The organism is Nostoc sp. (assembly GCF_036917755.1).
Lineage (GTDB): Bacteria > Cyanobacteriota > Cyanobacteriia > Cyanobacteriales > Nostocaceae > Nostoc.
The window spans coordinates 1-57,671 of the sequence record NZ_JBALFC010000132.1 but is presented as its reverse complement, the minus strand read 5'-3'; the positions used below and the strand labels follow the sequence as shown (position 1 = coordinate 57,671).

At 42.1% G+C, this 57,671-nt stretch carries 56 protein-coding genes, 1 other RNA gene and 4 pseudogenes (1 of these 61 running past the window's edge); 39 read left to right on the top strand and 22 right to left on the bottom strand.

Annotation, left to right across the window (positions count from 1 at the left end; all coding sequences use genetic code 11):
- Positions 1-3,083 carry the 5' portion of a magnesium chelatase subunit H gene (gene bchH, locus V7L05_RS28425; RefSeq protein ID WP_335169162.1) on the bottom strand. It extends 736 nt beyond the left edge of the window, so only the first 3,083 of its 3,819 coding nucleotides appear in the window; its start codon is at positions 3,081-3,083; its stop codon lies off the left edge, out of view.
- A gap of 528 nt (positions 3,084-3,611) precedes the next feature.
- On the opposite strand from bchH, the gene V7L05_RS28420 reads away from it, so the two are divergent.
- The 3 genes and pseudogenes from V7L05_RS28420 to V7L05_RS28410 all read left to right on the top strand — a co-directional run bounded on the left by V7L05_RS28420 (position 3,612) and on the right by V7L05_RS28410 (position 6,273).
- A complete protein-coding gene (locus V7L05_RS28420) occupies positions 3,612-4,553 on the top strand; it encodes an N-acetylmuramoyl-L-alanine amidase (protein WP_335169160.1) in 942 nt (313 codons plus the stop codon).
- A 250-nt stretch (positions 4,554-4,803) separates the two neighbouring features.
- A pseudogene (locus tag V7L05_RS28415) lies at positions 4,804-5,100 on the top strand (ISKra4 family transposase); the annotation flags it as partial.
- Between the two features lie 663 nt (positions 5,101-5,763).
- A complete protein-coding gene (locus V7L05_RS28410) occupies positions 5,764-6,273 on the top strand; it encodes an allophycocyanin subunit beta (protein WP_335169158.1) in 510 nt (169 codons plus the stop codon).
- Between the two features lie 227 nt (positions 6,274-6,500).
- On the opposite strand, the gene V7L05_RS28405 is transcribed toward V7L05_RS28410, so the two are convergent.
- Positions 6,501-6,785, bottom strand: coding sequence for a hypothetical protein (locus V7L05_RS28405; RefSeq protein WP_335169156.1), 285 nt, complete (start codon positions 6,783-6,785; stop codon positions 6,501-6,503).
- Positions 6,786-6,882: 97 nt separating this feature from the next.
- Between V7L05_RS28405 and V7L05_RS28400 the strand changes: the two genes are divergently transcribed.
- The 10 genes from V7L05_RS28400 to V7L05_RS28355 all read left to right on the top strand — a co-directional run bounded on the left by V7L05_RS28400 (position 6,883) and on the right by V7L05_RS28355 (position 16,659).
- Positions 6,883-7,212, top strand: coding sequence for a type II toxin-antitoxin system RelE/ParE family toxin (locus V7L05_RS28400; protein ID WP_335169154.1), 330 nt, complete (start codon positions 6,883-6,885; stop codon positions 7,210-7,212).
- Positions 7,213-7,308: 96 nt separating this feature from the next.
- The gene (locus V7L05_RS28395; protein WP_335169153.1) at positions 7,309-7,875 is read left to right on the top strand and encodes a cytochrome C; all 567 of its coding nucleotides are present in this window, start codon (positions 7,309-7,311) and stop codon (positions 7,873-7,875) included.
- A 400-nt stretch (positions 7,876-8,275) separates the two neighbouring features.
- Positions 8,276-11,068 (top strand): preprotein translocase subunit SecA, encoded by a 2,793-nt coding sequence (secA, locus tag V7L05_RS28390; RefSeq protein ID WP_335169151.1) that lies wholly within the window; start codon positions 8,276-8,278, stop codon positions 11,066-11,068.
- 203 nt (positions 11,069-11,271) lie between these two features.
- Complete coding sequence (locus tag V7L05_RS28385; RefSeq protein ID WP_335169149.1) at positions 11,272-11,730, top strand: aspartyl protease family protein; 459 nt, start codon at positions 11,272-11,274, stop codon at positions 11,728-11,730.
- A 95-nt stretch (positions 11,731-11,825) separates the two neighbouring features.
- Positions 11,826-12,689 carry a hypothetical protein gene (locus tag V7L05_RS28380; RefSeq protein ID WP_335169147.1) on the top strand — a complete coding sequence of 288 codons (864 nt, stop codon included), beginning with the start codon at positions 11,826-11,828 and terminating at the stop codon, positions 12,687-12,689.
- Positions 12,690-12,856: 167 nt separating this feature from the next.
- Positions 12,857-13,084 (top strand): hypothetical protein, encoded by a 228-nt coding sequence (locus tag V7L05_RS28375; RefSeq protein WP_335169145.1) that lies wholly within the window; start codon positions 12,857-12,859, stop codon positions 13,082-13,084.
- 212 nt (positions 13,085-13,296) lie between these two features.
- On the top strand, positions 13,297-13,638 hold the full coding sequence (locus tag V7L05_RS28370) for a hypothetical protein (RefSeq protein ID WP_292791419.1): 342 nt from the start codon (positions 13,297-13,299) through the stop codon (positions 13,636-13,638).
- 2 nt (positions 13,639-13,640) lie between these two features.
- Complete coding sequence (locus V7L05_RS28365) at positions 13,641-14,036, top strand: HNH endonuclease (RefSeq protein ID WP_335169142.1); 396 nt, start codon at positions 13,641-13,643, stop codon at positions 14,034-14,036.
- Positions 14,037-14,181: 145 nt separating this feature from the next.
- Positions 14,182-14,922 (top strand): RNA methyltransferase, encoded by a 741-nt coding sequence (locus V7L05_RS28360; protein ID WP_335169140.1) that lies wholly within the window; start codon positions 14,182-14,184, stop codon positions 14,920-14,922.
- A gap of 174 nt (positions 14,923-15,096) precedes the next feature.
- Positions 15,097-16,659 carry a serine hydrolase gene (locus tag V7L05_RS28355; protein WP_335169138.1) on the top strand — a complete coding sequence of 521 codons (1,563 nt, stop codon included), beginning with the start codon at positions 15,097-15,099 and terminating at the stop codon, positions 16,657-16,659.
- A 77-nt stretch (positions 16,660-16,736) separates the two neighbouring features.
- On the opposite strand, the gene dprA is transcribed toward V7L05_RS28355, so the two are convergent.
- Positions 16,737-17,855 (bottom strand): DNA-processing protein DprA, encoded by a 1,119-nt coding sequence (gene dprA / locus V7L05_RS28350; protein ID WP_335169136.1) that lies wholly within the window; start codon positions 17,853-17,855, stop codon positions 16,737-16,739.
- A 68-nt stretch (positions 17,856-17,923) separates the two neighbouring features.
- Between dprA and V7L05_RS28345 the strand changes: the two genes are divergently transcribed.
- The gene (locus V7L05_RS28345) at positions 17,924-18,130 is read left to right on the top strand and encodes a hypothetical protein (RefSeq protein WP_335169134.1); all 207 of its coding nucleotides are present in this window, start codon (positions 17,924-17,926) and stop codon (positions 18,128-18,130) included.
- A 126-nt stretch (positions 18,131-18,256) separates the two neighbouring features.
- Complete coding sequence (locus tag V7L05_RS28340; RefSeq protein WP_335169166.1) at positions 18,257-19,417, top strand: alpha/beta hydrolase; 1,161 nt, start codon at positions 18,257-18,259, stop codon at positions 19,415-19,417.
- 75 nt (positions 19,418-19,492) lie between these two features.
- On the opposite strand, the gene V7L05_RS28335 is transcribed toward V7L05_RS28340, so the two are convergent.
- The 4 genes and pseudogenes from V7L05_RS28335 to V7L05_RS28320 form a co-directional block, all read right to left on the bottom strand.
- Positions 19,493-20,182, bottom strand: coding sequence for a YdcF family protein (locus V7L05_RS28335; RefSeq protein WP_335169132.1), 690 nt, complete (start codon positions 20,180-20,182; stop codon positions 19,493-19,495).
- Positions 20,182-20,838, bottom strand: coding sequence for a DUF2301 domain-containing membrane protein (locus tag V7L05_RS28330; protein WP_335169130.1), 657 nt, complete (start codon positions 20,836-20,838; stop codon positions 20,182-20,184). The genes V7L05_RS28335 and V7L05_RS28330 overlap by 1 nt, the downstream gene beginning before the upstream one ends.
- Before the next feature lie 251 nt (positions 20,839-21,089).
- On the bottom strand, positions 21,090-21,320 hold the full coding sequence (locus V7L05_RS28325; RefSeq protein ID WP_118167715.1) for a type II toxin-antitoxin system HicB family antitoxin: 231 nt from the start codon (positions 21,318-21,320) through the stop codon (positions 21,090-21,092).
- Positions 21,321-21,670: 350 nt separating this feature from the next.
- Positions 21,671-23,056: pseudogene (locus V7L05_RS28320) on the bottom strand (NB-ARC domain-containing protein); the annotation flags it as partial.
- Positions 23,057-23,345: 289 nt separating this feature from the next.
- On the opposite strand from V7L05_RS28320, the gene V7L05_RS28315 reads away from it, so the two are divergent.
- Positions 23,346-24,011 carry an SMI1/KNR4 family protein gene (locus V7L05_RS28315; RefSeq protein ID WP_335169128.1) on the top strand — a complete coding sequence of 222 codons (666 nt, stop codon included), beginning with the start codon at positions 23,346-23,348 and terminating at the stop codon, positions 24,009-24,011.
- A gap of 187 nt (positions 24,012-24,198) precedes the next feature.
- Here the strand turns inward: V7L05_RS28315 and V7L05_RS28310 are convergent, their stop codons facing one another.
- Positions 24,199-24,624, bottom strand: coding sequence for a type II toxin-antitoxin system VapC family toxin (locus V7L05_RS28310; protein WP_335169126.1), 426 nt, complete (start codon positions 24,622-24,624; stop codon positions 24,199-24,201).
- Positions 24,611-24,874, bottom strand: a complete 264-nt coding sequence (locus tag V7L05_RS28305; RefSeq protein ID WP_335169125.1) for a CopG family transcriptional regulator — start codon at positions 24,872-24,874, stop codon at positions 24,611-24,613. Before V7L05_RS28305 ends, V7L05_RS28310 begins: the two co-directional genes overlap by 14 nt.
- Before the next feature lie 94 nt (positions 24,875-24,968).
- On the opposite strand from V7L05_RS28305, the gene V7L05_RS28300 reads away from it, so the two are divergent.
- A complete protein-coding gene (locus V7L05_RS28300; RefSeq protein ID WP_335169123.1) occupies positions 24,969-25,679 on the top strand; it encodes a Uma2 family endonuclease in 711 nt (236 codons plus the stop codon).
- 2 nt (positions 25,680-25,681) lie between these two features.
- Here V7L05_RS28300 and V7L05_RS28295 read toward each other — a convergent pair whose 3' ends face one another.
- Positions 25,682-25,885, bottom strand: a complete 204-nt coding sequence (locus V7L05_RS28295) for a putative toxin-antitoxin system toxin component, PIN family (protein ID WP_335169122.1) — start codon at positions 25,883-25,885, stop codon at positions 25,682-25,684.
- Positions 25,882-26,121, bottom strand: a complete 240-nt coding sequence (locus tag V7L05_RS28290; RefSeq protein ID WP_335169120.1) for a hypothetical protein — start codon at positions 26,119-26,121, stop codon at positions 25,882-25,884. The genes V7L05_RS28295 and V7L05_RS28290 overlap by 4 nt, the downstream gene beginning before the upstream one ends.
- 251 nt (positions 26,122-26,372) lie before the next feature.
- On the opposite strand from V7L05_RS28290, the pseudogene V7L05_RS28285 reads away from it, so the two are divergent.
- From V7L05_RS28285 to V7L05_RS28270, 5 genes and pseudogenes are all read left to right on the top strand, one after another.
- Positions 26,373-27,338 (top strand): annotated as a pseudogene (locus V7L05_RS28285) (ferritin-like domain-containing protein).
- Positions 27,339-27,528: 190 nt separating this feature from the next.
- A pseudogene (locus V7L05_RS28280) lies at positions 27,529-27,657 on the top strand (isoprenyl transferase); the annotation flags it as partial.
- Entirely contained in the window at positions 27,608-27,808 is a 201-nt protein-coding gene (locus V7L05_RS34880; RefSeq protein ID WP_335174696.1) for an undecaprenyl diphosphate synthase family protein, read from the top strand. The pseudogene V7L05_RS28280 and the gene V7L05_RS34880, both read left to right, overlap by 50 nt.
- Before the next feature lie 238 nt (positions 27,809-28,046).
- Positions 28,047-28,559, top strand: coding sequence for a hypothetical protein (locus tag V7L05_RS28275; RefSeq protein ID WP_335169119.1), 513 nt, complete (start codon positions 28,047-28,049; stop codon positions 28,557-28,559).
- A 461-nt stretch (positions 28,560-29,020) separates the two neighbouring features.
- On the top strand, positions 29,021-30,940 hold the full coding sequence (locus V7L05_RS28270) for an iron uptake porin (RefSeq protein ID WP_335169117.1): 1,920 nt from the start codon (positions 29,021-29,023) through the stop codon (positions 30,938-30,940).
- A 421-nt stretch (positions 30,941-31,361) separates the two neighbouring features.
- Here V7L05_RS28270 and V7L05_RS28265 read toward each other — a convergent pair whose 3' ends face one another.
- Together V7L05_RS28265 and trxA are read right to left on the bottom strand one after the other, a co-directional pair.
- The gene (locus V7L05_RS28265; protein WP_335169115.1) at positions 31,362-31,526 is read right to left on the bottom strand and encodes a hypothetical protein; all 165 of its coding nucleotides are present in this window, start codon (positions 31,524-31,526) and stop codon (positions 31,362-31,364) included.
- Positions 31,527-31,763: 237 nt separating this feature from the next.
- The gene (gene trxA, locus V7L05_RS28260; protein WP_335169113.1) at positions 31,764-32,081 is read right to left on the bottom strand and encodes a thioredoxin; all 318 of its coding nucleotides are present in this window, start codon (positions 32,079-32,081) and stop codon (positions 31,764-31,766) included.
- Positions 32,082-32,606: 525 nt separating this feature from the next.
- On the opposite strand from trxA, the gene fabG reads away from it, so the two are divergent.
- Positions 32,607-33,353 (top strand): 3-oxoacyl-[acyl-carrier-protein] reductase, encoded by a 747-nt coding sequence (gene fabG / locus V7L05_RS28255; protein ID WP_335169111.1) that lies wholly within the window; start codon positions 32,607-32,609, stop codon positions 33,351-33,353.
- A 117-nt stretch (positions 33,354-33,470) separates the two neighbouring features.
- Here the strand turns inward: fabG and V7L05_RS28250 are convergent, their stop codons facing one another.
- Positions 33,471-34,553: an MraY family glycosyltransferase gene (locus V7L05_RS28250; RefSeq protein WP_335169109.1), complete on the bottom strand. Its 1,083-nt coding sequence runs from the start codon at positions 34,551-34,553 to the stop codon at positions 33,471-33,473.
- A gap of 157 nt (positions 34,554-34,710) precedes the next feature.
- On the opposite strand from V7L05_RS28250, the gene groL reads away from it, so the two are divergent.
- The 4 genes from groL to rnpB all read left to right on the top strand — a co-directional run bounded on the left by groL (position 34,711) and on the right by rnpB (position 39,888).
- The gene (gene groL, locus V7L05_RS28245; protein ID WP_335169107.1) at positions 34,711-36,387 is read left to right on the top strand and encodes a chaperonin GroEL; all 1,677 of its coding nucleotides are present in this window, start codon (positions 34,711-34,713) and stop codon (positions 36,385-36,387) included.
- Between the two features lie 1,114 nt (positions 36,388-37,501).
- Positions 37,502-38,644 carry a magnesium/cobalt transporter CorA gene (gene corA, locus V7L05_RS28240; protein ID WP_335169106.1) on the top strand — a complete coding sequence of 381 codons (1,143 nt, stop codon included), beginning with the start codon at positions 37,502-37,504 and terminating at the stop codon, positions 38,642-38,644.
- 64 nt (positions 38,645-38,708) lie between these two features.
- Positions 38,709-39,404 carry a hypothetical protein gene (locus V7L05_RS28235; RefSeq protein WP_335169104.1) on the top strand — a complete coding sequence of 232 codons (696 nt, stop codon included), beginning with the start codon at positions 38,709-38,711 and terminating at the stop codon, positions 39,402-39,404.
- Positions 39,405-39,452: 48 nt separating this feature from the next.
- Positions 39,453-39,888, top strand: an RNA gene (gene rnpB / locus V7L05_RS28230) — RNase P RNA component class A.
- Positions 39,889-39,988: 100 nt separating this feature from the next.
- Here the strand turns inward: rnpB and V7L05_RS28225 are convergent.
- Positions 39,989-40,372: a hypothetical protein gene (locus V7L05_RS28225; protein WP_334950641.1), complete on the bottom strand. Its 384-nt coding sequence runs from the start codon at positions 40,370-40,372 to the stop codon at positions 39,989-39,991.
- Positions 40,373-40,500: 128 nt separating this feature from the next.
- Between V7L05_RS28225 and V7L05_RS28220 the strand changes: the two genes are divergently transcribed.
- From V7L05_RS28220 to V7L05_RS28205, 4 genes are all read left to right on the top strand, one after another.
- The gene (locus V7L05_RS28220; RefSeq protein WP_334906029.1) at positions 40,501-40,683 is read left to right on the top strand and encodes a hypothetical protein; all 183 of its coding nucleotides are present in this window, start codon (positions 40,501-40,503) and stop codon (positions 40,681-40,683) included.
- An 89-nt stretch (positions 40,684-40,772) separates the two neighbouring features.
- A complete protein-coding gene (rnc, locus tag V7L05_RS28215; protein ID WP_335169102.1) occupies positions 40,773-41,492 on the top strand; it encodes a ribonuclease III in 720 nt (239 codons plus the stop codon).
- Positions 41,493-41,591: 99 nt separating this feature from the next.
- A complete protein-coding gene (locus V7L05_RS28210) occupies positions 41,592-42,731 on the top strand; it encodes a Gfo/Idh/MocA family protein (RefSeq protein ID WP_335169100.1) in 1,140 nt (379 codons plus the stop codon).
- Complete coding sequence (locus V7L05_RS28205; protein WP_335169098.1) at positions 42,718-42,843, top strand: hypothetical protein; 126 nt, start codon at positions 42,718-42,720, stop codon at positions 42,841-42,843. The genes V7L05_RS28210 and V7L05_RS28205 overlap by 14 nt, the downstream gene beginning before the upstream one ends.
- 27 nt (positions 42,844-42,870) lie before the next feature.
- Here the strand turns inward: V7L05_RS28205 and V7L05_RS28200 are convergent, their stop codons facing one another.
- Positions 42,871-45,000, bottom strand: coding sequence for an ATP-binding protein (locus V7L05_RS28200; protein ID WP_335169096.1), 2,130 nt, complete (start codon positions 44,998-45,000; stop codon positions 42,871-42,873).
- 294 nt (positions 45,001-45,294) lie between these two features.
- Here V7L05_RS28200 and V7L05_RS28195 point away from each other — a divergent pair, with 294 nt between their 5' ends.
- From V7L05_RS28195 to V7L05_RS28180, 4 genes are all read left to right on the top strand, one after another.
- Positions 45,295-46,035, top strand: coding sequence for a RibD family protein (locus V7L05_RS28195; RefSeq protein WP_335169094.1), 741 nt, complete (start codon positions 45,295-45,297; stop codon positions 46,033-46,035).
- 167 nt (positions 46,036-46,202) lie between these two features.
- Positions 46,203-47,384 carry a GNAT family N-acetyltransferase gene (locus V7L05_RS28190; RefSeq protein WP_335169164.1) on the top strand — a complete coding sequence of 394 codons (1,182 nt, stop codon included), beginning with the start codon at positions 46,203-46,205 and terminating at the stop codon, positions 47,382-47,384.
- A 64-nt stretch (positions 47,385-47,448) separates the two neighbouring features.
- Positions 47,449-47,910 carry an ankyrin repeat domain-containing protein gene (locus tag V7L05_RS28185; protein WP_335169092.1) on the top strand — a complete coding sequence of 154 codons (462 nt, stop codon included), beginning with the start codon at positions 47,449-47,451 and terminating at the stop codon, positions 47,908-47,910.
- A 190-nt stretch (positions 47,911-48,100) separates the two neighbouring features.
- Positions 48,101-48,484, top strand: a complete 384-nt coding sequence (locus V7L05_RS28180) for a DUF4346 domain-containing protein (RefSeq protein WP_335169090.1) — start codon at positions 48,101-48,103, stop codon at positions 48,482-48,484.
- Between the two features lie 64 nt (positions 48,485-48,548).
- Here V7L05_RS28180 and psb32 read toward each other — a convergent pair whose 3' ends face one another.
- A complete protein-coding gene (gene psb32, locus V7L05_RS28175) occupies positions 48,549-49,286 on the bottom strand; it encodes a photosystem II repair protein Psb32 (protein WP_335169088.1) in 738 nt (245 codons plus the stop codon).
- Between the two features lie 408 nt (positions 49,287-49,694).
- Between psb32 and surE the strand changes: the two genes are divergently transcribed.
- On the top strand, positions 49,695-50,375 hold the full coding sequence (surE, locus tag V7L05_RS28170) for a 5'/3'-nucleotidase SurE (protein ID WP_335169086.1): 681 nt from the start codon (positions 49,695-49,697) through the stop codon (positions 50,373-50,375).
- 72 nt (positions 50,376-50,447) lie between these two features.
- On the opposite strand, the gene V7L05_RS28165 is transcribed toward surE, so the two are convergent.
- Positions 50,448-50,747: a hypothetical protein gene (locus V7L05_RS28165; protein ID WP_335169084.1), complete on the bottom strand. Its 300-nt coding sequence runs from the start codon at positions 50,745-50,747 to the stop codon at positions 50,448-50,450.
- 810 nt (positions 50,748-51,557) lie between these two features.
- On the opposite strand from V7L05_RS28165, the gene V7L05_RS28160 reads away from it, so the two are divergent.
- Complete coding sequence (locus V7L05_RS28160; RefSeq protein ID WP_335169082.1) at positions 51,558-52,181, top strand: hypothetical protein; 624 nt, start codon at positions 51,558-51,560, stop codon at positions 52,179-52,181.
- Between the two features lie 87 nt (positions 52,182-52,268).
- Entirely contained in the window at positions 52,269-52,922 is a 654-nt protein-coding gene (locus tag V7L05_RS28155) for a PAP/fibrillin family protein (protein ID WP_335169080.1), read from the top strand.
- Between the two features lie 99 nt (positions 52,923-53,021).
- On the opposite strand, the gene V7L05_RS28150 is transcribed toward V7L05_RS28155, so the two are convergent.
- Positions 53,022-53,852, bottom strand: coding sequence for a hypothetical protein (locus V7L05_RS28150; RefSeq protein WP_335169078.1), 831 nt, complete (start codon positions 53,850-53,852; stop codon positions 53,022-53,024).
- Between the two features lie 270 nt (positions 53,853-54,122).
- Between V7L05_RS28150 and dcm the strand changes: the two genes are divergently transcribed.
- Positions 54,123-55,427, top strand: coding sequence for a DNA (cytosine-5-)-methyltransferase (dcm, locus tag V7L05_RS28145; RefSeq protein ID WP_335169076.1), 1,305 nt, complete (start codon positions 54,123-54,125; stop codon positions 55,425-55,427).
- A 13-nt stretch (positions 55,428-55,440) separates the two neighbouring features.
- Here the strand turns inward: dcm and V7L05_RS28140 are convergent, their stop codons facing one another.
- From V7L05_RS28140 to V7L05_RS28130, 3 genes are read right to left on the bottom strand one after another with little or no spacing between them, the layout of a single operon-like run.
- Positions 55,441-56,442, bottom strand: a complete 1,002-nt coding sequence (locus tag V7L05_RS28140) for an SPL family radical SAM protein (RefSeq protein WP_335169074.1) — start codon at positions 56,440-56,442, stop codon at positions 55,441-55,443.
- Between the two features lie 45 nt (positions 56,443-56,487).
- On the bottom strand, positions 56,488-56,970 hold the full coding sequence (locus V7L05_RS28135; RefSeq protein WP_335169071.1) for a hypothetical protein: 483 nt from the start codon (positions 56,968-56,970) through the stop codon (positions 56,488-56,490).
- A complete protein-coding gene (locus V7L05_RS28130) occupies positions 56,906-57,259 on the bottom strand; it encodes a hypothetical protein (protein ID WP_335169069.1) in 354 nt (117 codons plus the stop codon). Before V7L05_RS28130 ends, V7L05_RS28135 begins: the two co-directional genes overlap by 65 nt.
- Positions 57,260-57,671 lie beyond the last annotated feature (412 nt).

The window sequence follows — 57,671 nt, the reverse complement described above, 5'->3', positions numbered from 1 at the left end:
CCTTGGGCTTTTAAAGCTAAAGCGTGTCTTCTAATAAAATTCTGATCTTCCGATTCATCAGCATCAGCCGCCCGTTGAAATAAATCATCCAACAATTCGATGATATTTACAAAACTATCCCGGAAAATCCCAGACAAATTACCCAACACATCAATGCGGGGATGTCCAACCTCCGCCAACGGTTTCAATTCATAACGAACAACTCTACCAGTTCCTTCCTTAACAGGTTCAGCCCCCACCAATTCCAAAAGAATCCCCAAAGATTCGCCCTTAGTTTTAATCGCATCCAATCCCCAAAGCATCACCGCCACCGTTTCAGGATATTTCCCATATTCATCCAAATGCTGGGCAATAATTTTTTGAGCAATTTCTCGTCCCCGTTGGTATGCAGCAGGTGAAGGCATCCGATAAGGATCTAAAGCATGAATATTCCTTCCAGTCGGCAAAACACCAGCACCATCCCGCAACAAATCCCCACCAGGCGCAGGCGGAATATACTCCCCATTCAACCCCCTTAACAAATTCGTTAACTCATCCGTAGATTTCATCAACAAATCCCTTATTAGTCTTTCTTCCTCCTCTCTCTCCTCTCTGCGTTCTCCGCGCCTCTGCGGTTCGTTTTGTTCCTCCTCCTCCCCAAAATAAGCCTCCAAATACGACCCTAATTCCTCCTCATTCGGTGCTTCCCCCAAAGTATGCAACCCAGAAGAAAACAATCGATTTTCTAAAACTTGCAAATATCCATATAACTCCACCAAATAATCATCAAAAGCATGAGCGCTAAACATCCGCACATTTTCGGGAGTAAACGCAATCCCCAACCTTTTAGCATCTGCAAACGGACAATCTGCATCTAAACCAGAGTCCACAATTTTTTTACAAATCGCTTCCTTCAAGACATAATTCTTTTGTGGATCTTCACGATACTCCGAAATCAAATCTCGCAATGCTACCAATTCCTTATATAAACCTGCACGACCATAAGGCGGTACATTATGAGAAATTAACACACCATAACCGCGACGTTTTGCCAACATCGATTCCGAAGGATTATTCGCCGCATATATATATAGATTAGGCAAATTTCCTAACAAAATATCCGACCAAGAATAACCCGTATTACCCAAAGGAGAACCAGGCAACCATTCCAGCGTCCCATGCATCCCAAAATGAACTAAAGCATCAGCTTGAAACTCATTTTGCAACCATTTATAATAAGCAACATATTGCGGATGGGGCGTTAAATCTCGTTCAAACATTAAGCGCATCGGGTCGCCTTGTATACCCAAAGGTGGTTGTACACCTATCCACACATTTCCTAATTGCACACCACCAATTTGGAATTCATCGCCATAGGTTTTAATTCCAGTCCCCGTGAGAGATTTCCATTGTTTCTCGATGCGAGAGGTTTGCAGATATCCCAACCATTTTTCTAATGTGCGGACATTTACAGTACTTGTGGGGGAGCCACTGCGTTGGGCGGGTTCCCCGACTTGAAGCAAGTGGCGTTGGGCAGCGTTCGACTGAGCGCTCACGCCGAAGTCTTGCCCGCCATTGTCTACGGGCAGGCGAGACGACTGCCCCACAAGAGGATTAGCTTCATCCGCTTCTTTCACTCGGCGAATCAATTCTTCGCCATCTTCCGGCAAATCCCCGACGGTGTAACCTTGTTCTTTGAGTGCGTGGAGAAACTTCAGCAAACTACGCGGCACATTTAATAATGCAGCTGTCCCCACAGCACCATAGCCGGGAGGAAACCCATATAAAATGATCGCAATCTTGCGTTGCGATGCAGGTTTTTGCCGCAAAGCCACCCAATTTTTCACCCTACCAATTAATCTTTGTACCCGTTCGGGAACCAGATAAATATTTTCGCCCACCAAACCACCGAGAGGAACGGTATCAATAGCCCCATCTAATTCTGGTAACGCGTACAACACGACACTTTGCAATCCACCGACACCTTGGCGCGTCCATGAGTAAATATCTTGAATTAATAGTGGTGCAGCAACAATATAAGGTACATTCTTGGCAGTGAGGATGCGCTTTGCAACTTCCACCTGACGCCCAGCTTCCATTGAACCAGCCGGGCCACCCACCAGAGGAAAGCCAATTGTCGAAACGATCGCATCGACTTTTACTGCTTCACTAGATAGTGAGGGAGTCTCTATATTATCTAGTTGGCGTTGCTGAATTTCATAGTCGGTTGTCATCCAATCTCGTACCGCCACATGTCCTTCTACGCCGTTGATGAAAATAGGCAAAGGAATTAACCCAGCTTTTTCAAAACTGCGAATTAGTTGGGGAATATAGGGTTGTTTGGTGATGACGTGTTTTCGGTAGAGGAGAATTCCGATAACTGGTGAGTGGGGAGTAGGGAGTGGGGAGTGGGGAGTGGGGACAATGCCCTTCTTCTGATACCACTCTAGATATGCTTTTGGCGATTCAAAAAATCCTGGATAGTCGGGGTGGAGTAATCCGATGTTGGGGGTTTCGATTAGCGGGGGAATGTCGCCGACTTTTAAACCTAAGTATTTTTCTGCTAGTGTCCAGAATAATGAAGCGACGTTTTCTGAACCGCCAGCATTCCAGTAACCATAGATAATTAACCAGTTGCGTAAATCTTGGACTTTTTGCACTGGTACGTATTTCAGTAGTTTGGGGCCGATTTTTAAGAAGCTGATGTAACCAGCGAGTTTGTCTTCTTCTCGTCCGTTGCTAAATTTGTCAAGGATGAATTTAACTGGTTTGGGCATTCCTTTGGGATTGTCGCCAATGGCAAAGTCACCCAACTTGGTTAAACTCATCAATTCCAAGGCTGACTCAAACACTAGACGGATGGGAATTTGGGCAATGCGATCGCGCAACCACACAACCTGGTCATAATCAAATAGGAGGCTACCGAAAAATACATCCGCTTCATGAAGTGCTGCCTCTACCTCAGTGCGAATGCTGGTAAGATCGCGATCGCTAAATACCCGAATATCCAACTCTGGACAGCGAGAGTTAGCCAAAAAAGCTGCTTTTCTGTACAAGTCCGCGTTGAACGATTCAAACCCAGCAACCAAGACGATGCGTTTCATGCCTGTAAGCTACGAAATATTTCTTTACTTAAATTTTAAACTGGCTCACAGGTTGATTGTTGTTGATTGTTAAATATCTACCCACAGATTTCGGTCAGTAGTTCCTTGAGGTAAGACGTAAATTCAGCTACCATCTCAATTAACCAGACAATTGCTTGAGCAACTGGTTAAAGGTCGGTAAACTTCCGCCACAGTGTACTAAGTACATTTGTCAACGTTATTATCTAAATAATGGAGGCAATTGCTGCATTTCAATTTATTGCAAAAATTAACGGGTTATTCCCGATTTTGATAAATTATAATGGTTGTGTTTTTGGTGGCAATATACGTTTTAATTAGTGGATTTTACCACAGAATAGTTGCTGTTCAGGTTCACCCAAAAACTAATTTTGTCTACCAGAATAGTCATGCTTAAAATAATCTGGACATTCCCAACAAGTATTTCAAAAAATCTATTAGCAAAATTTTGTATCTATAATTGGAACAGATTTTAACTAGTGTAAAAATAAGTAACTTGAGGATGAAATCATGAAATTTGGAATTGATAGCGGGCATAATTGTCCACCAGACACAGGAGCCAACGGGATTAAATTTGAGGATAATTTAACTCTAGATGTAGGTAATAGAGTTATAGCCAAGTTAAGAGCTTTGGGAAATGAAGTCGTAGTATGTAGACCAAGTAGTGCTCGTACAGTAACTGAATCGCTTTCAAAAAGATGTTCTACAGCTAATTCAAGTAAAGTAGATATTTACGTCTCGATTCATTTTAACTGCTTTAATGGACAAGCTAACGGCACAGAAGTATATGCAACTAGCGATACGGGAACAAAAATCGCTAAACCTGTACTAGATGAAATCGTCAAGTTAGGATTTTTTAATCGCGGCGTTAAGAGTGGTTCCCACTTGTATGTTCTGAAACATACAGATATGCCGGCGATTCTGGTAGAAGGTTGCTTTATCGATTCGCAAAAAGATATGAATCTTTATAATCCTGAAGCAATAGCTAATGCGATCGTCAAAGGCTTAACTGGTAAAGTGCCAAGTGTTCCTGTTAAACCCGTACCAGATGAAGAGGAGAATGTAGATACCACTATTCTCAGACTGCAAAAATCCTTAAATCGACTCAAAATAACCGATAAAAATGGTAAAGCGTTAATAGAAGATGGCTTCACCGGGGCTAGCACCAAATCTGCCGTAGAAAAATTTCAGACTATTGTCGGAGTTCAGCCGACTGGAATTGCTGATGATGGTACATGGAATGCCATAAATCTAATTTTGGCAAAACGAATTATCAGACCAAACCATGCTGGCGGTGCAGTTGTCAGATACTTACAATATCGTGTAGGTATTGAGCCTGATGGTGTCTACGGGCCTCAAACAGAGGTTGCAATTAAGAACTTTCAAAAGCAAAATGGTTTAGATGCTGATGGCATTTTCGGGCCTGCTAGTTGGCAGAAATTAATTGGTTAGGCTGATAGAGAATGGCTCATCTGGATTATAAAACCATAGCGATCGCAGATGTAAATTTCTGCATCCTATGGTTTAATATCCCCACCAAATCGTAGATTTGGTGGGGTATAAAAACGCCGTTTATATTGATGTAAATGAAATCCGAGATATTTTAGCTGATTTTTCTAGTGAGTTAGGTTGAAAACGCGATATGAACTTCAGTTTCCTGATCCTGCTTGGATTTGGGCGTGTTAGGATCTCCTACAAAATAGACAATAATCTTGTCATCGATTGGGTGAACGCCCAATCCTTAGCTCCTAGGCTTACATGTATTGGAGATGGACACGATGGTATTTGGAATATTGTCTGTGAGTTTCAACCCGAAAAAGAGCGACGTGAAATACAAGACTTGTTTCATCTGATGGAAAATCTCCACAAGGTTGGTGGTTCGACGAAAAGAATAAATAAAGCTAAAGCACTTCTGTGGCAAGGAAAAGTAGACGAAACGATTGCCTCCTTTGCTAATTGCAATCTTAAACAAGCTCTTGATTTCTGTGCTTACCTTCAGGGATTAATCTTTGCTCACTAAATAAAAAGTGGGATGCTCCCTGATATAATTCTGCTCCAACGTCTTAGGGTTGTTCTTGTCGTATATCGTTGCAAGCATTCCAACAGTGCTAATATATCTGGCATGGGCTTTCTGTAGTTCTTGAGTTGTAGTTGTGGTAAAGAATAACTCTACTACGCAAAGCCCTCTGTATTTTGGCGAAGATATTGAGAAACACATTTTATAACCCTTATCTAGCAAGGCTTTTAGCCAATCAAAAAAATTGTGTTTCTTTTATTCGTTGCTAGCGGCGAAAAAACGCGGCTAGTTGGGCACTCACTTCATAAAAAATTCAGATTCATGAGCTAAACTCAAACGATTAAGACCATGCTTCGATGCAGTAGAAAGAAAGGAACGAATATTGGCGAATGAAACAGCAAAATCGAACGAGCGAGAACTTAACCCCTGTTTCTGGTTAAAGTTTCGGCAGAAGACGCTTAAAAGCTTTTAATGAGCAAATTGGTTATGCTGAACTGGGAGGAGTTGCAGAATCCGGATTCCCTCACAGGGCCGTCATGCTCCGTGGTCGGTAGCGGTACCGCTCCATAAACCCTTATCTCAATTCAGAATTTAAATAACGTATGGTTCGACTGTCCATAAACTGAACATTTGAAGAGGAATCTTATGCAGGACAAAACGACAAGTGTGGTTATGAGTCTCGGTCTGATGGGTAAATCCCTTAATGGCGATGTAGTCGGGTCTGTGAAAGATTTTCTGGCTACTGGTAGGGCACGGGTACAGGTGGTATCCATCATTGGTTCCAATGCATCTGAGATTGTCAAAACAGCAGCGAGTCAATTATTTCAAGAACAGCCTCAGCTAGTCAGACCTGGTGGAAATGCCTACACAACTCGTCGCTACAACATGTACCTGCGGGACATGAACTACTTCTTGCGTTACTGTAGCTACGCACTGATCGCAGGAGATGTCAGTGTGCTAGATGAGCGATTGCTGGCTGGTCTGCGAGAAACGTTTAACTCTCTGGGAATTCCTTTAGGACCGACTGCTCGAAGCATCCAGATCATGAAACAAACAGTCAAGGATAAACTAGTATCGACTGGTATTACAGATACTAAGCTGGTAGATGAACCATTCGACTATGTCGTGCGTGAGATCAGTGAGACGGATGTTTAGAGAAGATACTGTCAGTAAGTAGTCGTGCAAAATAAATTATCTAGTTGGGAGAGGCACTCTTGCAACAGGCAATAGGCAATAGTGGTGGAATACAGCGATTTCAGTCGTTTTCAAAAATAGCTAAATATTTATGCGTAGATACTTAGGTGATTTTTGAAAAAGAAATTACCAGCTAAAGTGGTTGAATCAATACATCCCATTTGGGTAAAAGTGGATTTCGCTGTAATCTAGAGTTGTTTTTCCTCCCAACGTTTTGCCCCACTCAAGGCTGATTGTAATCCCACGCAGATGATTCCTGTTCGTTTTTCTGCCAATCCTACCTCTATATTTTTTCTTCCCCAGCCAAATAGTGTTTCTGCCAACCTTGCGCTCCCCTGGCAATATTTCAGTGCCATCGTCGCCTGAAAACCCCGACGTTCTACTCCATCCATTTTTGATGCTGCCAGTCGCAGGTCTTGGATTTGTGATCGTGTTAACGATCCTGTTGAGGTTGCTGAGACTAATGTATCCAAATACTTGCTCCTGTCTCTTTAGTCATCTAGAAAGTATTTTACTTTTATTGGTAAATTCTTTCTCAGAAATCACCTAACTCCTGAATATAAACAAAACTTGTGTGACCTTTCAAAGAGATTTCGCAATATTCGCTCTGATGTTCAACCGATTATCGAGCAATTACAACAAGGAAATGTTGTCGGCGATGCCTACGGCGGGCTACGCCTACGCATTGCGGGCATCGGTGAGCAGTATATTATTTACAAGGTGAGAGTTCGCAACAGTAGTATCCAAAAAGGTAAGAGTGCTGGATACCGATTGATTTATCAAGTTGAGTCACCTACTAGTATTTTGCTACTAACGATTTATTCCAAGTCTGACCGAGAAGATATTGATCTAAATGAAATCCGAGATATTATGGCTAATTTTTCTGGTGAGTCAGATTAAAAACGCGATCTAAGCAAAATCACAAAACACTGCCAATACTGCGTAAGTCTTATGATTAGCACAAGCGCCACTTCTGAATATCTGGGAATGTGAGGAATGTCAATTTTTGTTAAGCGCAAAAACCGCGATCGCCAAGCGCTACAGCAAAGCGCCGAACGTGAATTTAAACGCCAATTTTTCGGTTTACTTTTGGTAATTGTAACATGGAGCCTAGCTATGGGCTGGCTTCTAGCCTTAGCAACTAACGCTCAAAGTGCCACTCCCTCCGCCGAAATTGGCACTGTTGACGTAGTACCTGCACAGTACCAACTGGGGCAAGAACTGTATTTAGAAAACTGCTCCACATGCCACATCGGCTTACCACCAGCCGTTTTGCCCACCCAAACTTGGAAAAATCTTCTGGAAGACTCCCAGCACTACGGCGCACAATTAAAGCCTTTAGTCGATCCGCAGCGCATCTTAGTGTGGAAATATCTTTCGACTTTTTCCCGTGTCCAGTTAGACGACGAAGAAACACCCTATCGCGTGAACGACTCGCGTTATTTCAAAGCTTTGCATCCAGGTGTTAAGTTACCACGTCCCGTCCAGCTTGGCAGTTGTGTCAGCTGTCATCCCAGTGCTAGTGATTACAATTTCCGCCGCCTGACAGCAGAGTGGAAGTGAAGAGTTAGAAGTTTTGGAAATGCTGATCATTGCGGCTTTGGCGCGAGTAAGGGAGGCGGCAGCCCCAATGAGAAGCATTCCCAGTCTGAGACTGGGAACGAGTTAAAGGATTTTCGCTTACTAACTTTCACGTTAAGTTGACAATAACTCCTGACTCTATTCTCCCACTCCTTCTCTGGCCTCATCTGGGGGCAAAATGATACTATGAAGAAAGAGTAAATATAAGATAAGAGTTAAAACCAATCATTTAAGAAACTGATTGGCTCGTTTTTCTCCTGTTTTTGAGGTAATTCTCATTTCACACCCATCCACGACCAAGACGGTTGGGTTGGGTTAAATGTTTATAATCAATGCCGAACCTTTAATCCCCATCCCCCTTGATTCAGTTCTATAATCTGCCATGCTAAAACTTTTGTTGGGCGACCCCAACGCTCGTAAGCTTAAAAAATACCAACCTTCTGTTACTGAAATTAACCTTTTAGAGGAAGACATTAAGGTTCTTTCCGATGATGAGTTAAAAGGTAAAACTGCCGAATTTAAACAACGGCTTGCCAAAGGCGAAACTCTGGATGACCTATTGCCAGAAGCTTACGCCGTTGTCCGGGAAGCAGGACGGCGAGTTTTAGGCTTGCGGCACTTTGATGTCCAACTCCTTGGCGGGATCATTTTGCATATAGGGCAAATTGCCGAAATGAAAACCGGCGAGGGTAAAACACTAGTCGCCACCTTGCCGAGTTATTTGAATGCCCTCACTGGTAAAGGTGTACACGTCATCACCGTCAACGATTACCTGGCTCGTCGGGATGCGGAATGGATGGGACAGGTGCATCGATTCTTGGGGCTGAGTGTGGGGCTAATCCAGGCAAGCATGACTCCCAGCGAACGCCAGAAAAATTACGACTGCGATATTACCTATGTCACCAACAGTGAGATCGGGTTTGACTACCTGCGGGATAACATGGCGACATCAATGGCAGATGTGGTGCAACGCCCCTTCAACTATTGTGTGATTGATGAGGTAGACTCGATTTTAATTGATGAAGCGCGGACACCACTGATTATTTCTGGGCAGGTGGAAAGACCTACAGAAAAGTATCTGCAAGCTGCTGAAATCGCATTCACACTCAAAAAAGACGAGCATTACGATGTGGATGAAAAAGCTCGTAATGTGCTATTGACAGATGAAGGCTTTGCTGAATCGGAAAATCTTTTGGGAGTCACAGATTTATTTGACCCGGAAGATCCTTGGGCGCACTTTGTTTTCAATGCGATTAAAGCCAAAGAACTTTTTCTCAAGGACGTAAATTACATCGTCCGCAATGGGGAAGTGGTAATTGTGGATGAATTTACCGGTCGCGTACTACCCGGACGGCGTTGGAGTGATGGCCTACACCAGGCTATTGAAGCCAAAGAACACGAAGAAATTCAGCCAGAAACTCAAACTCTAGCGACAATTACTTATCAAAATATGTTTTTGCTGTATCCAAAACTCGGTGGAATGACCGGAACGGCAAAAACGGAAGAACCAGAATTTGAAAAAATTTACAAACTGGAAGTCGCGGTAATTCCCACCAATCAAGCCAGAAGACGCGAAGACTTGTCTGATATGGTCTTTAAGACAGAACCGGGCAAGTGGGGTGCGATCGCTAAAGAATGTGCCGAAATGCACCAAATCGGCAGACCTGTATTAGTAGGAACCACTAGTGTAGAAAAATCCGAACTTCTCAGCCGGCTGCTGAAGCAGCTGGAGATTCCCCACGAATTACTCAACGCCCGACCGGAAAACGTGGAACGTGAGGCGGAAATCGTCGCCCAAGCCGGAAGAAAAGGTGCTGTAACCATTGCTACTAACATGGCTGGTAGAGGTACAGATATCATCCTCGGTGGTAACTCCGAATACATGGCGCGTTTGAAGCTGCGGGAATACTTCATGCCCCGAATCGTCATGCCAGAAGATGAAGACAGCTTTGGCGTTCAAAGAGCAGCCGGATTACCAACAGGACACGGCAGTGGTCAAGGTTTTGCCCCTGGTAAAAAAGTCAAAACTTGGCGGGCTTCACCAGAGATTTTCCCCACCCAGTTGACAAAAGAAACGGAGAAACTACTTAAAGAAGCAGTAGATATTGCGGTGCGTGAATATGGCGATCGCAGTTTACCGGAATTGGAAGCAGAAGACAAGGTGGCGATCGCCGCAGAAAAAGCTCCCATCGACGACCCTGTAATTCAGAAATTGCGGTCAGCATACAACCGCATTAAGCAGGAATACGAACAATTTACTACCCGCGAACACAATGAAGTAGTGGAAATCGGGGGTTTGCACGTAATTGGTACAGAACGCCATGAATCGCGGCGGATTGACAACCAGTTGCGCGGACGTGCAGGAAGGCAAGGCGACCCTGGAACAACGAGATTCTTCCTCAGTTTAGAGGATAATCTACTGCGGATTTTTGGTGGCGAGCGGGTTGCTGGGTTAATGAATGCTTTCCAAGTGGAAGAGGATATGCCCATCGAATCTGGGATGCTTACCCGTAGTTTGGAAGGCGCACAGAAAAAAGTTGAAACTTACTACTACGATATTCGGAAGCAGGTGTTTGAGTATGACGAGGTGATGAATAATCAACGTCGTGCTATTTATGCCGAACGCCGCCGGGTTTTAGAAGGTCAAGATTTGAAAGAACAGGTAATCAAGTACGCTGAAAAAACGATGGATGACATCGTTGACTACTATATCAACGTAGACTTGCCTTCGGAAGAGTGGGAGTTAGAAAAGTTGGTTGAAAAAGTCAAAGAATTCGTCTATCTGTTAGCGGATTTGCAAGCTAGTCAATTAGAGGATATGTCGGTTACTGAGATTAAAGCCTTCCTCCATGAACAGGTGCGAATTGCTTACGACCTCAAAGAAGCGCAGATTGACCAAGTTCAACCCGGACTGATGCGCCAAGCTGAACGCTTTTTTATCTTGCAACGCATTGATACTCTGTGGCGCGAACACCTGCAACAAATGGATGCCTTGCGCGAATCGGTAGGATTGCGTGGTTACGGGCAAAAAGATCCGTTGATTGAGTATAAGAGCGAGGGTTACGAACTCTTCTTGGATATGATGGTTAACATTCGCCGAGATGTGGTGTACTCGTTGTTCATGTTCCAGCCGCAGCCGCAGCAGATGATGCAGGCTTCGTCTGAGATGGTGTAAGTAGCGAATATCTCATGCAGAGACGCAGAGGCGCAGAGGCGTTTTTGCGTCTTTGTGTTTTAAGGCATCTCTCAAAAATATTTTGTTCAGGACTTACGCACAAGCAACGGAAAATCGAACCACAGAGGACGCAGAGGACACGGAGGAATAAGAGTTTGAGAGGTTTCTTGCGTAAGTCCTATTGTTTTCAGGAGTTTACTGAAATGGGTAAGCTGGTACTGCCAAATCTTCAGGGTAAGCAAATGGGGCAAGTAATAGTTACCCTCACTGTCACAAATCGAATTGATCAAGTTTTGGCACAGCGAGGCTTTATTTCTTCGGAGGAAGTTCGCTCTTATACTCTGAATGATGTTTTAGTTGATACGGGTGTAACTTTGCTGTGTTTACCTGCTAGTATTATTAGTCAACTAGGTTTAGTCCAAGGTGGAGAAGCCCAGGTAGAGACTGCTGCTGGAGTGCAGCAGGGGCGAATTTTCCGAGATGTTGAACTTAGTATTGCAGAGCGTCAAGGAACCTTTGATTGTTTGCAACTCACAGAAGTACCCTATGCCCTTTTGGGTGTGACGCCTATGGAAGTTTTAGGGTTAGAACCAGACCTTAAAAATCGGAAGTTGCGGGTTTTACCGATGAATTCTGAGCAAACTTATCTGAGCGTATTGTAAGCGATCGTATGTTTTATGCTGAAAGCAGGTACTCAGCTTTTCAGGTATGCGTTATGACGGGTAATTAAGTTATGCCTCTGTTAAGAGTAGATTATATGGCAGAAAACATTGATTATGAGCAAATCTATCAACTGACATTCCGTAAACAATGGGCTGAGTTATTGGAGCTTGTTTATAAGTATTCAAAATCTGCTTCTTCAGATGAATTAGTTATGAGAGCAGTAAATACTTTTGAAAATGAGTTTTTTGGAGAATTAGATAAAGGAATTGCCAACGATAATATTGAAACTGTATTAGAAAATCTATTCCTACTTCATAAAGGTAGAATCTATAGTTTAACAGAAGATAGAGCTATTAGAGTCGTTGTTGAGTTGGTTAATATATATAGAAATAAAAGCTTACTGCTTGAAGCATATAATTATGCTAAATTTTATCCTAAACAGGAAATATGTGCTGAAGTAATTAGGCTGCACGAGGAATCATTACCCAAAGTTGTAGAACATTCTCAGAGTAATCAAATAAAGGTAACAGAAAACAAAAATCTAGCCAATGTTAAATATACTATCAGCCTCTTTAAATCTCATCAAGAGAAAGAATTTTTCATGGCTGTTAGGGAAAACTTTCAAATGTTTGTAGTTTATCCTAATGTTGCATTAAGTTGTTTAATTGAATTTGATAAAATTAAGAGTAATTTGTCCCAAGAAGAAATTAGCTTCTTTTTTAGAGGAATTGTAGATTGTGTTGTATTTGATCAACATGAAAGCTATAAACCAATTAAATTCTTTGAGTTAGATAGCTATTATCATGATTCGCCTGAACAAAAACTAAGAGATAGTTATAAGGATAAGATTTTGGCATTGGCGGGACAAACGCTTTATAGGATTAGAAAGACCTCGAATAATCAGGGCAGGGCAGAATTCATGAAACTAATAAGAGAAATAGTAAATGTAACATATTAATTTACCAAATGTTGAAGAAGATACGATCGCTTCTACTTGGCGTAGTTTTGGGATTGTCTGTGGTGCGATCGCAAAGTAAAGTAGTTTATCTAAACTGTTAAACCGTAAAGCTATACCTAACCCTAGCCCAACTAGAATAAGTTTAGGACGCTGGACAGGAGAGAAAAATGGATACATCTATCCTTGATCAAGTGATTGAGCAACTGAAAGTTATGCCCCAAGACTTGCAGTCGCAAGTGCTTGAATTTGCACGCGCCTTGGCAGGTTCAACAATTCAAGGTGTTCCAGGTCAGCAACTACTACGTTTTGCAGGTTCAATACCAACAGATGACATACAGTTAATCCGCGAAGCAATTGAACAGGACTGTGAGCAGGTTGACACCAATGAATGTTAAAACAGAAAGTTCTACCTTTATTAAAAATTAAAAAATGAATATTCAAGACGCTTTTAATACTGCCGCAGGAGATTATGATTAGAACTACAGAGGACTGGAGGCTATTGCCGATGAATTGGAAGAGCTACATCTGTCTGACGGCGGGGTAGTTCACTCTGCCAGTCTTGCCACGTTTACAATGGGGAGAAGATCACACTTCAGGAAAGCGCACTATGCCGAAAATCACCCTGGAAGTATCAGAAGAACTATCTAAAAAACTAGCACAAGTAGGCGATCGCTTACCTGAACTACTTGCTCTGAGCCTCCAACAACCAGCTGTACCAGCACAAGTTTACCGATATATCCTGGATTTTCTGGCCAGCAACCCTACTCCTGAACAAATTGCTGAATTTAAACCCACCCCCGAAATGCAAGAACGGTTGCGTACATTGTTAACACGCAGTAACGCAGGTGAACTCACACCCACAGAGTTGAAAGAACTAGATGAGTATGAACGTATTGAACACTTAGTTGTGATGATTAAAGCAGGCAACTTATCTTATTTGACCAGTTAACCGTGAGTGGAATCTATATTCCGGTTAGTCTTCGCCGACTGGTAGAAGAACGCGCAAACTATAGATGTGAATATTGCCAGTTACCCGCAGGAGTCGCCTTTTTTCCCCATGAAATTGACCATATTATTGCCCAAAAGCACGGCGGTGTAAGTGATGCTGATAATTTAGCGCTCACCTGCTGGCGATGTAACCGTCACAAAGGCACTGACTTAGGATCGTTTGATCCAGAAACAGGGGCTTTTAGTTTTCTGTTCAACCCACGCACCCAGAAATGGACTGAACACTTCACCTTTTTAGAACTCGATCTGCTAGGATTAACGCCTCCAGGACGTACAACAATTAGATTGCTACAAATAAATAGCGACGAACGACTAGCTGAACGGCGGAGATTGCGCTGAATAAAGAAGTGTAAGTCACTGTTCAGAACTGCCGTGGGTATTTACTTACTCTCGTTACAATAATGTGAAGGAAACTTTCAGCAGAACACACAATGCTGAGAATTAGCCTAAAAATATCATTTGGTGCGATCGCAGGAGGCAAAAAATGGGCTTGGCTGGATTAAGAATTGTGTTGGTAGAACCAGCCGGGCCGATAAATATCGGCGCGATCGCCAGGGTAATGAAAAATTTCGGGCTATATAATTTAGTATTAGTAAATCCCCAATGCGATCCGCTATCATCGGAAGCTTTGATGATGGCTGTTCATGGTCAAGACATTTTAGAATCTGCGGTATTAGTGGCGACCTTACCAGAAGCATTGCATGGATGTGTCAGAGCGATCGCCACCACCGGACGCTTTCGGAGTTTGCAAACACCTTTAGAAAACCCCCGCACTGCACTACCCTGGTTACTGGAGGAACCAGAAAAACCCACAGCACTAATCTTTGGCAGAGAAGACCGGGGATTAAGCAATGAAGAATTAAATTATGCACAGCGATTTGTTTGCATTCCCACAAGTCAAGATTATCTAATCCTGAATTTGGCTACTGCCGTGGCAATCTGTTGTTATGAATTGTCACAATGTGTAGAACAACCTAATACTCAGACCTTACCCCAAACGGAACTTGCACCAATAGATGTTCTGGAAGCATACTACCAGCATTTAGAATCACTATTATTGAAAATTGGTTATGTGTATCCGCATACGGTAGCTAGTCGTATGGAAAAATTTCGCCAACTGTATAATCGCGCTGAACTGAAAACAGGGGAATTAGCCATGCTGAGAGGGATTTTGCAGCAGGTAGAATGGGCGATTAAAAACCAGAGGGATGGTGAAAACTTGTAATTATTCGTTTAATATATACGCAATCATGCCCCTAAAATAATTAATATGGCTTAAACTAAACACAAAAATGCTACTTAGTGGCAAAGTAGAATTTGAGTATTAATATTGCTTAAAGATTAAGTTTTGGGTCAGGAGTCTGCAAGAAAACAGTCAAGTGGGTCACAAGGAGTAACTGTGTCAGAGTCAAGTGACGAACTAACAGCTTTCTCGCGGCGTCAACCCTTAAATCGCCGCCAGCGGCCACAAAAAGTTCAAAAAGTGGTAAAGAAGAAAGTTAAAGCTAATAGCCAGCAGCAAGATGCGAATGGACGGCAAGCGGCGCTAACACGCCCAAAAAATCAAATCAGTCCTCCCCCAATCCCCGGTGCTACACGTCGGGTAAAATCGGGGTTAGTCATGCCATCAGCAGTGAAACCAATGCCTAGTGTAAGGGGGAAAATTCCTCCCTTTCGACCAGGTGCTGTGATGGTCAAAACAGTGCGGATGGAAAAGCCAAAAAGAGTCCGGCGATCATCGCAGAAAACGCGGTTAAAGCCAATGGCCAAAACTATACTGTATATTGTGCGATTGTTGATTGTCGGTGTTGGGATGGGTGCAATTGTGGGCACGGTGTTGTCAGTATTAGACCCGGCTAATCGCATCACCACAAATTCGACACCGCAATCTAATAGTAATGTGGCGCGATCGCAGCCACAACCTACACAAACTCCCCAAGCCGCAGTTTCGAGTTTGTATCTATCCCAGGAAATTACCTCTTTGAAAAATGCCGTGCAAAATTTGGCTACCAGCAACCCAAATCTTACACCCGGTGTTTTTTTAGTAGATTTAGATAGTGGTAATTATGTAGATGTCAATGGCTCAACCAGTTTTCCGGCGGCTAGCACAATTAAAGTGCCGATTCTAATTGCCTTTTTCCAGGATGTGGATGCAGGGAAAATTCGCCTAGATGAAATGCTGACCATGCAACAGGATATGGTAGCCGGTGGTTCGGGAACTCTGCAATATAAACCAGCCGGAACCCAGTACGCTGCTTTGGAAGTCGTCACTCAAATGATTACAATCAGCGACAACACAGCGACAAATATGCTGATTGCCCGATTGGGAGGAATGGATGCTTTAAACCAGCGTTTCCGAAACTGGGGATTGACAAACACAATAATTCGTAATCAACTCCCAGATTTGCAAGGGACAAACACCACTAGTCCGAGGGAATTGGGGAATTTGATGGCGATTGTCAGTCAAGGAAATTTGGTGAGTATGCCATCACGCGATCTCATGCTCGATATTTTGCGTCGCACTCAGAGAGACACTCTGCTACCATCGGGTTTGGGAACAGGCGCAAGAATTTACCACAAAACGGGTGATATCGGCACAATGTTGGCAGATGCAGGTTTAATTGTTGTTCCAACTGGCAAGCGCTACATAGCCTCTGTCATGGTACAACGCCCTAATAACGACCCTCGCGCCGAAAAACTGATTAGCTCAATTTCTCGTGCTGCCTACCAAGAGTTTAGCCAAAATGCTGTTACACCCAACAATACCACAAGCACTATACCCGGAAATGCTTATCAGCCCCCTGTTGTGAGTCCAGCTTTACCCAACAGTACGACAGGCAATGTACCTAATGGTTATCAGCCCCCTGTTGTGAATCCTGCACCCAACAGTATGGGAGCTACAGTACCCGCAAACGGTTATCAATCTCCAGTTATGAATCCGCAATATTACCCCCCAAGATAATTTGGATTTTTGAATTTTGCATTTTTGCATTAGACATTTCCAGAAATTAATTAATCTATTTCCTACTCAGGTTTTAGTTAACTTTTTTGATATCGCATTCCTGGCAGTTGCGAAATTAAACCCATAAGTTCCAACTGTAATAAGGCACCGGAAACTGAGCCAGCAGCCATGCCGGTTTGTTGGACAATAAAATCGAAGGATAAAGCCTCACAAGTGAACGCATTCATTATCATTTGCAATTCTGGCGATAAAGTTGGCAAACTTAACTGTTCTGGTGCTGTAAAAGCCTCGATTCCATCAATTTGTGGTATTGCTCCTAGCATGGTTAACAGTTCATCTAGTTCCTTAAGAATGAAAGTTGCTCCCTGACTCAGCAACTTTAAACACCCTTGGGATGGATGATCGTCCAGTCTTCCAGGTAATGCATAGACATCTCTGCCAAATTCATTTGCGTAGGTAGCTGTTATTAAGGCACCAGATTTTAACGGCGCTTCCATTACCAGGATGGCGCGGGTTAGGCCGGCAATAATTCGGTTGCGACGGGGAAAGTGAGTGCGATCGGGTGGGGTTTTTGTGGGGTACTCACTCACGACTAACCCAGCCGTCAAAATCTGCTTGTACAGATCCCGATTTTTATGTGGATAGATCACATCTACACCAGTTCCTAAAACTGCGATCGTGCGTCCACCGGCTTTCATGGCGGCGATGTGGCTTTCTGTGTCAATTCCCTCTGCCATCCCAGAAACAACTGTAAAGCCATTTTTGGCCAAAGCTGTACTAATTTGGCGAGTCCAACGAATGCCGTATTCTGAGGGTTGACGTGTTCCGACAATCCCAACCATCGGTTTTTGTCCGAGATTTTCTTGGAGTTCGACTTCACCGCGATAGTATAAAATCGGTGGCGGACTCGGAGTTTCCAGCAATAAGCGGGGATAATCTGCATCTGCTGGTGTCCAGAAGTGGGGGTTTTCCTGCTGATGCTTGATGAATAGTTGTTCTGGGTGTAAACGCGATCGCTGTTGTACGACTTTTTCTAGTGTCTGAAAACCAAAACCCTCTACTTCTCCTAACTGTAGCTTGGTAGCGTTCCAAGCCGTTGCCAGTGTACCAAAATGCTGTTGCAGCCGTCGCAGTAATACCGGGCCAATTCCAGAAATTTGCGTCCAAGCTAGCCAATATGCTCCTTCTTCTACCACGGTTGCATCGTCACGCCTATTGGATTAAGTATTCCCAAATTTGGGCTGGCTGTTGATATAAAGGGGGAGTGGGGAGTGGGGAGTGGGGAGTGGGGGATAGGGGAGATAGGGGAGATAGGGGAGATAGGGGAGATGGGGGAGATGAGGGAGATTCTTCAAACGTCAAGGTTGAGCCTTTGAGGGTGGAAGTTGAGCCTTTAAGTAAGTGGGTGAAATTAAATATAAAACCTCACCCTGCCTCCGGCTTCCCTCTCCTTACTAAGGAGAGGGATTGAGGGTGAGGTTTGATCTTATGTTTAATTACGCCTACCTACTTAACTATTAAATATTGACTCTTGACTATTGACTATTGACTCTTGACCATTGACTATTGACTACTGACTATTCAACTATCTTCTGTGATGAAATATTTCTATCGTGTTTTAATATGCCTATCTGGGTGCTTAATATTTTTACTGCTGCATAGTGGCTTTGGTTTGTTGCCGAGTTTGGCTGCCGAAAAGATTGTTTTCAGGTACGGATTGTTTGAGCAATCGATTCCGGTGGCAGATATACGCAACTATGCCGATACGGAAAAGGTTTCTGCCGATCTGCAATCTTTCTTAGGTTATCTCAGCGCTAAGGATAAACAGAAGTTCCAAGATACTCTTCAGGTAAAAATGTCTCTTGATATTGCGGCTTTAGATAAGCTGCTAAATACAGGAATGGGCAAGCAAATTTTATCTTTTGCTTCCCAAGGGACTGTATTTCCGATACGATCCGCGATCGCACGTCCCGATCAAGGCAGTATACAAGCCCTACGATCTGCCATTATCTTAGGAGCAAAATCACTAGAAGGTCTAGGATTAATCAGCTTTCTAGAAGCGTATCCTAGTAATCAACTAGTTGTTGATGTGTCAAAAATTCAGAAGCTAGTCAGCATGGCAAATTTATCTTCTAGTTCTGCTGATGCACCTCCAAAAGACGACGTAAGTTCTTCACCTTTAGGGCAAATTGCACTGCAATATCAGATACTTGCTACCCAAGGTAAACAGTTCTCAGGTTGCTTATTTGGCGATTCTATTTCGGCTGAACTTGGTAATACCCTTGGGAGTGGTACTTTTAATTTTGGGTTAAATGGTCTGAGTACAATCTCATTACTGGAACAACTGAAAAGTTTAATTCCTACGAAGGTGAAATGCGAAAAAGCGATTATTGCCATAGGTGGAAATGATGCTTGGTATGGAATTAGTGATGAATTATTTAGCAAAAACCTGCAAGAGGCGATCGCACTTGTCCGCACAATGGGAAATAAAGAGATTTTTCTGATTCCGGCTTTTTATTCAACAGTTGCAGCCAGCTTAGATCCAACTGTATCAGCCCCACTTTCTAAAGTTGAACAAATTAATGCTCTGATTAATCAAGTTGCTGAAACAGAAAAAGTGCCAGTTGCAGCCGCAGGACTAGCACCCTTGTATGAGAATAATGTTCTTAAAGAAAATTTGACCAGTGATGGCGACCATCTAAATGCAGAGGGTCTAAAAATTTATCGACAAGCATTATTACAAATTCTGGGTAAGTAAGTAGGTCAACAGATAGATCCCCGACTTCTTTGAGAAGTCGGGGATCTCATAATTACGAATTACGAATTATCACCTTTAGTCTTTCCAATTCAAAAACCGGGCATAAATATAAGCGATCGCTTCATCAAGAATTGCCCGTACACCTTGGCTAGAACCCCACCATTTCTCTGGATCGTAATCTTGCGTTTTGGCAGCAATCACACCAACTTTGATATCAGGATTCAGTAATTTTTTGAAAATTAGCCAACTCCTACGGGTATGAACATCCAAGGAAAAAAGATTAATTGATTCTATCTGTAAATTTGAATTGGATAGCCAACGATCAAATTCAGCAGCAGACGCATAACTACGATCCTTAACCACGAAAGGTGTTGGAACAGCTACCACTTTTTCTGCTTCTAAACCGAGTTTGATGAAGGTAGCGACTGATACATCTGCAAAGTTATTATATCCAGTCAGATAACTTCCTTTTCCTAATGTGCCTCCTGTACTAATTATTTGACGATAAGAACCGGTTTTAAATTCAGTCAAAGCTTCTTCTATAGCGTAATCTGGTAGCCATCCTTCCACAACTAATACTTCTGCTGATTTGATCGGGGAAGTTACGGCGAGAAATGAGTGTATATGAGTAATAGTGAAAAATATCAAATAAGCAATCAAAGCGATCGCAATCGCCCACCCCTGAGCCGTAAGTGTCCACATTTCTTGGCATATTATTAGTTTTATTTTGGGAAAATCTTGACCACGGCGATTTTTGGTCTGCATTAAACCTTAGCTAAACGTTGCTCTTTCAAATAGGTAAAGACAGACTTATCTCCAATATCAGCAGGAATTGCTTGCACTGTCTTTCGCAGCGCAAACACCAAAAACAACGTCGCCCAAGTTCCTAATAAAACACTTTCCCCCTGAGTTGGTAAAATTCCCACCAAATGTCCTAACAACAGTAGCGGGACTACTAGGGTTAATACTTTGGTTTCCAGGCGATTGAAGCAAAAAGCCTCTTTAAAATAAATACCTGTCAAAGCAACAAAGATAAAACCAACTCCAAATAAGGTAATAGGCTGATTGTAAACAGTGAGAGCCAAAGGTTGACTACTAGAGATTGCCAGAATCACTGATGCTATAGTACCGATCGCCCAAAAAACTTGCAACATTCGGTGCATTGATGCCATGTAGATATGAATCGTAAATAAACTTACACCAAGAGCGAGACTAAAACAAGCATATAAAGGTGTAAGTGCGGTAAAAACAGTTGGGTTATTGTTGAGCAAAACTAAAGCGCTGCCTATGGCAAAGCTGAGTGCTGCTACCATTAACCCAGCGCGGTAGATAATTACGCCAGTGCGATCGCTCTGAGTAATTGTAAATTCCCCAAACTGACCTTGATAAACTTCTGCTGGAGGTAGTGTTTGCGTAGTCATGGTTAAAAATATAGTTAGGATTTACTAATAGAGTACAACGGGAAATTGCTGAAGGGTTACTTTTATTATTATGGGCAATGAAACCAACTTAGTGTGACAATCCCTAATATTCTTTTGCAAAAGTGTAGACGCTTCCTCGGTTTGTCGTCAGATATCGCTCTTTGTCGAGGATGTGCGATCGCTTGAAAAAATAATTTCCACTTCAGTCGATAGCGAACGCCACTAGATAAATTGTATAATTTAACAATTGACTAAGCAACCTGCAATGGTCGTGTAGGAAGCATCCTGGGTTCTGGTAGTGGCTTTCCCTCTTCTTGAAGCATCTCAACAAATGCCTCAATCACTTCTTGCCCATTTTTAGCGGCTTCTTCGTAGGTTTTCCCATGTGTATGAAACTCTTGCCAGGGGAACTCAGGCAAATGGACTAGGAAGAGTTGATCGTCCTCTGACCATTGAATCACCATGCTGTAGTGATAGCTCATCTATTATTCACCTTCCTCGCTTTCAAAGTCTTCCAAGCGTCCAACTCTTGGAGACGCTCTGCGCGTTCGCGTCCTTCTCCCAAGGGGAGACGCTCTGCGCGTTCGCGGTTCGTTTTTCTTTCTTGTACTTAAATATGGTTTAGCGCATCTTCATACAGAATTGGTATTACTATAAGTTTAGCGATCGCCTGATCTTCTAGGTTGATGATGATCCAATTCCAGAAAAAAGTAACATCCATCTACACCCTAGATATAGACAACATAATTTCCATTTAAGTCGATAGCGATCGCAGATCAGTTTACTAACCAGCAATAATACCTGTAAGAATTTTTACCAGCACCAATAAATCTTCTAGAGCTTGCAAAGCATCTTTAAAGGTTTCAATTTGTTTAACACTAATTGTCCAAAATTCTGCGGCTTTGTGGTTGGCAATTTCCCATTCATCGCTGGGGCGTAAACGCGCGATCGCCTCTTTCCGAATCACCGGATGCAGCCAATATTCACCTTTATCGCACTCTACCAAAGACCGATTTCTCAGGGAGGCAATGATTTGGCGATGTTGGTCAGGTGGGACATCCCAGAGTAAACAAAACAACCCTTGAGATGAGATGGTGGATATATCTTGGTAACGATAACATCCTAAACGGCAAAGCAGGCGATAGGCTTGGGGGTCGAGGGTTTGCAGACGATTGATTTGACTAACCGCTAAATTTTTTAAGTCGGTTGCTGCTAGCGGATCGGCATGATTTTCTTGCCAATAAAGAACCATGTCACCGTCAAAATCTTCCTGAATCGAACCACAAAGAATTCCCATTGCTTTAGCATTACCGCCATAAGTGCGATGCATGATTTGCAAAGTTGACGAGTTGATAGTTAACCCACGGTTGCTAAAAAACTGTTGCCATGCGCTTTGATCCAAACCAGGAAGCCGATAGTGATTCACATTTAGCCCAGGTTCACAAAGGCGATCGCGACTAGTAATCAAGGTAACAGACTGCACCCTAGCATCAGCCAAAACCCTCAATAGTTCTACATAGTTGCGGTGAGAAGCAATCAACCCACCTTGTTGATCTAATGCAGGTTCGAGATTGTCAATTAACACCCCAATCCGCCGATTGTCGAGTTGGCGCTTGAGTCGTCCCAAAGTTACGCCAAATTCTACCCCAGGTTCTTGATCAAAGTCTTGTTTGAGCCATTCCTCTACTACTCGTTCGGCGGGGGTGATATTTTGCGTTTCCTTCGCCATCAGCAGTTCTAAAACCAAGTCAAACCCCTGAGTTTGGAGATATTGTTGCGCTAGAGTGGTTTTGCCTAAGCCTCCCTCACCTTGGATGACAATGACTTTCGACCCTTGATTTACCAAAGTATTCAGATGAGCGATCGCTTCTGTTCGTCCAATAAAATTGGTATCCTCTAATTTTGGGGTGGAGTGGGGCGATCGCGAGTAATCAATCAAACTGGATATCGCAGTAGTTTTTCTCAAAACTCGCTCCAAAGCAGCGCGACAATTACTTTTGGTAATCTTTTCTCGCAATACTTTAGAAAGCAGCTTCCATAAATGAGAGCCAGCATCCTTGGCGTGTCCTTCCGTACAACCGTAAGAATGAGCGATATCCAAGTATTTTCTACCCAACCAAACTTGCACAAGAATCACTTTTTGCAAATCGCTCAACCGTTCCCCAGTCTGAGGGGGAATTATGGCATCTAACCATGCTAATGCTGCTTCAGCGTCCATTGTGTAACGACAAGGATAGTTCAGATTTTAGGGACAACTATGAATTACTTTACAGTTATATTGCTGGAGTTTTCGGATAAGATTTTGTAAACCCGACTTTTTTCCCGACTTTTCCGACATTGGCTAGAAGCCTCCAGCTAAACTGACAAAGCCTACGCAAGGTGGGCTAAACCCTTCTAAGCGTCACTGTGCCAAAATGGGAAAGAAGTTGCACAACTGGTGTTAAAAACCTACCAAATTGTTCTGCATATAAACTAGATTCTTTAGTTTGGGAAAGTTTGAGCGTAAAATGTCAGAACTAACTGAAGGGCTGAAACGAATTCATACATGGTTTACAAACAATATACCTGAGCGAATTTCTTGTCTAGCTCCAGGACTTTCGCGTGAAGATATTGAACAAAGTACTACATTTCTGCCATTCAAATTACCTGAAGAGGTTTACGAACTGTATCAATGGCGTAATGGTTCATCAGGATATGATTTCCTATTTGAAAATTATGAATTCATGTCTTTAAATGCAGCTGTAAATGCTTACCGCGAGCAAATGGGTGAAATTCGCTATCACGAGCGTGAAGAAGCATACTGGTTTGAACATAGTTTACCTATTTTCCAGCTTTGGTGTAACGGCGGTGTTTTGTATACAGTTGTGCCTAATGCACAGAGAAATAGCATCATACGCATATACGACTCAGAATGTAATGACTATTCACTGCGTTACGACAATTTGACTAACCTAATTTTGCATGGAGCAGATTGGTATGAAGCAGCTTACTTTGTGGAGAAGGAAAAAGCTTGGGATATTATAAATGAAGAAATGAACTGTTTGCTTGATGTCAAATATATGGCAAGAGATTATCTCGCAAATTCTACCCAAAAAGGAGCAGCAGTTTCAAGAATATGCCAGGAAATATATCAGCGTTACATTAATGGCGATATCTCATCAACCAACGCCTAAAGCCTTTGAGATAAATTTAATCCTCGGCGATCGCATTCTGCCCTCTGCCTTTCTTGATAAAATAAAACTCATTAGGTCACTCCAGCACCATCATTACTTATGGTGAAATCAGACCCCCGTCAATTGCCTAGTAGTGCTGAACTTCCTTGTTCAGACGATACCCCTGTGGATAACGAAGACCAGAACTTTATTCAAAATTCAGCAGCAAGTTCTTGAAAGGATTGCTGTTATTCCACCGGTAAGTATTAAAGTCTCGTTGATCAACTGTCAAAATCCGTCCATGTCCCAGATGTTCTGCTAGAACAACCAGAGAAGCATCTGCCATATCCATTGGCAAATCGGCATATTTTTCCATGAGTTCTACCATACGTGTAACATGGTGACTTCGTAAGTCGAACACCTCAAATGCTTTCTGTGCAACCTCTCTCAAAAAACTACATTGAGCATTATTACCACCTCCTCTGGCAAGAAGAAGATAACAAGTTTCGGTAATAACAGGGTAAGTAGTGACTAGTGGTTCATTGAGAGCATTTAAAACTTGTAGTGCTAATTGATGGTCTTGATCATTTTGGTTCCCAAGTGCCACAAAAAAGCCAGTATCAGCGATGATCATACTTTTGTTGCATTAGCGATCGCACAATGGCTTCAGAATTAGCAGCTAAGTCAGTTTCTCCTTTAAAACAGCCGATAAATTTACTTTGCTTGAGTTTCGCTAAGGGATCTGTTTTTTGTTGCTGAAGTTGTTGATAACGCAGTTCAATCGAAGACTTAATTGCCTCTATTGTATCTTGGTCAGCCTCCTGTTGAATATAGGCAAGCTTTTGAGCATATTCTTCATCTAGCTGAATATCAAAATTCTTCATCGCTACTAACTTGGAACGTTTACCTAAAGTATATCGTCCGCGTCGAATCGTCTAGAATAAAAATCATGAGGTAACATCAGCACCATCATTACTTATGGTGAAATCAGACCCCCGTCAATTGCCTAGTAGTGCTGAACTTCCTTGTTCAGACGATACCCCTGTGGATAACGAAGACCAGAACTTTATTCCTAACCTGCTTCTCTTCTTGCTGCAATATATTTGGGCAAACCGGAATGACTGGTTTTTCAGCGTGGATATGGGCGTTTACCATACTACAGGGGTTAGTCCACTTGTGCCGATTGTACCAGATGGATTTTTGAGCTTAGGTGTAGAACGCCGCAAGGCAGGTAAATCTCGTAAAAGCTATGTTGTCTGGGAAGAAAACAACATTGTGCCTATCTTGGCTTTAGAAATTGTCTCCTTAACTCCGGGTGGAGAATACGACAAAAAATTAGACACTTATGCCAAGTTAGGGGTACTGTACTACATTATTTATAATCCAGAGTATTGGCAACGCGATCGTCACCAACCTTTTGAAGTTTATCGCTTAGTAGATGGTAGCTATCAACTGCAAATTGGTGAACCCTTTTGGATGCCAGAAATTGGTTTGGGAATCGGGCGATCGCAATACGTATCTGGTAATATCCAGCGTCAGGTTTTGTATTGGTATGACCAAGAAGGAAATCGCTATCAAACTCCAGAAGAAGTTGAGCAGCAAACTCGCCAGCAGCTTGAATTAGTGCAACAACAACTTGAGCGTTATCGTCAACAATTTGGGGAACTGCCAGAAGAAGGTAAGCATTAGTATTAGAGTAAGGACTTCTCTTGGTATTGTGCCTCAGTTAACTTTAAACGAGGACGCTTTAAAACTTCTTTATACTCTGCGATAATCTCTGCCGATACAACCCACTCAAAAACAGAATTAGCAATCACAAATAAAATTACTGCCTCTAGATTTTTATCAGCTATAGCAGCAGAGACTACGATATTAGTATCAATAATAACTTTCATTCTCCCAGTCTATAAGCTTCAATTTCAGCTACTATTTCCTCATCAGTTAAGGGATTATCTGCGTGTATCGCTTGTATTTCTTTGAATAACTTTTTTAATTCTTCTGCTAAAGTAACCCTTTGATTATCGTCTGTCAAAATAATCACCTCAACTCTCTGTCCTGCTTTAAATGGTAAATCAGATAATATTAACTGCTTTGGATCTGCAATGGTGATATATCTTTTATAAACGTTCATGATTTATCCTGTTACTCAACTTTTATCTACCCTTGTTCTAACAATTTCGCCACATTCTCTGCAATTCTCTCTTCTAACTTTGTAAAGTAGCCCTAGAAAAGCGAGTTTTTAAACCCAAATTTTCTATAACCAACTTTTTCCCCGACTTTTCCAACTGCATCAGATAAAACTGCCGACTTCAGCCGACTGACAAAAGAAAGTGCGATCGCTTAGGCTATTGAGCATAGAGACAAAGATTAAAGTATAAAAAAATACTTAATAATCTCAGCCCACTCGCAGAAGACTTAGCAGGTCAAAGCTATCCCAGTCCTCATTACTTGCAAACACAACGCCGTATTCATACCCTCATAGACAGATATATTGCAGTCGAAAAACTACATGAACGTCTGCAAGATTTACTGATACAGTTTGCCAATCCCCAACCGCGTCCCTGGAAACCCATTGACTGGCAGATGATTAACCGCAATCAAATTATCGGCTTAGACGCAGAGGTATTTTTATCTATATTGATAGGTGCAATGGACACAGAAGCGCCCATTCGGGGCTATACCCAAACAAGTCGGCAGTATTTGGAAAAATTGCATCCTCAAATGGCTCGGTTTGTTGGTGGAACAGTCGGTGAAGATGGCGAACTGCTGGAACTTGGTTTGTGGGAAAAGGAAGAACGTCAGCACACACCTGCATTAATCAAAGTCTACACCCAATTAACAGACGAGAAAATTACCCCAAAACTTCGGACTGTTAGAAGCTATCTCCCCACAGATGACGCCAACGAAGACCTATATCGCCACGGCTTACACCGCATTGCCACAGAATACGGTGCAACCTGTCTTTATATTTGGTTGATGGCTCACACTACTGGCGCACTCCAGGATGTTCTAGAAGAACTAGCACAGGATGAAATCAACCACATGACCAAATTCTGGGGGTTTGGGGTCTGGGCTTTCCCCAATACTGGGTTGATGCGAATTGGACGCACGCTAATCAAAACGCGATACCTTCGGTGAGCTTCGCTAACGCCAAACTATCAGCGTAACAACCTCATGCGTACCCTCCGCCGCATGATGGCTACACTTAATTGGAATGCTTGGTCATTCACCAACAAAACAACTCTCCTCTTCACCTTCAGCTACACAATGCGTCGTCTGTGGAGTTGGAACAATAGCCTAACACCAGACTATTTACAAGATTTATTTGAATTTGAAATTACTGAATAAACCTTTTGCACTCTCCTGTACGCCTAGAGCGTAAGCTTTTCATACTCTTTATTTCTCTTTATTTCTCAAACTCTGATTTCTCCGTGTCGCGCCAGTTGCTACAAACTCCTCCACCCCCGCAACGCACTGGCTTCTCTGCGCCTCTGCGGTTCGTTATTCCGTAACTCTTATTCCTCAACGCAAAAAATCCATGACTTCCAAACTTCTCTCAACATTACCCACCGATTTAAACCCTCAAAAAATCCCCCAACATATCGCCGTCATCATGGATGGTAACGGTAGATGGGCAACCAGTCGAGGATTACCGCGCATTGCTGGCGTATACAGAGATGTACTTCACCGATATTCTTTGGCCAGATTTTAATAGAGAAGCATTTTATCAGGCTTTGTTGAGCTACCAAAGACGCGTAGGCGTAGCCCGTCGTAGACATCGCCGTTTTGGTCAAGTTAAAGCTTCACTGTCAGCTTAGTCAACCATTCACCAGACATCGCCTAAAAATAAAACCGGATAGTTTTTGCCATGAGCGATAAAGTAAAAGCACCCACATGACCACGAGGTATATGAGCGCTTATAAATAAAAACATTATCGAGGATAATCTATCTGCTATGACAGACCGAAGTAACTATAAGAATAGCAGGCACTGGGTAAATAAACTGCAAGGGTAGTTACAAATGTTTTGTTAAAAATATTACTTACTGTAAATGTGATGCTTGACTTAAGCAAAATCCAATCGATTGCTCAATCCTATTCTCCTCAAGAACTCTTTGCTGCCTTGGTTTGGCAGCGTCGGTTCAATGAGTTTGATGGCGAAGAAGTGATTACTGACCTTTGCAACCACAGGAATTTATGGGCAAGCTTTTTGTTCACAAAACCAATCTTTGCACCAGATGAAAACGGTTTAAGCTTTGGTGGTATGGTCGATACCCTGCTTGCAATGGCAAACTATCGTCCCATGCCTGAAACCAGCATCATCCATTTCATCGCTTATCCTGCCGATACCCTATACATCCTGACAGAGAACCAAGACATAAAAGTGTCAGAGCTTTTAGACTTGGGCAAAAAGTGGCGAGCTGACTCAGTAGAGGTAAGTGATGGCACGAATGAAGAATACGGTTTGCGGCTTAAGCGTCGATTGAGAACTAGATTGTCAGGGGCGCTATGGGGTGAAGATGTTCATCAGGATTGTGATGCAGTAATTGTTTCCTATTGGTGGGATTAAATTTTTGAAATATCTCAATCAGAGAAATTGTAGACTATAATATACAGTTATTTCCACCGTTTTCCTCCTGATCTTACCTGCACCCAAATCGATCAGCGATCGCGCCCTCTTAATTTTTTTTGAGTAAATTATTCTTTGGTAGGTATTAAGCCGAAAACCTTGGCTCAATACCTATATTTATTATCACCAAATCAGACTGATATAATTATTGTTTTGCCAATAGTAATTATAAGAACTCCCAATATCCTTTGTTGTTAATTATTTACCAAAATAGTATTTACTATAATTTAATACTTGCGATATAAGCTGATGTTCTGGTAAGTCAATTCAGAAAAAAAATCCTGATCTCCAAAATTTAAAGTTAATAAGATTTTTTTATCAATCTACTTTAAATTTACTTATCAATCCATTTGAAAATCGCAATTAATTTTTTCACTATTTTATAGGTGTTGGGAGTTCTCATGGCAAAATATCTACTAGGTTCTGCTAGTGGGATGGGATTTTTATGTTTAATTGCCGGGTTATCACCTGTGCAAGCCCTTCCTAGTTTAGAAATTGCAGCTAAGAACCTAGCTGTTAATCAAGATTATGGCAGCTATCAAAAAAAGGATTCTCATCAAAGCGATTTAGCAAATAATATCTCCAGTAAATTGCTGATAGCTAATGAGAGTCCCAAAAATTTACCCTCAGTTAATGAACAGCCAAAGAATCAAGATTTAGGAGTAGATTCTGCTGTTAACTTTTGGCAGCCAATCATACCACAATCTGCAAGTTCATCTCCAACCTCATACAAACTTGCACAAGTAACATCTGTATCCCAATTGTCTGATGTACAGCCGACCGATTGGGCATTTGGTGCACTTCAATCTTTAGTCGAGCGCTATGGTTGTATCGCAGGTTATCCCAACCAAACCTATCGCGGTAATCGGGCGATGACTCGCTATGAATTTGCTGCTGGCTTAAATGCTTGTTTAGACCGAATCAACGAACTGATTGCCACTGCAACTGCTGAGTTGGTCAAGAAAGAAGATTTAGCCACGTTGCAGAAACTACAAGAACAATTTGCGCCGGAATTGGCAACATTGCGGGGTCGAGTAGATGCTGTAGAAGCTCGCACAGCAGAACTAGAAGCAAACCAGTTTTCTACTACGACCAAACTCAATGGTGAAGTAATTATTGCTGGCGTTGGTGCTAGCGGTGGCGCTCCTAATAAGAGCGACCCGAACATCATCTTAGTCAATAGAGTGCGGTTAAATCTCACCACTAGCTTCACTGGTAAAGATTCATTAATTACTGGATTGCAAGCTTATAACTTTTTGGGTGGAGCCAATGGACAGGGTAGCCTGCAAGAAAGTTTAGGATTAGCTGCGCCGCTTTTAACTGCGAGTAGCGCACGTACCAGTTTTGAGCCGCAATTTCCGGGGTTAAATGTCAATACTTTGTCGAGTGTTGGCGCAAACAGTGTTCAGCTTTACAAATTGCTGTATATCTTTCCCGTCGCGAATAAATTAACCTTGTTTGCGGGAACTGCGGCGGAGACATCAGATGCTTTCCCAGCAATTACGCCTTTTTATGGTGAAGGACAAGAGTCAATTTCTCGTTTTGCCGGCTTAAATCCTGTGGTACGGATTTCTGGTGGGACTTCGGGTACTGGTTTAGCATCGGCGGCGGGATTTATTTTTAATATTTCGCCAAATTTGGATTTAAGAGCTTTATACGGCAGTGTAAATGCCAATTTACCCCAAAAATCTGCTACTGAGGCAGTACCAGGAGTTTCTACTACACCTTTGGGAGCAGGTTTATTTAGCGGTAGTAGTGTTATTGCCACACAGTTAACCTTCAAGCCAAGTCCTGGTCTGGATATTGGTTTAAACTATGCCCACAGTTATCACGAAATCAATATTTTGGGTACTGGATTAGTTAGTAGTGATATCGGTGCTTTAGCAGGGGTTGCAGCTGGGACACCGGTAACACTCAACTCTGTTGGGGCTACGGTAACATGGCGATTGTCTCCCAAGATAGCCTTATCTGGCTACGGTGCAGCGCTATTTGTTGATGCTGCTTCAAATAGCGTGGATGCTTCCACCACCTTTACAAGTTGGATGGCGGGAGTTCACTTCAAAGATTTATTCAAGTCAGGGAACACTGCCGGGATTCTTTTTGGTCAGCCGCTTTACCGTACTGATGCTGGTGGTTCTGCTCAACTTACCCCCACAGGCGACAATCGGGCAACTCCTTACCATTTAGAAGCCTATTACCGCCTTCAAGTTAGCGATAATATCAGCATTACCCCTGGTGCGTTTATTCTCTTTAACCCAGAAGGTAACAGCAACAATGAGACTACGACTGTAGGTGTACTTCGGACTACTTTTACGTTTTAAGAGATTGGGAATGAGGAGTGGCTGACGCCTAACCCCCTTTAAAAAGGCTACGGTGTATACACAAGTCCTAAAAACCTAGCTTGATGAGGTTTTCCTCGTTCCCAGTCTCCGACTGGGAATGCCTTCATTGAGTCTCTGACTCAATTTCTGGAGGCTCTGCCTCCAATCAAGCATTCCCATGCTCTGCATGGGAACGAGATAATATAGCGGTTATCGTTTACGTGAGGTACACCCGTAGGGGCACGGCACTGCCGTGCCCCTACACCTCGCAATATAATCTTGTACCGCATCTGAGTGGGAACCGGTATAAATTGGCTAAAAAAGTTCACACTAATAACAATATTGCCTTGTGTCACAGAAAAATATTAAGTCGGCGCTGAACCTCGCTAATGTTTTTAATATCTAATCGCCTACAGATAAACTAATTGTTTCTTTTGCCTGAGTTACGAGTTTGATTTGAAAGTTGGTGCTTTTGGATAACCCGCTCAATCTGGCAAGTCACCGCATTTATTCTATGTTTAACTTTATCAAAATCAATATTCACCCAAATATAGGCTTTGTCAAATCTTTCCTGCTTCTTATCCATAGATTGCTTCGCTTGTCAAGATATTTTGTTATATCTATACAATATAGCTATCCTAATTTCTAAACTACTTTCTTTAGACGTATAAGTAAATATGCTTAATATTTACTTAAGATTTTATCTGCTACAAGTTCAGTTCAACAGTGATTTGATTGCACAGAGGCGCACAATTACCATTTACTGAAAGAGACGCGAAATTTCGCGCCTCTAAGAACCAAAATCCAAATTCTAAGTGTTAGCTTAAATCTTTGTTTGTAGATATTCCACCAACTGCGGTGCTTGCATTACTCCCTCTATCCGATCCACAGGCTGACCCTGCTTAAATAGTACTAAGGTTGGGAGAGAGGCAATTTTATACTGAGTAGCCAAATCTGTGTATTTTTCCGTGTCGATTTTGACAATCCGTAGGCGATCGCTAAGTTGGGCATTGACTTGCTCTAAAATTGGTACCATCATCTGACAGGGGCCACACCAGTCAGCGTAAAAATCTACTAATACAGGTACATCAGAAGCAGACAGCATCTCTTCAAAGCTATTAAATTCCTTTTTAGTTGCCATATGACACACACCGATTTTCAATTGTTTGTTTCAATAGTAATTGTTAGAAAATAAAATCGGTATAAGTTCATATGTTTTTGTTGGGAAAAGATTAGATAAGTTAATATAGACTGATTTGCCAGCCAACAATCTTAAATAATTATAATAAAATACATATATTATTGTCGTTTGTGCATATCCACTAGATATCTATTTAAACCTATCCTGACCAACCAAATAATTATACATACGTTCACGAGAGTGATATCTACGAGGGCTATGTCTACGCAGCTATAATTAAATCAATAATATGATGATCCCAATTGGGAAAATTTTGCTCATCGTATCCATCATGTATGTTATTATCCAATTTAAAAGTTTTCAAGGACACTTAATTCGTGATCTATTAGCTATTCTAATTTGGATCATGCCAGCAAGATTGTTACTCCGCAAGAGTTAGATTTTATCCAGACAATATTCAGATGTTCCCTAAATCACCATAAGATAATTAGCGCGGTATTTCTCAGACTGAGGAACATTAAATAAATGACACTATTACAAGATAAAGTCGCAATTGTTACAGGTGCATCACGAGGAATTGGGCGAGCGATCGCCATTGAATTAGCCACACAAGGAGCGATCGCAGTTGTCAATTATGCCAGTTCGAGTGCAGCTGCTGAGGCAGTTGTTACAGAAATTACAGCAGCCGGAGGTCAGGCGATCGCTATTCAAGCTGACGTTTCTAAAATCGATCAAGTAGAGGCACTAGTTAACGCCGTCATCGAAAAGTTTAGCCGTGTGGATATCTTGGTTAATAATGCAGGTATTACCCGCGACACACTGCTTTTGCGTTTAAAGCCAGAAGATTGGCAAGCTGTGATAGACCTTAATCTAACTGGTGTTTTCTTATGTACACGCGCCGTCAGTAAAATCATGCTCAAGCAGCGATCGGGGCGGATTATCAACATTACCTCCGTTGCTGGGCAAATGGGCAACGCAGGTCAATCCAATTACAGCGCCGCCAAAGCAGGTGTAATCGGCTTCACCAAAAGCGTTGCCAAAGAACTTGCTTCTCGCGGCATCACTGTTAACGCCGTCGCCCCTGGATTCATTGCCACCGATATGACCAGCAATCTCAACAACCCCGAAGATATTCTCAAATACATCCCACTCGGTCGCTTCGGTCAGCCTGAAGAAGTCGCTGGGATGGTGCGCTTCCTCGCCGCCGACCCCGCCGCCGCCTACGTCACCGGACAAATTTTTAACGTCGATGGCGGCATGGTGATGGCGTAATTCATTAAATTGTAGAGACGCGATTCATCGCGTCTACAGCAATTTTCGTAGGGTGCGTTAGCCTTTGACGTAACGCACCGATTTTATCAGGCGATCGCTAATTTAGCCTACAAGCAACTAAGGCTGTTGACGTATCCTTTGCCAGATAGTAAAGCCCAAAAGAAAAATAATGCTACTGGCGGTAGCCAGCATCACAGCCAAACTCATACCTTGTATTCTCATCGCCAGCAAGTTGAAAACTAAGGTAATTGACCAAAGTGTGAACGCAGCATGGCGCTGGGAGAGTCCCCAAGCAAGTAAGCGGTGGTGCAGGTGGTCTTTGCCAGGAGTACTCAGAGGGTTATTTCCTGCTAGTAGCCGCCGCACAAATACTTGAGTCGTATCTAGTACTGGCAACAACAGAAATAAAACCGTAGGAATTAGTGCATAAACTGTGTTTTGTTGCAGTTTGCCTAAAATACTAGTTGCTGCCAGCACATAGCCAAAAAAGTATGCCCCGGCATCACCCATAATAATTCGTGACGGATGGAAGTTATGGCGCAAAAAGCCCAGTGCAGCACCTGCCAAGGCTGCGAGTACCAAGATTGCTGCTGCACGATTGTTAAATTGGGCTGCAACCGCCAACAAACTCATGGCGGTAATAAAGCTGATTCCTCCTGCCAAACCATCCATCCCATCCATCAAGTTGACAGCGTTGGTAATCCCTACTACCCACAGTACTGTTAGCAACATGGACAGGAACGAATCAATGGGGGTGCCAAACAGGACTTTGACACTGATGCCATTAGCTACCAGCAAAAGTGCCGTGACAATTTGCGCCCACAATCGAACAGAGGGCGGTAAGCCGAACTGATCATCGATAAAGCCCACAAGGACTAATATCGAACCCCCCAACAGAATAGTGAGTACCTGAGCCAATACGTTTTGGAGTTCGATTGGTCGTAAAAGGCTAGCTAATACCAGCGCGGCAATTACACCCGCGTAGATAGCCAGCCCCCCTGCATTGGGTAAAGGTTCTCGGTTGAGTCGTCGGGCGTTGGGTTGATCAGCCCAACCTACCTGCAAGGCGAATTTGCGTACTGTCGGAATTAAACGCCAAGTTACAACCCAAGCCAAGAGGAATGTAAATACTACCGCCAACCAGCCGGTGCCGCCAGGGTCGGCAATACCAAGGGACTTAAGGGAGTTCTCTAAATTCATCTCCCAATTCAAGCATTACTGCCAGTATCTAATATGAGCATCACCTGTATATTAATCAATTTTTTTATTTCCATTTATAAATTGAGCTGCTTGGGAGATTAGCACTCTTGACGTGTGAGTGCTAAATTGTCTAATGGAAGCGCTGGAGAAATAAAACATGGCGAAAATTATTGCATTTAACGAGGAATCGCGGCGATCTCTAGAAAGGGGTGTTAACGCCCTTGCCGATGCCGTAAAAATCACCTTGGGGCCCAAAGGTCGGAATGTCCTTTTAGAGAAAAAATTTGGCGCACCTCAAATTGTCAACGATGGTATCACTGTTGCCAAGGAAATTGAATTAGAAGATCCTTTGGAAAATACTGGTGCAAGACTCATCCAGGAAGTAGCCTCAAAAACTAAAGATGTTGCTGGGGATGGCACTACCACCGCCACAGTTTTAGCACAAGCCCTGATTCGGGAAGGTTTGAAGAACGTCGCGGCGGGTAGTAACCCAGTTAGTTTGAAGCGCGGGATCGACAAAACTATTGAGGCACTGGTAAAAGAAATTGCCAGGATAGCCAAGCCAGTAGAAGGAAGTGCGATCGCTCAAGTTGCCACTGTTTCAGCTGGCAATGATGAAGAAGTTGGCCAAATGTTAGCCCTAGCAATGGAAAAAGTCACCAAAGATGGTGTCATTACCGTTGAAGAATCTAAATCTCTAACCACCGAACTAGAAGTAGTTGAGGGGATGCAGATTGACAGAGGCTACATTTCCCCCTATTTCGTCACCAACAACGAGCGGCAAATCGTGGAATTTGAAAACGCCCGGATCTTGGTGACAGATAAAAAAATCAGCAGCATCCAGGATTTAGTGCCGATTTTGGAAAAAGTTGCCCGTTCTGGTCAGCCCTTGCTAATTATCGCGGAAGATGTCGAAGGTGATGCTTTGGCAACTCTGGTGGTGAACAAAGCGCGGGGTGTACTGGCTGTGGCTGCAATTAAAGCACCTGGGTTTGGCGATCGCCGCAAAGCTTTGTTAGAAGATATTGCTATTCTCACCGATGGACAGTTGATTTCTGAAGAAATCGGCTTAAGCTTGGATACCGCTGCTCTAGAAGCGCTGGGAACTGCCCGCAAAATCACCATTGACAAAGAAACCACCACAATTGTCGCTGGCAGTGTCACCAAGCCAGAGGTACAAAAGCGGATTGCTCAAATTCGCCGACAGTTGGAAGAAACGGATTCTGAATACGATCAAGAAAAACTGCAAGAACGCATCGCCAAGCTCGCTGGCGGTGTCGCAGTGATTAAAGTAGGTGCGGCAACCGAAACCGAACTCAAAGACCGCAAACTGCGGATTGAAGACGCGCTCAACGCTACTAAAGCCGCCGTGGAAGAAGGTATTGTTCCTGGTGGTGGGACGACCCTAATTCACTTAGCTAAGACGGCAGAAGCGATTAAAAACAGCCTAGAAAACGAAGAAGAAAGAATTGGGGCTGATATTGTCGCACGAGCGCTAGAAGCTCCCTTGCGCCAAATAGCAGACAACGCCGGTGCTGAAGGTTCTGTGATCGTCTCTAGAGTCCGGGATACCGACTTTAACATTGGCTACAATGCTGCTACCGGGGAATTTGAAGACTTAATCGCTGCGGGCATTATCGACCCTGCCAAAGTCGTGCGTTCAGCTTTGCAAAACGCTGGTTCCATTGCTGGTTTGGTCTTAACCACCGAAGCGATCATCGTTGAAAAGCCGGAGAAGAAATCTGCTGCTCCTGCCCCTGATATGGGCGGCATGGGTGGTATGGGCGGCATGGGCGGCATGGGCGGTATGGGCGGCATGGGCGGCATGTTCTAACTTCTGCTCACCCAGATAATATTTTTTTAAACAGTTTGTCTTACCAAGGCAAACTGTTTTTTATCGGATTGCCGATTTAGAGTGGATATGTTATGTAAATTCGTAATTCGTAATTCGTCATTAAGTATAGATAAATTTTAGGACTTACGCAGAAGAGATCCCCCAACCCCCTTAAAAAGCAGGGCTGTTTCATTCCCTAAAAGGCTCTAATTTACAAGCGTTTCAAGCAAAAAAGTCAGGTAACTAAAAAATCTGATTGGGCAAGAAAATCGCGTAGGCGTAGCCCGTCGTAGACATCGCACTGAAATTTACTCGTTGAGGTGGTAGCTTTTCGATTACCAAATCAAGCAAATTTCTGACTCATACTCTTGACAAAATCTCTAAGAGATCGAATGAAACAGCCCTGCCTTAAAAAGGGGGCTTTCAAGTTCCCCCCTTTTTTAAGGGGGGTTAGGGGGGAGTGCGCTTCGCGCACGCTACGCGAACGAGGTTTCAAGCTTTGATTGCGTAAGTCCTGAATTTAACAAAATCCCATATTTAGCATCCATCAAAAAATATTGCTCCAGGGTTGACGTTTCCGTGTTTCGCGCAGTCTGTAGCAACTTCCGCCTTAAGAGTAAGAACTTCTGCCTTGACGTTTTTGTGTTTCGCGCAGTCTGTAGCAACTTCCGCCTTGACGTTTTCGTGTTTGGCGCAGTCTGTAGCAACTTCCGCCTTAAGAGTAGAAACTTCCGCTTTTTTTGTAGCAACTTCTACTTTAATCTACAGATTTCTAACACATCCAAATTTTTTATAACCTAGAAATTACCGTCTTTGTCAGGACTTACGCATTGACAATAAATACCAAATATGTGTCCGGTGAAAAACCACATATTTCGTAGGGGTTTAGCATGGCTTTTCCCCTACAGCATCATCTATTTACAACCAAAGGATAATTAAGAAAAGCCTGAAACAACTTATTTTTGTTAACGCACATCACGATGAATTTGTAGAGTGCGTAAGTCCTATTTGGATTAAATTTTGTAAAATTATGTGTAAATGGTCATTGGTCAATTATTTTTACCAATGACCAATGACCAATGACCAATGACCAATGACTATTAGGTAATATTTAATGGCACGAAAACTGCGCCGCCTCCCCAAAATAGTAACTAGGCTATATGAAGATGAGTTCCATCACCAACCAGGAACTATACCAGGAACCATTATTATTGATGCAGATGCTCCACTACCGATAATTTTCTTAATTGACTATAACCAAACCAATTTTATCCGCGAACAAATAGCAACCCCAGAGGAGTGTGTCCCATATCTGGAGATGGAATCTATTTCTTGGGTAGACGTACAAGGTCTAGGCAGTCAAGATATATTACAACGATTGGGTAACGTTTTTAAGTTACATCCTCTAGTTTTAGAAGATATAGTCAATGTACCGGAGCGTCCAAAAACAGAGGATTATGAAGACCAATTGTTATTCATTAGCCGCATGGTAGTAGCAAAGGAAAGAACATGTGGTTTTTACAGCGAGCAAGTGAGTTTGATATTAGGTAAAAATTATTTGCTGACAGTACAAGAAGAACCAGAGCATGATTGCTTTGAATCGGTGCGATCGCGAATTGAAAAAAACAAAGGTACTATCCGCAAACAGGGAGCAGATTATTTAGCTTACGCTCTGTTAGATGCGATTATTGATGGCTTTTTCCCAGTGCTGGAGCTTTATGGTGAGCGAATTGAAGAGTTAGAGGAGGAGGTAATAGTTAAACCAACCCCACAAACACTACAAAATATTTATCAAATTAGGCGAGAATTACTGCAACTACGTCGTGCTATCTGGCCACAGCGAGATGCAATTAATTCCTTAATCCGTGATGGTAGTGATTTGATTAGTGAAGAAGTGCGAATCTACCTACGAGATTGTTATGACCATACGGTACAAGTGATGGATATGGTGGAAACTTATCGAGAACTAGCATCTGGATTAATGGATGTGTACCTTTCGGCAGTCAGCAACAAAATGAATGAAATCATGAAAGTACTAACAGTAGTTTCAACAATTTTTATTCCACTGACTTTTGTGGCTGGAATATATGGGATGAATTTCAATACTGAAAAATCGCCATATAATATGCCTGAGTTGAATTGGTATTGGGGCTATCCACTTTGCTGGGCAGTGATGTTAGCGATCGCATTTGGTTTGCTATTCTTTTTTTGGCGACGTGGCTGGCTGCAAAATTCTGTAACAATCAAACGCAATTAAAAATTGCCGATGAGCGATGAGTCGAATATACATTCATTAGCACTGGGAGTTGAGATTCTGAGTTATGAAGAGTAGCGACCAGAATTTAATAGTTTTGACGATTTATATTATCGGCGTTTCCTATGTTTTTAACCGCATGGTTGAATCCATCGACGACCAAATTAAGTTTGAGTTTAAAAAAGGAATTGTTGACGAGCAACTCAAGGAACAAAATCTCGACGATAAAATTGGAATTTCCTTTAGACTCAAATCCTCATACCCAATTGACGACTTGAAAGATTTATCGATTAGCGTTGAAAATAAATCTGAAAATATTGCCGTATACGTTGACTGGGACAACAGTTCTTTGGTCGTTGAACATAGTAAGCAATCGCGCCGCGTGATTCGGAAATCACCAGACTTAACCCGCGATTTAGCAGTACCCCAAAGTCCTAGCCTGATTGCCCCCAAGAAAACACTTTCTGAAACCGTGACAGCAGAAGATGTTTTCCAGCGCGATCAAGTAGCTGGAACCTACTTAGCTAAAAAACCACTAATTGATATTAACGGGCTGCAAAAAGGGCAAAAAAAGTTATACAACGACTTTATTAACAGAAGAAAGGAGTTAGACTTTTCGCTGCAACTGGTACTACGGATATCTGAGGTGCGTTTAGGTTTAGCCCCAGGTCGTGATTTTCCTGCCATTAGTATTATCAATTGTCCTTTCACAGTCAGAAAACTACCTTGGACTTACGCTCTACCTTGGAATAAAAAGAAGTAATGTCATGTCAACATACTATGCCATCGAAGATTACACTGGATCTAAGGAGAGAGTAGGCGCAGGCAGTTGCAGATCAGTCATAGTTACTGATTTGAGGAAAGTCCGGACTCCCGAAAGACCAAACTTGCTGGATAACGTCCAGTGCGAGCGATCGTGAGGATAGTGCCACAGAAAGATACCGCCAAGAATTAGGGAATAGGGAATAGGGAATAGGGAATAGGGAAAGAAAAACCCTACTCCCCACTCCCCACTCCCCACTCTCCAATCCTTGGTAAGGGTGCAAAGGTGCGGTAAGAGCGCACCAGCAGTATCGAGAGGTGCTGGCTCGGTAAACCCCGGTTGGGAGCAAGGCGATAGGAACTACGGTTGGTCTTTTACCAGTTCCGCTCAATGAGAGCCGCTAGAGGCGTTTGGTAACAGGCGTCCCAGATAGATAACTGCCCTCGCAAGAGAACAGAACCCGGCTTACTACCTAGTCTTTCCCCTGTAATGGAGTATGAACCTTTCACGGTTTGTACTCCATTATTTTTTATACGGATTTTGGGCGTAAGCGAAGCTCGTCGTAGACATCGTTAATTCATAATTTAAAGCATTCCCAGTATCTCTAATGCTGTATCCAGATGCCATTTAACTCGATAGAGTCCAAACAGCTTCTCTTGACTATACCGTGCTGGATACTCTAGCTTCTTTCCCTCCATCGTCACTTTGAGCAATGCTGACTGCTCCGGTGTAGGTGTTCCCATAGCCTCTAGCGTTGCTTCTAGCGCTTGTACTTGAGAGAGCATAGGAGACTTTAATCCTTTATTCTCTGACACTTGCTTGCAGGCTACAACAGGGAAGGTCAGGAGTGCGTTAATGTAGGATGCTTTATCAGCAGGGTTCCCTATTGCTTGGATGCCATACTGTATCAGACATAAATCGCGTAATGCTCTCAAGCTTTTAAGTTCTAATTCTGTGCGTGTAAACATAAAATAGAGTTACCTCTTGAAAAAGTGGGAATCGGTGGGCAACAAGTTTCTCAGGCTAAGATGCCCACTGATTTAAGATTATCCACTGATATACATGTGGAGAATAATTTTATTTGTATTTCTACACAATGTCTAAAAATAAAGGTAATCCAGATAACTTAAAGCCGTTCACCACAGACAGAGAGCGACCACTAACTGAATATCTACATTTGCGTGTCACCAAGGAAATGAAGGAAGAAGTGAAAGCTAAAGACGACCCTCCTGAGTTTTGCCGTCAAGCTATTCAAGAGAAGCTAGATAGAGATAAGTAGCGAAAAGTTGTTAAAGTAATAGTCCAACAACTTTATATAAGAATAGATAACTAGTTGTCTTCCCATACCCCCTTTCCCCTTATCATGCAATGCGCCTTGCTTATCCACGCCGTCAACGGCAACTCGAAAGTTTAGTCCAAAAATTAGGTTTGTCGCTAGAAGCACCTATAAAGTGGGAACTGCTGGATTTAGCGCTAACTCATCCCACTGTTTCTGAATCGGCAAATTATGAACAGCTGGAGTTTGTTGGCGATGCAGTGGTGCGGCTGGTGTCGGCTGTTGTGTTATGGGAAAATTATCCCGATTGTCCAGTAGGGGATTTTGCGGCTATTCGTTCGGTGTTGGTGAGCGATCGCATCCTCGCCCAATTGGCCAGAGGTTATGGTTTGGAGTTATACTTACTAGTCGCTGGCAGTGCTACTGCTGATAAAGTTGGTCTAGAGTCACGACTGGCAGATGCTTTTGAAGCAGTTCTGGGTGCGCTTTATTTAAGTACTCAAAATCTGGAACTGATCCGTTCTTGGCTAGATCCCCACTTCCACCAACTAACTACAGAAATTCGCCTCGATCCTGCCAGACTTAATTACAAAGCTGCTCTCCAAGAATGGACTCAGGCACAATTTAAAGTTTTACCAGAGTATCGGGTTGTGGAAGTTAGTCAACCGCACCGTAATCAAGAACGTTTCCTAGCTGAAGTGTGGCTGCACGGAAACAAGCTAGGAGTTGGTAAGGGACGCTCGATCAAAACTGCTGAACAAGCCGCAGCCAAGGTAGCTTTTTTAGCAATTAGTAATCCGCAAAAACCCTGAACCCAAAATCCGGCTGATAAACTGATAATCAGTTGGTTGTCATTAGTTATTTTTTATTTGACTAATGACTAATGACTAATGACTAATGACTAATAACTTATGACAAACCAAATTAAAATTGCTGTCATCGGAGTTGGGCGTTGGGGAGTGCATCTGCTGCGGAATTTCTTAGCAGATCCCCAAGTAAATGTAGTTGCTGTAGTAGATCCACATCCAGAACGATTAGCGGCGGTAAAGCAGCAGTTTAATTTAGATGAAGATGTAGTATTAACAACGCAGTGGGAGGATTTAAAGAAAGTACCAGGGTTAATAGGAGTGGCGATCGCAACTCCAGCCACTACCCACTATGCTTTAATTCAAGATGCCCTCCAACAGGGATACCACGTTTTTGCAGAAAAACCCCTAACTCTCAACCCCGCAGAATGTCGGGAACTTTGCCAGTTGGCAGAACAGCATCGTTTAATACTCATGGTTGACCATACTTATTTATTTCACCCAGCAGTTGAGCGAGGGAAAACTGTAGTACAAGCGGGTAAATTAGGAGATTTACGCTATGGCTACGCCACCCGCACCCATTTAGGGCCTGTGCGGCGAGATGTAGATGCGCTGTGGGACTTAGCCATTCACGATATTGCGATCTTTAACGCTTGGCTGGGTCAAATTCCGGTGAAAGTACAAGCAACCGGTACGGTGTGGCTACAGGGGGGTGAGGAGCAGGGGGAGATGAGGGAGCAGGGGGAGATAATTACTATTTATTCCCCCTCATCCCCCTCATCCCCCTCATCTCCGGGACTAGCTGACCTAGTATGGCTGACACTGACATATCCAGATGGCTTTCAAGCTTATATTCACCTGTGCTGGCTGAATCCTGATAAACAGCGACGCCTGGCGATTGTGGGCAGCCTTGGGAGCTTGATTTTTGATGAAATGTCACTATCATCACCTCTCACCCTACTACATGGGGAGTTTGAACAGCAGGGCAATCAATTTATTCCTGTGAATCAAAGGCAGGTGGTGCTGGAATTAGAGCCAGGGGAACCATTACAGAGGGTTTGCTCCTCCTTTGTTGTCTCTATTCTCAACAATACTCTCTCAGAGGTTTCGTCTGGCTGGGTAGGCACTGAGTTAGTAGAAATTCTTGCTGCTCTAACAGTATCTCTTGGGCAAGGCGGCAAACCTATTTTTCTGAATGATGAGTACGGCGCGTCTTGTCCCGATGTTGGCAATGCAAACCCTTGAGCAACGGCGCAAAATCGAGAATGCTATTATCGAGGGAGCCTCGAAGTATGTCACCAACAGTGGTGTGGAAATTCCCGCTTCTGTGATGCTAGCTGTAGCTTACAAACCATGAGCTAGAACAACTCTTGGTGACATACTCTTATCTCTTGAAAGTCCCATTTGCACAAACCCCTCCCTTTGGAAGACTTACCAGGATAGTTTGTAGCGGCGAAAGACGAATCTCGCAAGTCTCCTTTCCAAGTAGCAGCAGGGACTTCGGGAACTTCTCGTTGTCTGCCCCTACTTTGGCAGATTCGTTGATCCCCAAAGAGGAACTTCCCCCAGACTCCTGTAAGCTAGGGTAGCGACTTACTTTTGCCGCCTCATTCTCAGAGGAAAATCCCAAATCGCCGACATTTTCATCTTTCTTTGGAACAACTAACAGCGAGATATCAATCAAAGGAATGGTAATCTTTAGTGTCGTACCTTGATGAAGTCCCGCACTCTCAAGAGAAATGCTGCCTCCCATGAGTTCGATTAAGTTTCGTGAAATTGCTAATCCCAGTCCAGTACCTTCAAACTGGCGCGTGGTTGTGCCATTCACCATCACAAAGGGGCGAAATAGTTTGTGCTGTTGAGTTGGATCAATGCCTATACCTGTATCTTTGACAGCGACTACCACCTGAGATTTACCATTACTATATTGAAGTTCTGTACTAATGGTGATGCTTCCGGTGTCGGTGAACTTAGTGGCGTTGCCGATAACATTAATCAGCACCTGCTTCAGTTTTGCCGCGTCTGCCTTAATTGGTATCACTTCGGGATCTAACTCACATTTCAACTGCAAGCCTTTTTGTTGAACATTAACTGATTGTAAATTAATCACCTCTAACAATATTTGTCGGAGGTCAATAGGTGTGCTGACGACTGAAAGCTTACCTGCTTCGATTTTAGAAATGTCGAGTAAATCATTAATAATACCTAGCAAGTGAATCGTTGTTTCATCGGCACGTTTGAGAAACTCCATTTCTTCTTCCCGGTCATCACATAAGCCATCTTCAACCAGGCGAATACAGTTAATAATAATATTTAATGGGTTTCTCAATTCATGGGAAGTCGTAGCCAAAAACTGGCTTTTAATCTGGTTAGCGGTTTTTGCTTCTTTCCAAGCTATTTCCAGTTCTTCGGCTCCAGCTTTGAGCCGTTCTACCATTTGGTCTAATGCTTGGGCTAGTTGATTGAATTCCCGGATTTGAAAATTGTGCGGAACTGGTTGTGCGGCGTGGTGAGAGTGAATATTGAGAGCGTAGTCTCGCAATTCTTCTACAGGACGTGCTAAGTAAGGAGCTAGATATAGGGACGCTAACAAACTTGCACCAATCAAACCAACTGTCAAAACGATGAGAATTAGTTTGATTTCCTGTAAACCAAAAAGCGCATTATCGACACTAGTAACAGCTAAGACTATCCATTTTTGCTGCTGCTGTTGGGTCAGCGGATTTGCAATAGCTGTATAGCCACCGATTAATTCTTTCCCCTGTGTAAAAGACAAATTTATCGAATCGTTTCGTCCCGCGATCGCATTTTTAATTATGCTCCTGAGTTGGGAAGCATTTGGATGCTGATTGATATTAGTTCCTACCCAGTCTGTGAGTGGGTGCGCCAAAATTGTGCCATCTTCAGCAATCACTACCATCGCGCCTGTGAGCGATCCCGGTCGATTTATGGTTTGTTGGTACAATGCAGACTGAATACTTAAGCTGTAAACTAAATTTCTTCGGCTATCGGAGACTGGTGCAGATAACACTAATCGCAGTTGATTTTGGGTGTTTCTTTTACCAGTAATTCCTGCCTTTGACGGGAACATTGCTTTGACATCAATTCCGTCACTAGGCGAAGGTAATGTCAATTCTCCAATAACTTGATCCCCGCAGCTACTGGCAATTATCTTCTGGTTTCGGAGATTCGTTAATTGGATGCACTCAATATTGGCTGGAAGTTGTTGCCTTAACTGCGTGAGAATTTCTTGCTCTTGTATCGGTGAACCCGACGGAATCACTGTTGTTTTACTTACACTCAGCAAATTAGCTTTTAAGATCGCGATCGCATCTCCAATTCTCTCCCCTTTACTGATGGCGCTTTCTGCTAAATTTTGACGGGCAGTTTCTAATATGCTAGAACGTGCCTTATTCAAGGCAACAATCTCGCCTATAAGTAAAACTGGGACAAACAGGAGCAATATTCTCGTTACTAAAATTCGACGAAAGGAAGATTGGCGGAACTTAGTCATCGAGTGTCTCACTTTGCACCTGCAAACCACAACAGCAAAGATATGCAATTAGACGATCTAAATGAGACATTTTATTAAATAATCAGAATTTTATTTTCAATGTTTAAAAATAACAAATTGCTATAATTCAAAAAGAAACGTGGGATACCAAAACTCATATATGCTAGATTTAGAAGCGATTTGTGTTGCATATGAATACAGTAGTGAAATTGTAAAATAGTAGCTTGCAGGCATGGATTTTTTTGAGAATCTACACAGGATCAAAGAAAATATTAAAACTATCAAATCAATTTAATGTTGCAACATCGTCCTCATACTACAGTTGTTTTAGCAATGAGTGCAGATGGCAAAATAGCAGATTTTAGGCGATCGCCTGCTCGGTTTGGCTCAAGGGTTGATAAAGCACACTTAGAAAAACAAATCGCTGCCTCTGATGCGGTTTTATTCGGTGCTGGTACTCTGGGTGCCTACGGAACAACACTCACCGTCACAGATCCAACTTTAGTGGAACTTCGGGCGCAAGGAGGGAAGTCTCCGCAGCCAGTTCATATAGTGACTACACACTCTGCAAACCTCAATCCGGAAATTCACTTTTTTAAGCAACCAGTTAGACGTTGGCTACTCACGACAACAGCAGGAGCAGTTTCATGGAAAGGACGCTTACAGACGCTTCCCTCAACCCTGGAAACCAGAACACAGGAGTGCCCTCCAGAATTTGAGCAGATTCTAGTTTTTGAAACACCAATGCGAGAAATTGACATTCCCGCAGCTTTGAAACATCTAGCCACTCTACATATAACACGCTTGGTGGTCCTGGGTGGAGGTGAATTAGTCGCTTCCTTAGTGGAATTAGATTTAATTGATGAATTATGGCTGACTGTCTGCCCGCTAATTTTAGGTGGTAATACCGCACCCACACCCGTAGACGGGAAAGGTTTTTTACCCGATTTAGCTCCCAAGTTGCAACTTTTAGAAGTTCACACAGTTGAGCAAGAAGTGTTTTTGCACTATCGCCTGCAACGACCAGCAGATTAGATTACGCTAAGTAAAGTTATTTATTGGGCATTGGGCATTGGGCATTGGGCATGGGGCATTGGGCATTGATTATTTCTCTTATCCCCCTTATCTCCCACTCCCCACTCCCTACTCCCTACTCCCTACTCCCTACTCCCTACTCCCTACTCCCCCAAAAAAACCACACGATGGTGGAACAACTTAAGCCTCGCTATTCTGTCGTTTGGACGAACAAAATCGCTGAAGTACCCCAAAATGCCTGGAATGCTTTGGCAATGCCACTCAAAACGCCGTTTTTAGAATGGGAGTGGCTGAACAATCTCGAAACCTCTCAGAGTGCTACGGCTAAAACTGGTTGGTTGCCAAATCACTTGACATTGTGGCGAGATAGAACGTTGATTGCGGCTGCGCCACTTTATCTTAAAGGACATAGTTCTGGTGAATTTGTTTTCGATCACCAATGGGCAGAGTTAGCCGATCGCATTGGAGTCCAGTATTACCCAAAATTGCTGGGAATGACACCATTTACCCCAGCTGAAGGTTATCGGTTCTTAATCGCCCCAGGAGAAGATGAAGATGAAATCACAGCGATGATGCTGCATGAAATTGACACTTTTTGCTCCAAAAATGGAATTTCTGGGTGTCATTTTCTCTACGTCGATCCCCAATGGCGTCCGATGCTGGAACGGCATGGCTTTACAACTTGGCTGCACCACAGCTATATCTGGGAAAATTCTGGCTTTAAAACTTTTGATGATTACTTGAAAGTGTTTAACGCCAATCAGCGCCGCAATATCAAGCGGGAACGCAAAGCTGTGGAGAAAGCAGGTTTACGATTGCAACCGCTAAGTGGCGATCAAATTCCTCAGTCTTTGTTTCCTTTGATGCACCAGTTCTATGCAGACACCTGTGATAAGTTTGGCTGGTGGGGTAGCAAGTATCTCACACAAAGATTTTTTGAGCAGCTATACATCGATTATCGCCATCGAGTCTTGTTTGTTGCTGCATATAGCGAGGAAGATAACTCTTATCCTTTAGGAATGTCCTTTTGTTTGTTTAAAGATGACAAACTCTATGGACGCTATTGGGGGAGTTTTCAAGAAATAGATTGCTTACATTTTGATGCTTGCTATTATGCGCCGATTGAGTGGGCGATCGCTAACGGCATCCAAATTTTTGACCCTGGCGCGGGCGGGCGTCACAAAAAACGGCGCGGTTTCCCCGCTATGCCCAATCACAGTCTGCACCGATTTTACAATAATCGTTTAGGACAAATTATCCGTCCCTATATTAAGGAAGTGAATCAACTCGAACAGCAGCAGATTGAGGCAATTAATGCAGAGTTGCCATTTAGTGAGAAAAATGCTTGACGAAAAGGAACTAGTTTGATTTCAATGCTGGTCATCTAGTTCCCATGTTCGCGTTAGCATCTCGTTGGCGCAGCCTCTCGTAGAGAAGAGAAGATTTTACCTATTCCTGGGAGGAAACTCTACGAATTCACGAGGGTTTAATCCTCTGTATTTGGCAACCCAATTTGGACATCAAGATGTCGTGGAATTCCTATTAGACTGCGGTGCTGATGTTAATGCTCTAGATTTTAAAAGAAGCAGTCCATTATTTGGAGCAGCACAAAATCATCACCTACAGGTGGTTAAGTCTCTTCTGTCTCGTGGTGCAGAAGTCAATTTAACTGATGATGAAGGTTGGACACCTCTTCTTCGTGCTTTTCAGAAGTCAGGTGGTGATGAAATTATCAAAAGTCTTGTCAATCATAGTGCTAATGTTAATGTTCGAGGTTGTGGGGGAGAGAGTCCACTTCATATAGCTGTAGCGCAGAACAACAAAAATATAGTTGAGTTACTGTTATCTAATGGTGCGCGAGAAGGTTTAGAGTGAGAAAGGTATGAAATTTTGAAGGGCGGAATGTGGGATAAAAGTATAATTTATAGAAAATTCTCTGATTTGGTTTTAAGTAAAAGCAATCAAAAATATCTGAAAGATATCAAGAAGACTAAGGAAGATAGGAATTACACTTGATATAGAGTGTAAAAACCCTCAAGAAAGAAAATTTCTTTTGATAATGCTTATGGATTTAATAGTTGAAAATTTAGCCGCAATTGATGATAAACTTTCCCAGCGTCATATTGACCTTGATCCCGGTGGATATTTCATTATTTACTTAGATCGAGACGCAGGGTTAATTTATGCCAAGCATTTTACAAATGTGATTGACGATCGCGGTTTAGCTGTCGATCCAGAAACGGGAAAGGTAATTCCGGCGCGAAAAAAGGTAGAACGAACTCACACGACAGTTTTTAGCGCGAGGACGGCGAAAGAACTTTGCGTGAAGATTTTTGAAGAAACTCAGCCACCTCCTCTAACTCAATTAGATCATGCAGCTTATTTGGGTCGAGAATTTGTCCGGGCTGAGGTGGCTTTACTCACAGGACAAGAGTATGTTCAAGATTAAAGTTAGGAGTGAGGAGTTAAAAGTTAAGAGTTAGAAATTCATAACTCCCCACTCCCCACTCCCATTAGCCATTAGATGATGGCTGATTTATCTGATAAATATAGTAAGTCGCCATTGGGATAACGGTGGCGGCAATTAACAATCCTACTACCCAAGCAGTAGCGTTACCTTGGTCGGTTTCTTCTGCTTTCTTGAAGGTGCCTTCTACCTGTACATTGTCAGTTATTTTGGGTGGGCCTGGATCGGCTTTGCCAGAGAGGACGGCGACAAGGCGATCGCTTGCATCTAGAAATGCCTGATTGTATTTGTTACCATTGCGTAACGGCACACTTACTGTTTCAGTAGCGACACTCTCGGCAATAGAGTCAGTGAGTAAAGGCTTGACTTGATCGCCAGTAATAATGGCAGTACCATTGGTAACTGTATCAATAACCAATAAGGTTTGATTAGCTTGGGCTTCTTTTGTAGGAAACCATTTTTTAAACAGCTCTTTGGTGAAGCTTTCCGGTGTTTCCCCATAGTCGAGGCGGCGAACAGTCACAATTCGGACTTGCTTATCTGTTTGCTTTGCCAAATCCCCGAAAGCGCTGCTAATCTTACCTTCATTCAGACGGCTGATGACTTCACTTTGATCCAAAACCCAGGTGTCATTCCCTGCTGTGAGGTTGGGTATTTGATACACACCTGTAGCTAAAGCAGGTGCGGCAAACAGCGAGGCTGCTAAAATAACCATCACCAAAGGTAGAATTAGCCGAATGAGGTGTTTTTGACTGCTAAATATTTGTTTGAGGAGCTGTTTCATCGTGTGATCCCTAAGACAGACTTGCACCAAAAATACTACAGAACCACTGCAAAAATCACCTCGTTCCCGATTTTCTCTAGTATGAAGTTTCTGATACTGTCGGCAGAATATATATTTTACAGGATTTTTTGACTGCACAAACTTGCTCTGAGGGCGGCTGCAAGCATTAACTTGACGCTAACACCCTTGCTAGTGACAAGAAATACCGCCCATTTTGGGAATTAACCCAAATACTTAGGGCGGAATTTGCAAACCATCTAGAAATCATATCGTATGATCAATATTTTTGGCAAAATCAAGCATATTTTTTCCATATCTGCAAGTAGCTTTTCCTGCTGTATCCATTGATCCAGGATATCTGCATTTTCCTGATATTTTAGGCTAAATCTATATCAATATAATATATACATGACCATAATTTTAACTAACGACGACGGCATTGATGCCCCCGGTATCCAAGCTCTGCTCAAAGCTGTAAACGGCAAAAATGCTATTATCGTTGCTCCTGTTGATCATCAGTCTGGCTGTGGACATCAAGTTACTACCACTCGTGCCATCAACCTCCAGCGACGTTCTGAGACTGAGTATGCGATCGCAGGTACTCCCGCCGATTGTGTGAGAATTGCAATAACACAAATTGCCGCAGATGTCAAATTTGTACTTTCAGGTATCAACGCTGGGGGCAACTTAGGAGTCGATGCCTACATTTCTGGCACAGTTGCCGCTGTGCGGGAAGCCGCAATGCACGGTATTCCGGGAGTTGCCATTTCCCAGTATCGCAAAGCCAAGCAGAATTTTGATTGGGATCTGGCCGCCAAATTCACAGCTAAAGTTTTAGCGGACTTACTCAAGCGTCCCCTAGAACCGGGAAGCTTTTGGAATGTGAACTTGCCGCATCTGCAACCAGGAGAATCAGATCCGAATGTGGTGTTTTGCCAACCCTGTACCAAACCTTTGCCCGTGAACTATCGAATTGAAGGCGATGATTTTTATTATGTAGGAGAATATGGCAAACGCGATCGCACTCCTGGTAGCGATGTAGATGTATGTTTTTCCGGCAATATCGCCGTAACTCAGTTAAGAGTTTAACATTCAGTTAACAGTTACTAGTTAACTGTTACCAGTTTTCCGGCAATTACGAATTACGAATTACGAATTATTTTAGTCATCTAATGCTTGAATTAAAGACATAAACCGATCTACAGTTTGTGTCAGTTGGTTGAGTTTTTGCAGTGAATCATGCTGAGATTCAGTAAGAGTTTGTACAGCATCACACAACGCGACAATTTGATAGCTTTGCTGTTGCACCTGCTGTCCCTGTGCTTCGACTTGGATGCTGAGAGTTTCCAATCTTTCTCCAAGACGTTCAATTGTCTCAGTCGTAGAGAGTACTGCTTCCCCAATTTGCTCAACAATAGATTCTAAGCGATTTATCTTTACTTCGACTCCTGCTGAAATCATTTCTTTACATCCTAGTTTTGAGAGAGCATCTTAGTAAAATTCCTAATACCAATTGAAATAATTAACCCCTGTAAAAACATTAGATAACACTATCATTCCAATAATATGTGTGATTTTGTTATTTGATGCTTATACTCAATGTTGTGTTTAGCTACTTATATAGCAGTCTATGGATGCAACACATAGTAAGGGCAATTCATGAATTGCCCTTACGAATGGTACGGCAGTTCGCCCAAGTCGAGACACCCGCCCACGCGACTGGCTCCTGTATTCCATACAATTAAGAACCGCTATAGGTAATTAATTGATTGCAATTTTTAATCAAGACTCTTCACCAGATATTACATATCTAAAATCATTAGTCACCCCTCGCAAGATATAGTTAAGGAAAATTAACTTCAATTTATACAAAGTTGTATTTACCAAAAACTTTACCAAAATTCAGTAAAGCATAGTTAAAATTGATACTTTTAATTCAGCTAATTTTCTAGTCTAATTAAGTCCCAGCAATTATATCCTTGTTGTTTAACATTTGGCTCTACAATTCACTAAACATTAGTAACAGACATTTATCTAAGTGTGATTTATCCAAAGTAGGAATTGCAATTTACTCCTCAGACTTCAGTACAGCCTAAATTTAAGCGTTACTTGGACATTGGGGAGAGCTTGTAGCAGTATTAATCTTATGGCTATTGTTTGTGCGATCGCGATCATAAATAAAATTGCTGATCTACTTACAATTCTCAAGCTTTTGAAATCTGGTAAAGTTTCAGTAGCGGTGAACATTAATTTAAAAAAAAGGAGGAAAATATGCAGTTTCTCAAAATTGTTCTTGTCGCTCTCGTGTTGATGGTGAACCTGCTAATTGCTCAACCTTCTTGGGCAGGCAAGGATTTTACTAAGGGGGCTGACTATGCTGAGGTAACTCAGGCGCTCAATCAACTTCTAACTGTAAAGGATACACCAGAGCAAGCTGGCTATACACCTGAGCAATTCCAGCAGCGACTGGCACAATTGCAGCTTCAGAAAAATGTCATAGAAACAGCTAGGAAGCGGGCGCAGTGCCGCAATGAAACTGGAAAAACGTTGGCTGTCTATGCCAATAAACCAAAAAAATCTCCAACCCAACTCTACTTCCTGGGCGCAGGAACAATCACGGATGATGATTGGGATTGCGATGGCATTTACTTACCCGCAGGTTCTCAAGTGGTTCTAGGTCCGAGCGCTCAACCACAAGAACTGACTGAACCAATTGCCGTCAAGTTTGTCGATGGTACACAGTCTATTGCTAGAAGCAATCCGGCCACTGGTGTAATTGAATTGAATGTTGAACCTGCCAAAGTATTCAAGGCAGGTGAGAGTAGCTGGTTGCTCCCCACTTTATCCCAAGCAGATATCGATGTGCATATTCCCAACCCAGAACTCATTGACTAATCTCATCTAGATAGTTGAACTTTTATGCACTTCCCACATAAAAGTTCAACTAAAGCAATAGGATATGTAAAGGAAAATCTTCAACCATTGAACAATCAACTTTTAATTAAGGAAAAATTACAAGCCAAGCTTGAGAAGATTCAAACCAAAAGCGATGGCTCTCCCGTTACCGATTTGCAGCTAGACAAAACTTTAGCCGAAGAAATTGAACAATTGACGACGGAATTAGAGAGTGTCAATCCCAATCTCAATCCTCTTCTCTATGCTACTTCTTTACTGGAGGGAGCTTGGCAACTGCAATACTCCACAGCGAGAGAAATCCGTTCTTTAGTTTCTCTCCCATTGGGATTAAAACTGGGTAAAGTTTATCAAGTGATTGATGTTGCAAATAAATTATTTTTCAATCTAGCTAAAGTTAAACATTCTCTGGGGCTAGTTTCGGGATATGTCAAGGTGACAGCTAGCTTTGAGCCAGCCAAAGAAGATTTAGAGCCTCTAGCGAACAAACGTATCAACGTCTATTTTGACAAACGCTACCTATCGATTGAGAAAATTCTTGGCATTAATACGCCCCAACTCAACCCATTTAAGGTTGTCCCAGCTAATAATCCTGCTAACAGAACTGCCACACTTGACATTACTTACTTAGATGAAACCTTAAGAATTGGACGCGGAGGAGATGGAAGTTTATTTATTCTTAGTAAATCCGATGATTTACCTGACTTCACCTCCTCAATTTGAAATTGATCGCGCCGCCGAATGGATATGGCTCTCTCAATATGATATTTGCAATATTATCCTGTATTTTAGAAGGGGAAATGCTTTTTTTCATCAAGACAATCACTGATTTTTTATTTGTTTAGATGTAGCTTCCATAAAGTCGAGAAAAACTTTTATGAGCTTATGGATTCCCTCGCTACCTCCTGCGATTAAACCTCCTGTCAGCAATGCATCTAAACAACGGAAAACAACTACTTGTATTGGATTATCTAAATCAATAACTATAAGTGGCTCGATTGAGCGAATACCTATTGCGCTCATTAAAAGACCGAATAGAAGGGATGTCCATAGAGCAATTATTCGTGTATCAGATTTATAGGCTGTTCTTTGGCGCTCTTTTTCATTTATATCATCCATTTGCGGCTTGAAGATTTTTAATGAATCTTGTTGATTTTGGGTAAAATTTTGGATGATTTGCTGTTCTAAACTCATTCCTTCAGGCGGTAGTCCACTGACTTGATTTGATTCCAAAGAAGGAAACTGTTTCTGTTGGATTTCCAGAAGTCTGATCTTCTCAGATATTAGAGCTTTTTCTTGCTGAATACTAATCTCTAATTGCTCGATAAATGGACCCCGCCAAGTAGTTATAAAAACTTCTAAAGAACGCTCTAATAACAAAGAAATAAATAGCTGTAATGTTAGTATCTGGAGAATATCATTAACGCCAAAAGGTTTTAAAATGAATGGTTTAGATGATAACCAAGTTGACAAAGTTACTACTATAAAACTAATAATGATTAGCAGAATAAATAGAGGAGATTCTGGAGAAAGCTTTCGCAACGTATCTATACTCCTGTTTTGCGTCACAATATCTAACACAGCCTGAAGGTGAGAACTACACCTGCTGAGTAACTTAACAACGTTAATTTGATAGAACAGTAAATAATTCATTAACCGACGCTTTTTTCCAGGAGTGTGATCGGCTACGCCACTGTGGAAGCGATGTTTTCAACGGGCTGTTCGGTGACGCACCTTGGTGGTAGCAGGGTAAGCCACGCTAGCCTAAAAGTATTGCTATACAAGCATTCCAGCGATAAACTGCGCGAAGCTACTGTGCATAGGGCGATCGCGTCAAATAAAATAAATACGGAATGCGAACCTACGTAATCTATTAAACTTTGGAATAAAAGTCACTTAATATCTATGCAGAAAATTCGGTTTGTGGATTTATTTTCAGGAATAGGAGGAATTAGATTAGCCTTTGAACAGGCGGCTGATTCTTTAAATATAGAAAGTGAATGTGTTTTCAGCAGCGAAATCAATTCAGATGCTCAATTAGTTTATGAAAAAAACTTTGGGCAAAAAGCTTTAGGTGACATTCGATTAATTGATCAACTACCAGAACATAAATTTTTATTAGCTGGGTTTCCTTGCCAGTCTTTTTCTCATGCTGGCAAAAAAGCAGGGTTTGTCGATACGCGAGGCACGCTATTTTTTGAAATAACCAGATTACTCGATACCTATAAACCACAAGCTTTTATTTTTGAAAATGTCCGAGGGCTTTATAGTCATGATCAAGGGCGAACCTTAGCAACAATTAAGCATAAAATCCAAAAAAGAGGTTATAGTTTTCATGCTTTTTTACTAAACAGTGCAAACTTTGGCTTACCGCAAAATCGTGTCCGCATTTATCTGGTAGGAATTTTAGATGCTTCTCCCACTTTTGAATTGATTTCTGATGTGGGACCTAAAGACTCACATTCATATAATCCTCAGCAGTTATCTTTGTTTTATTCACCACAAAAATCTATGACTGTTGCCGACATTTTGGAAAATAATCCAGATGAAAAATATAATTGCTCACCAAACTTCGTCAATGCTTTAAAACGAATATTTAATAATGATTTAAATCGCTTACATGGAATAAGGCTGATTGATTATCGGGGTGGAAACTCTATTCATTCCTGGGATTTAGGATTGCGTGGCGAGTGTAGTGTCGAAGAAATTGAACTAATGAACCGTTTCATATTAAAGAGACGGAATAAAAAATTTGGACAAGAGCAAGATGGCAAACTATTAACTCAGGAGCAAATAGCTAGCTTTTTTGAACATCCTAATTTAGGGAAAGTTTTGAATTCACTAGTTACAAAAAAATATTTAAAGCTTATTAATGATAAATACAAACCTCTATCAGGCAACTTTTCATTTGAAGTTTATAAGTTTGTAGATCCAAATAAAATTTCGGTAACGTTGGTTGCTAGTGATGCTAATAGATTGGGAGTTTACCATAATCAGAGAGTGCGGCGACTAACTCCGCGAGAAGCTGCAAGACTGCAAGGTTTTCCTGATAGCTTTATACTTCATTCCAATGATGATAAGGCTTATTATCAAATAGGAAATTCTGTGAGTATTAATGTAGTCAAAGCTGTGGCTGAGGAAGTGATTATAAAAACCTTATATTCTACTCAAGAAAGAATAGATAAATCTCAGATCACACTTGCTAAATCTTTGAATTATATTCCTTAACTATAATAGCTGTTTAAGATTTATTACGAACAGGCTGAATAGATTTGGTTTTGGATTCTGATACTGTCAAGCTGTTCCACTTTTCTACTGTTGGCTTATACAACCAATGCGCTATCTTAGCTTCATCAACATACCCTCTTAGTTCAGGATCAGGCCAAATATGAAGGCGATCCTCACATCCCACTTCTCTTGCTGCTGCTTCAATGTCATTCCATTGTCTTTTGAAGCATTCTCCCCATGAACTTTTTGTCATAATGGAACTGGCAAATTCCAAGGCTGCTGCTATCATTCGCTTACCATTAGTTCCACGAGCATTTATGGGTTCCCAAAAGATCACCTCTGGATTGAATTGCATAATTTCATACAAGTGTCTTTTGAAATCATCTAAATTCATATTAGGAGGGGTAGGAGCAACTGCAACATACAACCTACACCCAGCTTTATGACCTTTGATTAAGGCTTTATAACGTTCAGAAGGTAAAGGCGCTTGAGGTTCAATTTGGCGACTGAGTTCATCATCCAAATATGGTAGACTCATACCAACTATGACGTTAGGGTCTTTGAAAATATTGATATCATTCACCCACAACGGGCTACGAGTCAGAATTCTTATTCGTTTTTTATAATGTAATAGAGCCTGAACAGCACCACGGGTAACATTAGCAGTTTGCTTGTTCTGATAAGGATCTGTTCCAGAACAAAGAAGAACGACACCTTTACCTTCTGGTGTTACGCGCCATGACTTCTTACGGCTTAGAATCTTTTCTAATTGCTCAGGTATTTCTTCACGAACGAAAACATACTTTCCCCAATCCATCTGAGGATCACTTACTCCTTGTTCTCGTAACTGCGCTTGCTTTGTACGAATTGCAGGGGTTGAAGGTACATAACAGAAGGTACAACCATGCAGACACCCTGATGCTACGTTAACTACATAGTCACATAGCCCTTTTTTATTAAGGGCACTTTCTTGAAGGGGATTAATAATTTTTTCAGTGCCTTTGACGATGGACATTGTGTACTGCCAGTGATGTATTGGAAAGTATTATCTAGTTATGTTTTAAGAATCAACTCTAAAGAACTTGGGCTTAGAAAATAATGAAAATTGATATTTGCTCGGTGTTTTTATTATATCTAATTTTTTATAATCTGCTTGACTTCTTGTTAAGATTTTGCCATCTCTCCAAATTTCTATTTCTTTTTCTTTTAAATATCTATTTAAATATTCATTATACAATCTTCTATTAGCTGGATTAAGATGCATAGTTCTGTGTTTAATTTCTTTATAAGAAATACCATCAGGATTCTCTGCTATTAGTTTACCAACGTCCTGATCTAGCTTATCAAGACAGATTTCATAGGTACTCTTAGTAATATTAAGTTCAAGAGAAAGTTGATTTTGATTATAATAATTGGCAGTTCTAAATCCATAGCCATATATTTCATAGTGATATTGATAATTTAAATTATTCTCTAATTCAAAGCATTCTTTTATGACTTCTAATGCTGTTAAATTCTGTGAAAGATGTAGCAGGTAGTACAATTAATGGTTCTGGATAAGTTCGGTATGACTTTTGATGTGCTTCTCTCACGGCTTTGATGAGTCGAATAGGAGAACCTTCCCATTCTTGATTATTATCTTTATACATTCCACCACCACAAAATCCATCTATAAAAGTAAATGTAGTTACTCCATAGGCAGCTTTTTTATAAAGCGTAATAACTAGATTTTCAATGTATTTATCAATAATTAAATGCTTGGCTTTAGTATGAATATCTATCGCAGGAAGTTTACTTCCATCTGCATTCCAGGTTGCTTGCGCTCTACTCACGTTGATGATCTCCAGTAATAAGATTAGTAAGACTAGCTTGAGTAACTACCAGCACAGGTATTATTCCTGCACCATTTAGCAAGAAAAATTAGCTGACGATCAGACAAAAATGCGATCGCTTCTTCCCAGTCGATACAACTGGCTGAGTGCGTAGAGGCGTAGCGGCTTGTCTTCTGATATCGCTTTCTCAGAGTGTCTGCTAGTGATATGATAATTAGTCAATAATTATACTATAAGTAATTAATACACGCAAATATATAAGCAATATTCTGATTGCAAGGTTAATTAGAGAAAAGCGATCGCCTTCGCCTCAGTTTAATAGACCTCTTGCAAAAGTCCCAGATGCGTGGGACAAATAAGTTAGAGTTGGGTAGCATTAATGACCTACGAACAAGTAAAGATCCTAAAGCCG

Coding starts and splice junctions, on each gene's coding strand:
- V7L05_RS28395 (WP_335169153.1), top strand. CDS start 7,309: ATGTCAATTTTTGTTAAGCGCAAAAACCGCGATCGCCAAGCGCTACAG.
- groL (WP_335169107.1), top strand. CDS start 34,711: ATGGCGAAAATTATTGCATTTAACGAGGAATCGCGGCGATCTCTAGAA.
- V7L05_RS28235 (WP_335169104.1), top strand. CDS start 38,709: ATGAAGAGTAGCGACCAGAATTTAATAGTTTTGACGATTTATATTATC.
- V7L05_RS28335 (WP_335169132.1), bottom strand. CDS start 20,182: ATGCAGACCAAAAATCGCCGTGGTCAAGATTTTCCCAAAATAAAACTA.
- V7L05_RS28265 (WP_335169115.1), bottom strand. CDS start 31,526: ATGGATAAGAAGCAGGAAAGATTTGACAAAGCCTATATTTGGGTGAAT.
- V7L05_RS28210 (WP_335169100.1), top strand. CDS start 41,592: ATGACAAACCAAATTAAAATTGCTGTCATCGGAGTTGGGCGTTGGGGA.
- V7L05_RS28275 (WP_335169119.1), top strand. CDS start 28,047: ATGCTTGACTTAAGCAAAATCCAATCGATTGCTCAATCCTATTCTCCT.
- V7L05_RS28325 (WP_118167715.1), bottom strand. CDS start 21,320: ATGAGCTATCACTACAGCATGGTGATTCAATGGTCAGAGGACGATCAA.
- V7L05_RS28190 (WP_335169164.1), top strand. CDS start 46,203: ATGGTGGAACAACTTAAGCCTCGCTATTCTGTCGTTTGGACGAACAAA.
- V7L05_RS28370 (WP_292791419.1), top strand. CDS start 13,297: ATGCCGAAAATCACCCTGGAAGTATCAGAAGAACTATCTAAAAAACTA.
- V7L05_RS28315 (WP_335169128.1), top strand. CDS start 23,346: ATGTCAGAACTAACTGAAGGGCTGAAACGAATTCATACATGGTTTACA.
- V7L05_RS28360 (WP_335169140.1), top strand. CDS start 14,182: ATGGGCTTGGCTGGATTAAGAATTGTGTTGGTAGAACCAGCCGGGCCG.
- V7L05_RS28290 (WP_335169120.1), bottom strand. CDS start 26,121: ATGAACGTTTATAAAAGATATATCACCATTGCAGATCCAAAGCAGTTA.
- V7L05_RS28165 (WP_335169084.1), bottom strand. CDS start 50,747: ATGATTTCAGCAGGAGTCGAAGTAAAGATAAATCGCTTAGAATCTATT.
- V7L05_RS28220 (WP_334906029.1), top strand. CDS start 40,501: ATGTCTAAAAATAAAGGTAATCCAGATAACTTAAAGCCGTTCACCACA.
- V7L05_RS28160 (WP_335169082.1), top strand. CDS start 51,558: ATGCAGTTTCTCAAAATTGTTCTTGTCGCTCTCGTGTTGATGGTGAAC.
- V7L05_RS28295 (WP_335169122.1), bottom strand. CDS start 25,885: ATGAAAGTTATTATTGATACTAATATCGTAGTCTCTGCTGCTATAGCT.
- V7L05_RS28410 (WP_335169158.1), top strand. CDS start 5,764: ATGCAGGACAAAACGACAAGTGTGGTTATGAGTCTCGGTCTGATGGGT.
- V7L05_RS28330 (WP_335169130.1), bottom strand. CDS start 20,838: ATGACTACGCAAACACTACCTCCAGCAGAAGTTTATCAAGGTCAGTTT.
- V7L05_RS28310 (WP_335169126.1), bottom strand. CDS start 24,624: ATGATCATCGCTGATACTGGCTTTTTTGTGGCACTTGGGAACCAAAAT.
- V7L05_RS28140 (WP_335169074.1), bottom strand. CDS start 56,442: ATGTCCATCGTCAAAGGCACTGAAAAAATTATTAATCCCCTTCAAGAA.
- V7L05_RS28225 (WP_334950641.1), bottom strand. CDS start 40,372: ATGTTTACACGCACAGAATTAGAACTTAAAAGCTTGAGAGCATTACGC.
- trxA (WP_335169113.1), bottom strand. CDS start 32,081: ATGGCAACTAAAAAGGAATTTAATAGCTTTGAAGAGATGCTGTCTGCT.
- rnc (WP_335169102.1), top strand. CDS start 40,773: ATGCGCCTTGCTTATCCACGCCGTCAACGGCAACTCGAAAGTTTAGTC.
- V7L05_RS28300 (WP_335169123.1), top strand. CDS start 24,969: ATGGTGAAATCAGACCCCCGTCAATTGCCTAGTAGTGCTGAACTTCCT.
- V7L05_RS28420 (WP_335169160.1), top strand. CDS start 3,612: ATGAAATTTGGAATTGATAGCGGGCATAATTGTCCACCAGACACAGGA.
- fabG (WP_335169111.1), top strand. CDS start 32,607: ATGACACTATTACAAGATAAAGTCGCAATTGTTACAGGTGCATCACGA.
- V7L05_RS28195 (WP_335169094.1), top strand. CDS start 45,295: ATGTTGCAACATCGTCCTCATACTACAGTTGTTTTAGCAATGAGTGCA.
- psb32 (WP_335169088.1), bottom strand. CDS start 49,286: ATGAAACAGCTCCTCAAACAAATATTTAGCAGTCAAAAACACCTCATT.
- V7L05_RS28150 (WP_335169078.1), bottom strand. CDS start 53,852: ATGAATTATTTACTGTTCTATCAAATTAACGTTGTTAAGTTACTCAGC.
- V7L05_RS28205 (WP_335169098.1), top strand. CDS start 42,718: ATGCAAACCCTTGAGCAACGGCGCAAAATCGAGAATGCTATTATCGAG.
- V7L05_RS28270 (WP_335169117.1), top strand. CDS start 29,021: ATGGCAAAATATCTACTAGGTTCTGCTAGTGGGATGGGATTTTTATGT.
- corA (WP_335169106.1), top strand. CDS start 37,502: ATGGCACGAAAACTGCGCCGCCTCCCCAAAATAGTAACTAGGCTATAT.
- V7L05_RS28250 (WP_335169109.1), bottom strand. CDS start 34,553: ATGAATTTAGAGAACTCCCTTAAGTCCCTTGGTATTGCCGACCCTGGC.
- V7L05_RS28385 (WP_335169149.1), top strand. CDS start 11,272: ATGGGTAAGCTGGTACTGCCAAATCTTCAGGGTAAGCAAATGGGGCAA.
- V7L05_RS28180 (WP_335169090.1), top strand. CDS start 48,101: ATGGATTTAATAGTTGAAAATTTAGCCGCAATTGATGATAAACTTTCC.
- V7L05_RS28200 (WP_335169096.1), bottom strand. CDS start 45,000: ATGACTAAGTTCCGCCAATCTTCCTTTCGTCGAATTTTAGTAACGAGA.
- secA (WP_335169151.1), top strand. CDS start 8,276: ATGCTAAAACTTTTGTTGGGCGACCCCAACGCTCGTAAGCTTAAAAAA.
- V7L05_RS28380 (WP_335169147.1), top strand. CDS start 11,826: ATGGCAGAAAACATTGATTATGAGCAAATCTATCAACTGACATTCCGT.
- V7L05_RS28375 (WP_335169145.1), top strand. CDS start 12,857: ATGGATACATCTATCCTTGATCAAGTGATTGAGCAACTGAAAGTTATG.
- V7L05_RS28305 (WP_335169125.1), bottom strand. CDS start 24,874: ATGAAGAATTTTGATATTCAGCTAGATGAAGAATATGCTCAAAAGCTT.
- V7L05_RS28340 (WP_335169166.1), top strand. CDS start 18,257: ATGAAATATTTCTATCGTGTTTTAATATGCCTATCTGGGTGCTTAATA.
- V7L05_RS34880 (WP_335174696.1), top strand. CDS start 27,608: ATGGTAACGGTAGATGGGCAACCAGTCGAGGATTACCGCGCATTGCTG.
- surE (WP_335169086.1), top strand. CDS start 49,695: ATGACCATAATTTTAACTAACGACGACGGCATTGATGCCCCCGGTATC.